This is a genomic window from Paenibacillus sp. SAFN-117 (assembly GCF_051966115.1).
GTDB classification, from domain to species: domain Bacteria; phylum Bacillota; class Bacilli; order Paenibacillales; family NBRC-103111; genus Paenibacillus_L; species Paenibacillus_L residui.
In genome coordinates this window covers 1-57,671 of record NZ_JBQCLK010000018.1, presented here as the reverse complement: position 1 = coordinate 57,671, position 57,671 = coordinate 1, and the positions used below count along the sequence as shown (strand labels likewise).

The following is a 57,671-nucleotide window of genomic DNA, read 5'->3' as shown; positions in this document are numbered from 1 at the left end:
CCAAGTGCTGCGGCGGACACGGTTCCAAACCGCCGAGCTGAAGACGGCGGAGGAAGTGATCGATTGTCTCGTCCGTTCCGTTGAAGAAGTACGCGGCGATCTGCCTGTTGCGGGCGTCGGAGTAGCTTCTCCGGGTGCGGTGGATACGGAACGGGGAATCATTCTGAACGGAACCAACCTGCCGGGCTGGGCCGGAATTCCGCTGCGTGAGGAAATGAAGCGGAGGCTGGGTATTCCCGTTCAAGTCGTCAACGACGCGAACGCGGCGGCATGGGGCGAATATTATGCCGGTGCCGGCCAAGGCTCGAAGACGATGGTTTATATTACGATCAGCACCGGCATCGGCTCCGGAATCGTGCTGGACGGCAAGCTGCTGCTCGGCAGCAACGGGATTGCCGCCGAGCTCGGCCATACGATGATCGGAGTGGACGGCCCGGTCTGCAGCTGCGGCCGGCCCGGCTGCTGGGAAGCCTACGCCTCCGGTACGTCCATTGCCCGGATCGCCGAGGAAGCGTCGGCACGGGAAGCGTCGCTGATGACGAATTTGGCCGCTCAAGAAGGAATACCGATCAGCGCCAAGCATCTGTTCGAAGCCGCCCGGCAAGGGGATGGAACGGCCCGCCAAACGGTGGACGAGGTTACGCATTATATAGCGCTGGGACTAATGAATGTTGTGCATACCTTCAATCCGGACTGCATCGTCATTGGCGGTGGAGTCAGCCGGGTCGGAGACGACTTGTTCAGCCCCGTGCGTCGTAAGACGGTCAGCCTCGTCATGGAGCCGTACCGCGACACCTTTCGAATCGTGCCCGCAAGCCTCGGCGACGATGTGGGCGTTGTCGGCGCCGCGACCCTTTGCTTTACAATGAGCGAAAACAATCAATAATCCTTCAAAAATCCGGTGGAGCATAAGCTTCATCGGATTTTTTAAGCACTGCTATATATCGCGCACAGGTAGTTCCGGTTTTTAGGTGTTTAAGCAAAATATTGGACTATTATACTCTCAAAGATCATTCATGCCGTATGTAGTATCTGGATTCCGCAGCTAGTTCGTTTCTTGGGGCGAATGACGCCTTGAAAAAAGAGGCACCTTTTCATTAGTTTCGCTGGTGCCCCGGCAGATACGATGGATGTCTAAATGGATTTCATCCAGTTAGTTTGCTACTTTAAGGGCGATGGACGGAAACTAACTGGAAAAACTGCAGCTAGTTTGGGCTAAATTGGCGGTTTGAACAAAAAACCTCTATTTTAAATGGAGTTTTTCCAGTTAGCTCAGCCGCTATTTGCAATCTGCATAAAACTACCTACATAAAATACAGTTAGATGCGCCATTCCGCACCGGCAGATATGAGAGTAGACGGATTCTCAAGTTAGATGCACCATACCGCTTGCACGGCACGGGCAAAAAATGAAAATAGCCGGATTCTCAAGTTAGACGCGCCATTCCGTTTGCACGGCATCGGTAGAATATGAAAATAGATGGATTTTCAAGGTAGATCGTCGATAAGTTCCAGCGGCGAGACCGAAAAAAGAACCCCAACGAGAGGTCTCGTCAGGGTTCATTGGAGATTCATTAAGGAATGACTTCGAACTGTTTCTTTGGCATGGAATGCATGCTCCGGGCGGTGACGTGCGAAACGATATAATAGGTGCCTGTTTGATCGAACGTCTTTTCAATAGAATAGACTCCGCCCTTCTGATTGGTACCTTTAATCATCTCATGCTCGTCTTCTCCGGCAAGCCAAATTTCAAACAAAACTTCCCAGGCGTCATCGACATCCTGGCCGTTCTGGGTAACCCTGGCGGACAGGGTTACTTGTTCCCCGGCTTTGATCTGTGCCGGTGGAGCGAGCTCTACTTCAATAGGCTGCAAGGAGTCGGCATCATTATTCTGAACCGTTGCGCAGCCGGCGGACAATAACGTTAATAGCACGGCGATGAGGACAACAGGACTTCGCTTCATTTGCCGGATTTCTCCTTTGCTAGAATGGCCTTCGCATCCTTGATGATCTGCTCAAACGGTGTGTCGTAAGCCCCTTCGTATCTGCTGACGATGACACCGGACGGGTTGACCAAATAAAAGGCCGTTCCATGTATCACTTGATCCGAATCAGGATCGTTCTGAACGGTGGAGCGGAACGTACCTTCCGAAAACTTCTTGATTTCCTCTTGGGTATATCCCGTCAGGAAATGCCAGTTGGTGAAGTCCGCCTCGTAATTTTGGCCGTAGGCCTTCAACACCTCCGGTGTATCCCGGTCCGGATCGACCGAGAAGGATACGATCTCCGCGTCCACTCCGGCTTCGCGGAATTTCTGCTGAAGGATGGCCAGGTTGGAGGTCATGGGCAGACAGACAGTAACACAGTTAGTGAATACGAAATCGGCTATCCAAACCTTGCCCTTCAGATCGGCAAGGCCGAAGTTCTGTCCCTCCTGATTTGTAAAGGTGAAGTCCTCCACGGGCCAGTTCAGTTTGGAATTGTCGGGCGGCTTGCCGCAGCCTGCAACGAGCAGGGCGAACGATGCAAGCAGAATAGCGAGGATACGGAGCTTCACGATAGGGACCCCCTTGTTGTCGCATTGGATTACATTGGTGCAGCTTTTAGATGGACAGCTTACTTCTTGTCGGCGAGCCAAACCGCCAGCGATTCGATTTCGTCTTCCTTCAGCCGGTTTTTAAATCCGGGCATTCTCCCTTGGCCGTCCTCGATAATTTGGACGATGTTTTCCTTGCTGTGCTTGGAGCCGATTTTGCTCAGAGCGGGTCCCATATTTCCTTCAAGCTGTGCTCCATGACAGGAGAGACAGTTGCTTTTGTAAACCGCGTTCTGTTCAACCTCTTCCTTGGAGACGGAAGAGCCGGAGGCCTCCTGCCCATTGGTTCCGGCCTTGCTTCCGCAGCCTGCCAGAGCCATAGCGATGACGATAACGCCTGTCCATTTTACCCATTTCATATTCCATTCCTCCCAGTTTTCCTGTGCTTTTAAAAATAAACATCATCAGCGGGGCTCCGGAGACATCCCTTCACGGCCCCATTGCTCTTGCTCCTCGTCTTCCATCGCCCGTTCGGCACGGTACCATCTGTAGAAGTTGAACGCCAGCACCCATCCGTAAATTATCTCCTGGACTACTTTCATGATGACCCCTCCCGATTGCTGATCCTCTCGGACCGACATTGGCAGCAGATTAAGCGTCTGCGGGGAGTCGAAGCTGACGTATCCGAACGGAAGACAGAGCAAGTCCGCTCCTTCCGTATACAACCGGTACAGCGGCACATCGGCAAAAATAATTAAAGCGCAGGCCGGAGTAATCAGCACTCCGTTGGCGAACATATAGCCCATTTTCTGCAAACCGCTTAGGCGATCCATATTTTCAATCGGGCATACAACGGGCCACCACATCATAAAGGCGGTAACCTCCAGCAGCAGATGGACGGCGGTGTGCAGCGTAAAGTTGGACATCACCGGATCGAAAATAAAGGGCATATGATAAAGAGAGAACAAGAAGTTAAAGGTCAGAATCGCAAACAGCGGCTGTGTCAAGACGGAAACGGTTTTCTTCACCAGGCGCGGCTTAAGCAGCCTTTCGAACCAGGACACCGGAAGGCTGAGCAGAAGCAGCGGGGGCATCGCCAGAAACAGGATGGCCATCTGCAGCATATGCGCCCCGAACAAAAAGTGCCCCAGCACATTGAGAGGCCCGCCCCAACCGAGGTAGAAGCAAATCATCCCGAGAATAAACAAAATTTTGCGGCGGCCTGTGACAAGAGGAGGCTGTCCGGGTTTACGCCGGGTCGCATACAAATAAGCAGCGGTTAGTACGACGATAATCGCAATGAGCTCCGGACTGAAGAACGCCCGCAGGCCGTACAAGTCCAGTAGGAGAGTAAAAGACATTTTCCATCACCGTCCTTAAATGGAAACTTTAATCCTTCCCCTACTATAAGGAATGCACGGTTAAACGGGTATGACTCGAGGGGGCTATACCGGTGAACACTTTGTGAGAAAGTTATGACGAAATAGTGGCGGAGTTGGAGACGAATATCTTAATCCTGGCAAGATTCAATGAGGGGAAGCAGATGTAAAGTGATTTACGGCTGCAGGAATTTCACGTCCATGGAAAAAAGAAACAGCGGAGTATAAGAGAACTGAGTGTTTGAACTGATACTAGCTGGGGGGATATAACAGTGGAACAGGAATTATATAAAAAAATATATGGTGTTAAAGAGCTTTATGTTATCCTTTATAAAGGCTTAAGAACACCGCAACACGCGGCGGGCCGGCCTTCGGCTGTTCCTTGGTCGCAGAGGCATTTCGGAGATGTGGAATCAGGCGACAATCCTGCACCGACTAACTGCGCCCAGCGCATCCGTACCCTTCGGGTCCTTAAGTCAGTGAGGGTTCGTGAATGACTGAACGTTATAAGAAATCAGCGCAAAAAACGGAAAATTAAAAGGAAATCCTTTTTAGTAGTTTAATCAATGACAGGTATCTTTGAGAGGAGGGTATATGTGGTTAAAGTCGAGTCATTTCTGAGGTCGATTCGGCGGCATTATCCGGATGTTCCACTTTCTCCAGTAAAAGAGATAGGTTCCGGACAAAATAATGTTATTTTGCAAGTCGGATCGGACATTATTTTCAGGTTTCCTAGGTATGCAGCGGGGATCGAGCAACTGAAACTTGAAGTCCAATTGTTAAGCATTATCTCCAAATATGTTTCATTAAAAGTTCCATATCCTACTTACCGAGTCTTAGATACAAATAAAGAGACTCATGCTTTTATGGGGTATATTCGAATTGAAGGTGAACCGCTTGACGCTGATGGGCTGAATCAGATCGAGAATTACGCAGATAAGCAGCGAATCGCTGATCAACTTAGCGACTTTTTAATGGAGTTGCACCAAATTGATCTTGGTCACTTTTCCAACTGCTTAGCTGTAAATAAATACGACCCTTTTCAGGAATGGAGAGATCTGTACGACCACATTAAAAAAAACTGTATCCTTTCATGACGGAAGAGGCTTGTCGTCGGACGGATCGGCATTTCACGGATTTTTTTGCGTGTGAAAAGAGTGCCGCAATAATTCCATCTATTATTCATGGTGACTTCGGTACCTCGAACATTTTGTACGACAAATCGAGCCATAGGATAACCGGCATTATTGACTTTGGTTCAGCTCATGTCGGTGATCCAGCCATAGATTACGCCGCACTTCTCGCGTCATACGGAGTGGATTTCTTTCAACTGATAGAAAAACGCCTTCCTGAGGTTAAGAGTATGATCGAACGGGTGCTTTTTTATAAAGGGACTTTCGCTCTTCAGGAAGCGTTGTTTGGATTGGAACATGACGACCCTATTGCATTCACAAATGGAATTACAGCAATAAATACATTTGATTAGCGGAGAGGTTAATTGTGCAAGTATTTCAAAGAAAGCGATGACATCTTATAACTCCGTATTATGCGAACCATATTTCGACCCGTCATCGCGGCCGAGCAGGCGAAGCTGATCGGATCGCTTCAGTACCTGCTGGTTGTCGGCGACGATGCAACCACAGTCTCTGTGTTGCGGGAGCTTGCGCCGACTTACAACCGTCTGCGAGAGGCGCGGATCAATCAGCTGTGACCGCAATGAGCTTTAAGTTGATGACGGGAGGCTTGCATAGATTTCTCCATTTTTATGCAGAATAATTAAAACTAATCATACGCCCAGGGAGGTCATGCCGGCTTGAAAGCAAAAGATCATGGTCAGGAACAGGAGCGGGAGGAAGGTAAACATCGGGATGAGCTGCTCAGGCGGGATATGGAGGTAGACTCCGATGTTAACGAAGACCGCAATCGGGAAAATCTGTTGGACGCCTCTTTCGAGGCATGGTACGAGAATATAGAGTACTGGGTGAAGCAGAAAGATGAAATGACCCGGGTGCCGGAGGAGAACGTCTTCGAGGCTGCCGAGGACATGGACGCTGAAGAAGAGCAGGGTTGATTGGAGTCAGGGCGAAAAAGCGGCGATCAAATCGGGACTGCCCCGGAAGGTCTTGAAAAGACCGGAAGGGGCGGTCCTTTTTTGCATTGCCAAATCCTCCGATAAGAGTTTTGCTCTTTTCAACATTCGACATTATGTCCCCGAGGTTTATGCTAGAATCCATTGAAAACGCATACAATCTATTCCGGGAGGAGATTGGATTGTCCCGTATTAAAGCTTTGATGCCCAGTTCGCTGAAAAACCGCTTATTCTTATCTTTTGTCCTTTTTATTGTTCTGCCGTTCTTTCTGGTGCAAATCCGCAGCTACGATCAAATGGAGTCTCTGTATGAAGAACGGATCGGCGAGCAGAGCCAGTATCAGTTGGACCAGATGGTATCCTATTTCGAGCAAATAAAGACGAGAATTCTGATGACTTCTCTTCAATTGGAGAAGGAACTGCAGATATTGCTCGCCCAATCGGAGGAAGGCCGGGTGGAGAAGGAGCAGATCCAGCAGCTGCTTAAGGAGGTCAAGGCCAATCTGTTTGCAGACGGCGCATTCGTAAACTATACGTTGACCGGATTGGACGGCGTTTCATACACCTCCATTGACAATGGCATGGGTGTCGAGGATGAAGCTTGGGCCGCCGGTGCAATCGGCTGGCTCCGGCAACAAGACCGTCCGTCGATGCAATGGCTTCTCCTCTCCAAGGATTCGAGGCCGAACGGGCAGGCCAACACGGACCTGCTTACGCTCTTTAGTGTCGTTCAAGACCGGAACCGTCTCCCGCTGGGTGTTCTCCGCATCAGCTTCGATTACCGGAAATGGCTGCAGGACCAGACCGGCCGTTTTCTCATCCAGCAGGACTATTTTCTACTTAATGAACAGGGAGGTGTGCTGTTTCAGACCCGACCCGATGCGAGCATGCCGACAGGTCTGCAGAAGTGGGTGCGGCAGCAGCATGCCACCGGGGAAAGGGAGCCTTTGGTCGATCGGCAAACTTCCTCTATTCTAACCTCCAGCGGCATCGAGTCCTTGAACTGGACGCTGGTGGCCCAATTCCCGCTGCAGGTGTTCTTCGGCGATATCGGGGCTGTGCAGCGTCAAGCTTATGTTACCTTCGGTTTATTTACGTTAGTTTTCGTCGTGATGACTTTCTTCATTTCCTCAACCGTTACCCGCCCTTTACGACTCCTTCGCAACAAAATGTCCGATCTGACCCGCAGCCAGTTTCGCGTCCATCTGCCTACGGATAAATATCGGGGGGAAATGATGGAGATGGCGGAATCGTTCAACCAGATGGTCCGGGACCTGAACCGTTCCGTAGAGCGGCTGAAGATCGAGGAGAGACGGCGCGAGGCGGTTCATTTCCAGATTTTGATGCAGCAGATGAATCCCCATTTCCTATTAAACACCTTGAATACGATCAAGTGGAATGCTTATGCCCGGGGGGACGGGACGACGGGAGAGATCTGCATCGCCCTGGGGCGCCTGCTGGAAACGAGCTTGAACACGGAGGAGGAGCTTATTTATTTGCAGCGGGAGATGGAGCTTATTGAAGCCTATATCAAAATCCAGCGTTTCCGTTACGAACAATCCTTTGTCATCCGCTATGAGTACGAAGAGGGGCTGCGCTATGCCCTGGTGCCGAAGTTTTCTCTTCAGCCGCTGGTGGAGAACGCGATCCGCCACGGCTTTGCCCGTATGAAGGAAGGCGGAGTCATCGTCATTCGGGCATGGCGGGAGGAAGGGAGCCTGCTTGTCCATGTGGATGATAATGGAGCCGGATTACAGGCATCGGCCGCTGAGAAGGAGATGTCCAGGCGGCCGTCCATCGGTTTGAACAATATTAGAGAAAGGCTTCATCTGTTATTCAAAGGGGAAGCCGGATTGGAGCTGGCGTCCTTGGAGAAGGGGACACGGGCGGCGCTGCGCGTTCCGTTCCTGAATTCCACCCCGTATGAAGCGGACAAAGGAGGGATTGAGCGTGTGGAAGGCTTTACTGGTTGAAGACGAGCCTTATGTTCGCCGCCATGTTATTCAATTGGTCGATTGGGCCGGAAGCGGCTTTGAGCTGGTTGGGGAAGCCGGTAACGGGGAAGAGGCTTTGGAGATGATGAAAGTTCATCGGCCGGATTTGGTTATCACGGATATCCTCATGCCGAACATGGATGGCCTGGAATTGCTGCAGCGGGCCAGGGAAACCGGTTTTGAGTCCATGTTCATCATGCTCACATGCATGAGCGAGTTCGAATATGCCCGCAGGGCGTTGGAACTGGGGGCATCCGGATACGTGCTGAAATTATCGATGGGCCCCGATTCCTTGAACGAAATGATCGGTAAAGCCCATAGAGAGCTGCTTAAGCGGTATAAGGAAAAGACAGAGGCGGCCTATTACCGCCGTTATGCGTCGGTGTGGGAATCGTTCGCCGGCCGATCTCCGGAGCCCGGTTACCTCCGGGCCAAGGGAATGATCATGGAGCCGCAGGAACGCTTCTCGGAGGTCTGGATCGGGTGCGCTCTAAGCGGCCCGGTTCCGGTGGAAGAACAAACTTGGTTGAGAAGGGCGGCTTCCAGGTTTCCGGCCGGCAGCTTGACCCATCATTTTCAGGCATCCGGCTACACCACTCTATTTTGCTGGAGCCCGGTTTCCATTCAGCACGAGCCGATCCTTGACTATTCCCCTTCCATTCCGGTTGCGTTCGCCACGGGGAAGGCTTCGGAGTCCTGGATATCTCTCTGGTCCTCTGTAGTGAAAAAACTCGATGAAGCCTGGTATGAATGCCCAGCGGAGGAGGAAGCCGGCCCTTCGGGCATAAGCGGCGATGGGGACAAAATGGAGGAGAACAGCCTGTGGACCCGGGAGCTGGAGCTGCTGCAAAGTGCGGAGCAAGGAAGGAAGCAAACCGGCTTGCTGCTCCGCGAGCTGATGGAGGAGATGAGGCATAGTGCCTGGCCTGCTCTCATGGTGAAGGAATGTGCACTGCGCTGGGTCCGCTTCATGAAGCCGCTGATTCCGGAAGCGTCACAGGCCGCCAAGCAATCCATCCGGGAAGCGACCAAGCATGCTATGCTGCTGCAGAAGCTGGAGCCGTTATTCGCGGCGTATGTGCAGCGGCGCCTTATCCGGGACCTCCCGGTAACGGATCATCCGGAGGTCAACATCCTGCTGCGCCATATCCACAGCCGCTACAATGAAAATTTGACGTTAAAATCGGCCGCCACCCTTGTTTGTATGGATGAAACCTATTTAAGCGGATTGTTTCGCAAGAAAACGGGGACCCCGTTTATTCAATATGTGCAGAAAGTCCGGGTCGAGCGGGCCAAGCATTATCTTTCCCATACGGATCTTCCTGTACTGGAAATTGGCCATCGCGTTGGCTTTGTGAACACCAATTATTTTTTTCGGATATTCAAGAAACTGACGGGCATGACCCCGATGGATTTCCGCCGCGAAGCTTCTGAGCCCTCTTTGGGAAGGGAGAGTGGTTCTGTTGAAATGTAAAGGCTTACAAAAAACCAAATATGTGCAGTCAAACCGTTAAAATCGTTCATTATCCGCTAACAGGGCCGCGTGATATGCTGAATCCAGATTAGCAAAGGAAGGGAGGAAAATGGGGTGAAGGCTCGGACGGTGCCTGCCGGCTCGGCCCGAATGCCGCCCGCCGCGCGGCTCGCTAAATATATCAAGCTGCTCTGGAAATTCAAGGCGCTGTATATCATGCTGCTGCCCGGCATGCTGTACTACCTGGTTTATAAGTACGTTCCTATGTACGGGGTCATCATCGCCTTCAAAGATTTTAACATTCTCGAAGGCATCGTGAGCAGTCCTTGGGCGGATCCGTGGTATAAACATTTCCTGCAGTTTTACGAATCGCCGTATTTTGCCGAACTGCTCCGCAACACCTTCCTGATCAGTATCTACAAGCTCTTGTTCGGCATGGTTCCGCCCATTCTTCTCGCACTTGTGCTGAATGAATGCAGGGTGTATTGGTTTAAATCGCTGGTCCAGACACTGAGCTACATGCCGCATTTTTTGTCCTGGATCATTATTTACGGCATCGCTATTATTTTGCTGTCGGAGGATACAGGCATTCTGAATCGATGGCTGGTGGAATCGGGAGGAAGAGCGATCCCTTTTCTGACCTCGACCGAATGGTTCCGAAGCGTGCTGGTCGGCAGTGAAATTTGGCAAAACCTCGGCTGGGGCGCCATCATCTATTTGGCCGCCATCGCGGGCATTGACCCGACGCTGTATGAGGCGGCAAGGGTGGATGGGGCGAGCCGCTTGAGAATGATCTGGCACATCACACTCCCCGGAATCCGGCATGTAATCATTCTGCTGCTCATACTCAGACTCGGACATATTCTGGATGCCGGCTTCGAGCAAATCTATATTTTCTATAACATTCATGTCTACTCTGTGGCGGACATTCTGGATACGTGGGTGTTCCGTACGGGGTTGGAGCAGCTTAATTTCAGCCTGGCTTCGGCCGTCGGATTGTTCAAGGCGGCGATCGGATTCTTTCTGGTTCTGGCCTCGAATGCATTGGCCAAGAGATGGGGGCAAGGAATATGGTAAGAGGATGGGGAGACAAACTGTTCAATACGGTCGTCTATATCGTGCTGACCCTGGTCGGCCTGTCGGCGGTCCTGCCGATTCTGTACGTGGCCGCAGTCTCCGTGACTCCGTATGCGGAAGTATTGAAGAACGGCGGTTATGTCTTGATCCCGACGGAGCTGACCCTGGCGGCATACCGCAAAATATTCGGCACTTCGGATATTCTCCGATCCTTCCAAATCACCTTGTTCGTTACCACCGTCGGAACGGCCATCAATTTGCTGCTGACCATGCTGACCGCCTACCCGTTGAGCCGCAGAGCCCTTCCGCACCGCAATCTGTTTCTATTTCTCGTCGTCTTCACGATGCTGTTCAGCGGCGGAATTATTCCCACTTATCTGGTTGTCAAAAGCACCGGACTGTTGGACACGGTATGGGCCCTGATTATCCCTTCGGCCGTCAGCAGCTTCAATGTTCTCATTATGAAAAGCTTCTTCGAGCAGCTTCCGGAGGAAATTTTCGAATCGGCACGCATGGACGGAGCTTCGGAAGCACGGCTGCTGCTGCGCATTGTGGTTCCTCTGTCCACCCCTGCCCTGGTCACGATCGGGTTGTTCTACGGGGTTGCTCATTGGAATCAGTTTTTCGCCGCCATTATGTATATTACGGAGCGCAGCCTGTTCCCGCTGCAGATCGTTGTCCGCGAATTGCTGATGCAAACGGTCGAGCAGATGGAGAGCCCCGAGAACATGGTTCCGACCGTGACCATGCAGATGGCCGCGGTAATGGTCGCCGTCGTTCCGGTTGTCGTCATTTATCCGTTTTTGCAGAAGCATTTTACTAAAGGCATGCTGCTTGGTTCCATCAAAGGGTAAATTCCAAATGAACGATAAAGGGGAGTTGGATAATGGTTGCCAAGAAACGTTATGCAGCGCTTGCCGCAAGCATGCTTCTCCTGACAGGAGCGGTATTGGGGTGCTCGACGGGCAAGGATAGTAATAACGCGGGTCCGTCACCGAGTGGAGCCCCCAAGAAGGAGGAGACGAGGACGGAAAACAAGGAGCCGGTGAAAATTACGGTTGCTATGGAAGGCTCCGGGAAGCCGGCTCCGCAGGACGATTTCATTAAGAAAGCTCTGGACGAGAAGCTGAACATCGATTTGCAGATGACGATGATCCAGGGCTTCAACGATTATATGAACCAAATCAAGGTACGGACCGCAGCCGGGAATTATCCGGATATTATGCATCTCGATCTGGTTACCCTTAACGATTTTGCGCAGAAGGGCCTGCTGCTTGATCTGACTCCTTACCTCGATTCGAAGCTGCAGACGGCCAAGGACTTCATGGGCGAAAGCCTGATGAAGAAAGGGATGGTGAACGGCAAGTACTACGCCATTACGAGAATTGCCGATGTGGCGTTCACGTCCTTCTGGATCCGTCAGGACTGGCTGGATCACCTGAAGCTGGAGATGCCGACCAATCTCGAGGAGCTGTATGAGGTCGCGAAGGCTTTTACAGAGAATGATCCCGACGGCAACGGCAAGAAGGATACGTACGGATTTACGGGAACGGAACTCGGCACCTTCGCCCCGATCTTCGGAGCCTTCGGAACAGCCGGTCCCGGGACGACCTTTCTGAAGGACGGGAAGGTGGCCAATTCCTTCTATGATTCGGGAATGGAGGAAGCTCTTGCCTATATCAAGCGTCTCATTTCCGAGAATTTGGTGGATCCGCAAATTATGACCAATAAAGGAACGATGGCGCGCGATCAGGCATTCCAGGGGAAAGCCGGCATCATCTGGTCAGGGTGGACGGATATGGGCAAGGTGGAATTCGTCGAGCAGTACAAAACCATTAATCCCAAGGCAGAATGGGTGCAGATGGGCCCGCCCGAAGGCCCTTACGGCCAATATGATACGGCATTCGACGCCGAGAAGCCGTCCCGCCTGTTCGCTCTGCCGAAGACACTCGAGAAGCAGCCTGACAAGCTGGAGAAAATTTTCGAGCTGCTGAACTATATTTCGAGCAAGGAAGGCAATCTTCTGGTCATGTATGGAATCGAAGGCCGCCACTATAATGTGGAGAATGGCAAAATCGTGCTGACGGAAGCGATGGCCAAAGAGGGCAACTACTTCCACTACTATCAAATGACCGGGCGTCCGAACGAAGAGTATTTGCCCACGAAGTTCCCGACGGAGGAGAAGTTCATCGAGTATGCGCTCAAACTGCCGCGGCTGCAGAGCATCGACAGCAATCTGCTGCCTCCGGCAGGCTATAATGCGGCGGACGCCGACCGTTACGCCAAGGAAGAACTGGCCAAGTTTCTGTACAACAAGCGGCCGCTTGAAGAGTACCCCGATTTCATAAAAACGCTGGAGAGCACATTCAAGTATAAGCTGTTTGTCGAGCAGGCGGAAAAGCGGGCCAAGGAGCTTGGGCTCGTTCAGTGAATTTGCTTAAATGGGAGGAGGGCTGGCCAGTTACGTATGCAGGAGCGGGATTTTGTCATTTGCCGGGCCTCGGAGCATCGGCAGATCGAAATTCCATAAATAATCCCCTGCGTCTGCTCGGGCTTCGCATCCGGCTGTCCGAGCTTTTATTCTACGACATTGGAAAGGAGCCAGGCGGGTGATGAAACAGCTTCATGCAGACGTTGTTATTATTGGAGGTGGAACGGGGGGATGCGCGGCTGCCTTGGCTTGTGCCAAGATGGGCAAAAAGGTGCTCATGACCGAGGAAACGGACTGGATCGGAGGTCAATTGACAAGTCAGGCGGTTCCCCCGGATGAGCATACGTGGATCGAGCAGTTCGGTTGCACCGCCAGCTATCGGCAATTCCGGAATCGGGTGCGCGATTACTACAGCCGCAATTTTCCGCTGACGGCAGCAGCCCGCTCCGCTCTTTATTTGAACCCGGGCAATGCCACGGGAAGCCGCCGGGTAGCCCATGAGCCCCGTACCGCCTTGGCTGTCCTGAATGACATGCTGGCTCCCTACATTCATAGCGGGACGCTAATCGTACTGACTCGTTATAAATGTGTCCGTGCGGAAACATCGGGCGACGAAGTTGCAGCGGTCCATGTCCGGAGCCTGGACACGGGGGATGAGGTCGTGCTGACCGCCCCGTATTTTCTGGATGCCACGGAAGAGGGGGATGTGCTCCCCTTGGCCGGAGTCGAGTATGTAACCGGCTCGGAATCCGTCAGCCAGACCGGCGAGCCGCATGCCTTGGAAGGAGAGGCCGATCCTCAGGATATGCAGGCCTTTACTTACTGCTTCCTGGTCGATCATCTCGAAGGGGAGGATTTCACCATTCCGAAACCGGCCCAGTATGATTTCTGGAGGGAGTACCAGGCGGATTTCTGGCCTGACAAACAGTTAAGCTGGATGGGACTTGTTCCGCATACGCTGGAGCCGGTCCGTTACAGCTTCTTCCCGGACGGCAAGTCGTTCTCGTTATGGCAATACCGGAGAGTCATTGGCCGTTCCCTGTTTGCGGAAGGGACTTTTGCCAGCGATATGACGATCGTCAACTGGCCGCAGAACGATTATTGGCTCGGCTCCATCATCGATGTTCCGGAGGAGGAACGCATCAAGCATCTGGAGAACGCCAAGCAGTTGAGCTTGTCCCTGCTGTATTGGATGCAAACCGAGGCCCCGCGTCCGGACGGACGATACGGTTACCCGGGGCTGAGGCTTAGGAAGGATGCTGTCGGCACGGAGGACGGGTTGGCCAAGAGACCGTACATCCGCGAGGCAAGAAGAATTCGGGCCGAATTGACCATTCTGGAGCAGCATCTGAGTCCCGCATGCAGACCGGGATTAACGGCTGAAGATTACCCGGATTCGGTCGGCATCGGCTTCTACGGGATCGATCTGCATCCGAGCACGGGGCTGCGCACGTATATTGATATTCCGAGCCTGCCGTTTCAAATTCCTCTAGGCTCGCTCATTCCGGTCCGGGTCAACAATTTGCTGCCCGCATGCAAAAACATTGGCACGACCCATATTACAAACGGTTGCTATCGGCTGCATCCGGTCGAATGGAACATCGGCGAAGCGGCGGGTTATTTGGCCGCCTACTGTGTGGAGCACGGAGTCAAGCCGCGCGAAGTGCGCAATGATAAGCAGAAGCTGGAGGATTACCAGTCGATTCTGGTACAGGCCGGTGTGGAGCTGAAGTGGCCATCCATTCACGCGGTCTAGCGGGTAGAGCAAACAGACGCACGGAGGAAATTTGGGAACGGGGATAACTATCGCCGCTCCAACTGCCTTCGACTACTATCCCCTTCGCTCAGTTTGGCGGGGCAGAACCGTAGGAGCCCTATGTTTGGTGAAGAGGAGAACGGAGCAAAGGGGTTCGAACGGAATAGCTATCTGCTTGTTACGGAAATCTATTACGTCATAAACGGAAAGGGTTCGCTTATGCCAAAGCTGTCATCAGGAATCAGATGGAGGCTCCTCAAATAGAATAGCTTAAGCCAAGCATCAAGCATCAAGCGTCGCTTCAGGAGGAGCCTTGCTCTAAGCGGATCCGCCTATTGGGGTGAGGGTTGAATCCTAAGGGACTATCGAACAAAGGAGTGGTAGGATTGTGACGGATTTTAGCGGATTGTATTATTATAGGGCAAAAAAGAACCCGGCCCCGCCCATTCATGTTAAAGCCGATGTCTGCATCTACGGCGGCAGCTCGGCTGGGGTGGCGGCAGCCGTACAGGCGGCCCGGATGGGAATGAAAACGGCCCTCGTCGAATTCGGACGGCATCTGGGAGGTCTGACATCCGGCGGACTTGGGCGGACCGATTTCGGGAATAAGGCTGTGATCGGAGGAATATCACGCGAGTTTTATCGGGAGATCGGCCGGCATTACGGGAGCTCCGAGCCCGACGGCTCGGGGTGGATGTTCGAGCCGTCCGCGGCGGAGCGGATTTATCTGGACTGGGTGGAGCGTTATGATATCCCCGTCTATTTTGAACAGCGACTGGATCGGGCAGAATTGCGTGACGGCCGGATTGTCCGGATAGTCATGGAGGACGGAAGCACCTTCGAAGCGGGAATGTTCATTGATGCCACTTATGAGGGAGATTTAATGGCCCGGGCGGGCGTGTCCTATACGGTCGGACGCGAGGCGAATTCGATCTACCGGGAGACGCTGAACGGCATTCATTTCGGCAGTCCGAATCATAACTTCAAGGCCTGGGTCGATCCGTACGTTGTTCCCGGCAAGCCGGACAGCGGGTTGATCGCCGGGGTCCAGGATCTGGAGCCGGGCAGGCAGGGTGACGGCGATTCGTGTGTACAGGCGTACAACTTCCGGATCTGTTTGACCAATGTGGCAAGCAACCGGATCCCGTTCCCCGAGCCGCCGGGATATGACCCTGACCGCTTCGAGCTCCTGCTTCGCTATATTAACGCCGGGGTCTGGGATGCGATGCGGTTGCATGTCATGATGCAGCGCGGGAAAACAGACCTGAATAATTTCGGGGGCGTTTCGACCGATCATATCGGAGGCAACTACGCCTGGCCGGATGCCGGCTATTCCGAGAGGGAGCACCTCTTCCAGGATCACGTTAATTATAATCTCGGGATGCTGTATTTTCTGGCGAATGACGAACGGGTGCCGGCTTGGATTCGCGGTGAAGTGCGGCAGTGGGGGCTGCCTGCGGACGAATTCCCCGGATCGGCGAACTGGCCCCATCAGCTCTATGTCCGGGAAGCGCGTCGGATGGTTTCGGACTTTGTCATGACCGAGCATCATTGCCGGCACTTGGCGGTCGCGGAGGACTCAGTCGGGCTGGCGGCTTATGGTATGGATTCGCATAATTGCCGGAGGATAGTAATAGACGGCCGCTGCATTAACGAAGGCAATGTGGAAATCAGCCCCCCTGGGCCTTACCCGATCTCCTACCGCTCGATCATTCCGAAGGGTGAACAGTGCCAGAACCTGCTGGTGCCGGTCTGCCTGTCATCTTCGCATATCGCTTACGGCTCCATCCGGATGGAGCCGGTATTCATGGTCCTCGGGCAGTCTGCGGCAACGGCCGCCGGAGTGGCTCTGGCGCGCAGTCGAGCCGTGCAGGAAGTGGACTACACCATGCTTAGGGAGCATCTGCTTAGTGACGGACAGATACTGGAGTGGAAAGATTGAGGCTCATAGGAGCGGCAAAGTCCATCGGGCTCTGATCCGAGGCGGAGATGTTGTAGCAAACACCGGTCCGATGCAAGAACGGTATAAGGAAATGAACGTGATTACTTTGGAGCGGCAGGACCGGATTCGTTATAGGCGTGATTTGCTCTTACAGGAAAGCAGAACTCGTATGGCCGTAGTTGCCTCCGGTGCAGAAAATTGAACTCAATATGGGTATGGTTTCCGGAAGCGACAAGACGGACAGCAATGGTCGATATGACCGATCCCATGCTCAAGGAGGAGCCATTCGATATGGATGAGATGTCCGCATGAGTATTCAAAAGGAAGAAGACGCACGGTACAAAGTCGATGTGTTCGTTTACGGTGCAACTCCCGGTGGAATCGGAGCCGCCCTTGGCGCCGCACGAAGGGGCCGCCGGACACTGCTTGCGGAGCCGACCGGCCACTTCGGCGGGCTGATGACGAGCGGGCTGGGGCGCACCGATATCCTGTCGCTGGAGGCATCCGGCGCGGTTTTCCGTGAATTTGCCGGTAAGGTTTACCGGTATTACGCCGATACGTACGGAGAGGATTCGGAGCAGGCAAAGGCCTGCAATCAGGGGCTGTTCTTCGAGCCGTCGGTAGCGCATCGGGTGCTGACGGAGATGGTGGAACAGGAGCCGCTTCTGGAAATTATCATGCAGTGGGAATTGGAAGCCGTAGAATGGGAAGCTGAGGAACAGGCGGCCGCGGAAGCGGGTGTCGTGGAGTCTTGTTCGGCGGAATCTGATGCAGTGAAGCAGAAAGCCAAGGAGCCAAAGCCGGATATGGAGCCGGAAACACTGGAAGCGAATGAAGCGGGGCCGGGTACGATAAACAGGGCGGAACAGGCATCAACGGCAGCCTCTGCCGTAAAGCTGACGGGCGTTCTGTTGCGGCGGAGGGCGGATGAAGGCAGCGGCGGACATTTCGTTGCCGACATGGCCGAATCCCTGGAGAGAACGGCAAGGAAGACCGTGCGGGCCGGCATGTTTATTGACGCTACCTATGAAGGGGATCTGGCCGCAATGGCGGGTGTGCCTTGGCATTCGGGGCGGGAGAGCCGCGACGAGTGGAACGAGGAATATGCCGGCAAGCTGTACATGGATTTTGCGGCCAGCAAGGAAGTGTTTTCCGGAAGCACAGGAGAAGGAGACGAACGGATCCAAGCGTACAACTTCCGTCTGTGTCTGACCCAGAGGCCGGAGATCCGGATTCCGTTCCGCAAACCGGAAAGCTACTGCCGGGAGGATTATGCGAGCTTGGCCGGGGACGTAGCCGTCGGACGGGTACGCTCCATCTGCGACGTCATGAACATGCTCCCGGTTCCGAACGGCAAGACCGACTGCAATAATCATCATTATTGCATGTGTTCGACCGACTTGCCGGAGGAAAACCAGGAGTATGCGGACGGGGATGCAGCAGTGCGTGCCGCTTTCGTCCAGCGCCAGCGGGATTATATTCAGGGGCTGCTATGGTTCCTGCAGAACGATGAAGCACCGCCGGCGGAGTTCCGGGAAGAAGCGTTGACCTGGGGGTATGCCGGAGACGAATTTGCGGAGCATGGGCATTTTCCGCCGCAAATCTATGTCCGCGAAGCGCGCCGGATAGAAGGGGAGTACACCTTCACCGAGAACGATGCCCGGGTCGCTCCCGGTTTGGAGCGGGCCCCGGTGCATCCGGAGAGCATTGCGATCGGCGATTATCCGATTGATTCCCATGCGACCCGCAAGCGGGAGGCCGCCGGACGGGATCGGGCGCTTGAGGGGTTCCTCGGACTCGGCTGGCTGACGAAGGTGTACCAGATCCCTTACGGAGTCATTGTGCCGAAGCGGGTGGACGGCCTGCTCGTTCCGGTAGCGGTCTCGGCTACACATATGGGGTTCGGCACGATCCGTATGGAGCCCTGCTGGATGCAGCTCGGATTCGCGGCGGGCGTGGCCGGCGATCTGTGCCTGGCCGAAGGGACGACTCCGCGCAAGCTCCCGGTCGATGCGCTACAGCTTGAGCTGTTGGCGGCCAACCAGCGGATCACCTATTTTGCCGATATTCCGTGGGGCCATCCGGCTCGGGCCGCCGCGGAATATTTCGGCACCAAGGGCTTATTCACCTCGTATGAAGCCCGATTGGACGATCCGCTGCAGGCCGCCGAAGCTTCGCGCTGGATAGCGGCGGCCCGACTGCTGCCGGGGGGCCGAGCGCTGCCGTCTCTGCCCGCCACCGACCGGCTGCTGCCCGCCGGCGCCGACATGGGCCCGCGGCTGCCGCGGGAGGAGCCGCCGCCCGAGGAGCAGTGGCGCGAGCGGCCGCATTTGCCGTCGTGGCTCGCGGGCCGCTGGCACCGCGCGGCCTGCCGCGCACTTGGCGCCGGCGATGACGCGGGCGGCTGGGCCACGACGCTGGGCGATGAGCGGCGGCCCGTCACCCGCGGCGAGTTCTGCGCGCTGCTGTACAGCTTGCTGGCCGGTCAGCGGCAGCAGGCATCGGCAGTGAGCAGCGGCGCCCAGTGGCGGCGTTAATGCGGCAGCAATAGCGCAGCCGACATGGGAGCGGACGGGTCTCTAAAGTGATGAGGGCCGGGAGGTCAAACGAAAGGGTTGGGCATGAAACTTCTGCCCGACCCTTTTTAGCGTAGATAAGCAGTGAACGCTAAGCTTGCCGAAACAAAAACCAGTCATCGTGAAGCAATCGCATAAGGGTTTTTAATATTATTCGGCTGAGATCGAAAATCGGGAATGAAATAAACTTCAGTACCTTGCATTATTTTGTACCTTGTGATATTTTAATAATATACAGTACTATATAATATGCAATAGCTAGTAACGTCTACTACTACGAGACAGGTGTGATTCTGTTGAACGTACAGTTCAAGAAAGGTGTTCTGGAGTTGTGCGTGCTGGTACTGACAGCGAAGAAGGACCGGTATGGCTACGAATTGGTAAACCGGATATCGGAGAAGTTTCAAATCGCCGAAGGAACCGTCTACCCGCTTCTGCGCAGACTTACTCAGGAAGGTTATTTCACGACTTATTTGCAGGAATCTCAGGAAGGGCCGCCACGCAAATACTACAAGCTTTCCAAACAAGGCTGGATGATGATGACAGAGCTGGTCGTCGAGTGGAGGCAATTCACCACAGCGGTAGACGAAATCATTAGGGAGGCATTAGGCGATGACGAAGGCTGAATTTTTGGATGAATTGGAGCATTTGCTGGCAGGGATTCCCGCCCAGGATCGGCAGGAAATTATGGCCGATTATGAGGAGCATTTTGCAATAGGGAGGATACAGGGGAAGAGTGAAGCGGAAATTGTTCTGGCGCTGGGCAGTCCGAGACTGATCGCCAAAGAGATGAATGTACATTATCATCTTAAGCAGGCCGCGGAAAAAACTAATTTCGGGTCCACCATGCGTGCCGTGTATGCGTCGGTCGGACTTGGTTTTTTTAATCTGGCTTTTGTTCTCGGGCCGTTTGTAGCTCTATGTGCCGTTTTGGTGGCTTTTTTTGCCGTTGCCGCCGTTTTAATTGTGTCCCCCGTCTTGATCCTCCTTGAACCGGATAACGATTTGCTGTGGACGCTGCTGCTGGGTGCTACGCTTTGTTCGCTGGGAGTGCTTATCGGCGTCGGCACCCTTTCGCTGTCCAAGCTTTTTTACCGTGGGGTATTGAACTATTTGCAGTGGAACTTAAAGGTGATCAGGGGGAAGCGTAGATGAAAATAGTAGCGCGAACGGCCGCTGTCGTGTTCGTACTCGGATTAACCGGATGCATCCTTATGTGGATGACCGGCAGATTTGATCCTTTCATAACGGTCGATGAGAAACAGGTGATAGACGGTTCCTCCGTCCAGGCTATTGAGGTGGAAGCGGACTCGTTCGATGTGAGTGTGATACCTGGTGACGGCAATGATATCGAGATGCATTTATACGGGGAATATATAGACAGAAAGTTCAAGGACAAGTTTGAAATAACGGCTTCCGCTTCGGGAAACAGGCTTAAGATCAAGGCGGAATCTACGAAAAAATGGGCTTTTCTCACGATGGGAAGAACCAGCCCCGAAATAATCGTCAAAGTGCCGGAGAAGCTGTATGATGAAGTCCGTGTTCTTATGACCTCGGGGAATGTGGGCATCGAGGATCTGCAAGCCGGCCAGCTTGCTGTTCAGAGCACCAGCGGAAATACGAAAATCAGCGGGTTTAGTGGAAATCGCCTGGAATTTCAGGGGACATCCGGCAATGTCTCGATCCAAGAGGCTGAAGGGGAGTTGGCGGTCACTCTGACTTCCGGGAATGTGAAAATTTCGAACTCCACGCTTTCGAAAAACGCAGCTGTCAAAACGACGAGCGGAAACATTAACTTGTATGCGGAGGAATTTCCTTCATCCCTTCAGTTGGACCTGCGGACGGAATCCGGCAATGTGTCAGCGAAAGTCCCCAACTTAGTGTATCAGGAGAAGGAGGAGAACCGGATTGTCGGCCAAGTGGGGCAGGGTGGGCCGCTTCTGAAATTGCAGGCAACCAGCGGTAACGTTAAAATAGCCCAACAGTAGCGGATGAACCGCAGAGTCCCCGTTGATCGAAAACATCATTCCGACATTCTTGAACAGTCCGGCTATGGCCGGGCTTTTTTTATGCTTTGTGGCAGGGGCAGTGTTACGGAGGTCCGTCTGTTAAAGGCCTTGGTTTCTTCTTTCTGGAACTGTCCTATTCTCGCAGACTATACACACAGGAAGTCCAGCCCCGCCAAAAATTGCAAAACCGTCCGGTAGTTCAAATTTCGCCGGACGGTTTGGACATTCATCGCTCTCTGCCGATAATGATATCCAGATGATTGGACGTATCGAATACTGCCTGCAGCGGGTCTGAAGCGTATCTTCCGATTTCGGCGGTTACCGTATCGGTATAACCGATTTCCCGCAGGGCGGCTCTAACTTCCGGCCAGTTCACATCCCCTGATAGCAGGGGGACGAAGCCTTGCCCTGTGCCTACGCCGGGACGGAAGTCTTTGACATGAACTTTGAAAATATGCGACTGCAGGATGCGAATCCACTGCTGCGGATAACCGAATGCCAGAATGTTGCCTACATCGAAATAGACGCCGACCCAGGGAGAATTTACGCTCTCCACATAGCTTTTCATTTCGAGAGGTGACAGCAGAAACTTGTTCCACACGTTCTCGATTCCAATCTTCACCCGGCGCCGTTCCGCCTCCCGAGCGAGTCCATTCAGCTCCTTCAGGCTTCGCTCATAGCAAGCGTCGTAGGAGGTCGTCTCATTGACGGCGCCCGGAACGACCAGCACTGTATCGGCTCCGAGCAGCTCCGCCAGCTCCAATTGCTTGCGGACGACCTGACAGCCCTGCTCGCGTACGGTCGCATCATCGGAGGAAAGGGGATGCCGCCAGAGGAGGGAGGTCGAGATGCTGCGAAGCTGCAGCCCGTATTGGCGGGCGAGCCGGCCAATCTCCTCTGCCTCTGCCGCACTTGTTTCCATAGTCAGCCCGACTCCTCCGGCAGGGTTTACATTAAGCTCCACAGCATCGTAGCCCGCCTCGCGGCTTACTTCAAACAGACGTTCCAGCGGATAACCTTCAGGAAAGCACCATTGATTGACTCCTTTTAGCATCGATAAGTCCTCCTTTATTCAAAAGTAGGCGGATGCTCCGGGGAGGCTGCCGGCGGCGTTGACTCTATTCCGTGTGCCGCTGCCGATTCATTGGCGGTTAAAGTAACGGCCAATGTTTTGACGGCCTCGGAATAATCACCCAGCACCAGCTCGCGATTACCGGTTCTGACCGCTTCGACAAAAGCGCGGTCCTGCTCGAATACAAAGTCGGTTTCGCATTTTTCCTCATGACGCTGCCCGTTGTCGATAATGAGAAGGGATTTGCCGTTAATGGAAACATAGAAATTATGGCCGAACAGCTCCACCTCTCCTCGGCCCACATATTGGGACAGACAAGTGTTGCTGATCGTTCCGACCGCTCCGGATTGCAGGGTGAACGATACGACGCCGACGTCGGGTACGGTCGCTTCCGGATGCTCCCGATGGATGTGCCTTCGTCCGTAGATCGCCTGGATGTCGCGGAAATCCCCCGCCAGATAACGAATGAGGTCGACCTGATGAGTCGACATTTCCACAAGCTGTCCGCCGGACCGTTCCATGATCCGCCACCAGGGAACGCCGGGCATGCCCCCGATCCGATACGCCAGGATCATGTCGATCTGTCTGCCGGCCAGGAACTGCCGGGCTTTCTGTACGGTATCCAGATAACGCAGACAGTAGCCAGACGAATGAATGATGCCGGAGTCGCGAATGATGTTCTCCTTGCGGCGGGCTTCCTCCAGGTTCAAGCCGACGGGCTTCTCCGCCAGCAGGTGGAGTCCTCTTTGGGCAGCGGCCTCTTCAATGTCTCCCCGTGCAAACGGAGGGGTACAGATGAACAAGGCGTCCACCTGGCCGGAATCCATAAGCTGATCTCTGCTTTCATAAGCCGTCGCCCCGTACTCTTGAGCGATTTGCCGCGCTCTGGCTTCATTAATATCGAAGACAGCCGTAATTTCGGCGCCCTCTATCCTTTCGAGCGCTTTCATATGCCCTTCGGCCATACCGCCAACGCCGATAAATCCGATTCTGACTTTGTTCATTTTAATGCCCTCCTCGTCTTCAAGAGTCGAGTATGTACAGACACAACGATAGTACATCCGCGCATGATTGTATTTATGGAAATAGAGCTATTATTTACGCAAAAAAAATCGGCAGTCAGTTTTTGGACAGACCGCCGTTTTTCATCTGATGGTTTCTTCGCCAAACCGTCGGAGAAACTCCCTCTACCGCCTTAAACCATTGCGAGAACGAGTGCAAGCGGCCGAATCCGACCTGCGCTGCGATTTCATTGACATCTTTACCGGTTGAGTTGAGCAGCCATTTTGCTTCCTGCATGCGGCATTGCTGCTGATATTGCTTGGGGCTCATCCGGTACACCCGCTCGAACATGCGGCGAAAGCCGGCAACCGTCATTCCGGCCAGCTCGGCGAGGTCGGCCATTTGTACAGGCTGACGCAGATTCTCGCGAATATAGTCTGCCGCCTTGGTAACCGTCATCGCTTGCAGATCCGACTGTGTATGCTCCAGCAGAAACAGCAGCAGCACCTCAATCCAGGCTGCATGAGTTCTGGACCTATGTTTCAGCGGCGAGGTCAGCAAGCGCAGCCATTCCCGGAACAACTGCTCAAACCGTTCCTTATCCAGGTTGGACAAAGCGGCCAGGGAGGGCTGGCGCTTCTCCGGGGCAAGCTCCGCAGTGAGTTCCAGCAGCCTCGGAGGCAGGCCTTCCAGATGGATAACTCCGAAGCGGACATGTGAAACAGCGGCAAAACGATGGGGGATCGAAGGCGGAACAACAATGACGTGACCGGCCTCGATATGCCTTTTTTTCTCCGGCCACTCGAACAATCCCCGCCCTTCCAGGACAAGACTGATCTCGAGGGTAGGATGATGATGAAACCCGTCGTCGTACCAGTTTTCTTCGTGAGTGCCTATAAAGCTCCTGACTTCGAAAGGTGTTTGCATGGTAACGGACCTCCACGGCCTTCGGGCCGTAAAATTTGTCGCTAAAGGGATTATGGCACTGAATCGGATAAGGCGCAATAAGCTTATTTAAGATTACTTTATGATCCCCTCTTTCATCCCTTCAGCGATGCATCTGTCTGTTATCCCCTCGAGTCAGAAAGACCTGCGTGGTTGAACTCCTCGCTGAAGCCTCGATCCATTAGTTGGGCTTCCTCTGTTGATGCATCTGTCTGTTATCCCCTCGAGTCAGAATGCCTGCGTGGTCGAGCTCCTCGCTGAAGCCTCGATCCATTAGTTGGGCTTCCTCTGTTGATGCATCTGTCTGTTATCCCCTCGAGTCAGAAAGGCCTGCGTGGTCGAGCTCCTCGTTGAAGCGTCGTTCCATCGGCTGGGTTTTTGCCGTTTTATCGGATCTTATTTGATGGAAGTCCGGATGTAAGTCTTCTAGAATCCTGAACGAAAGGGATAACGGTCGGAAGGCCGTGGGAGCAGATATGGGCAGATAAGAAAGGTACTGAGGTAAGGGGAACTGAGGTTAGGGGATAACACCCGGAGGAAGGAGAAAGAGACACGTCCGCATAAAGTTACTGTTCCTCACGAAGCGCTCTCAAAGCGTGCAGCCATGAAAATTTGCTATTATTCATAATAAGAGTACAATTCCGCATGGGGTGTCAAAGGCACAGATCATACTAAGGATATGATCCCAACGTTTATTTTTTACCGTACATAAATACTTTGGTTGAAGGGGTCGGGTGAACTTGAGAATCCATATTATGACGGCAGACGATGATCCTAATATTCGCGAGCTGCTTCGTTTTATTCTCCGGAAGGAGGGGTATGCCGTATTCGAAGCGGAGAACGGGCGGCAGGCCTCCGCGTTGCTGGAGAGCGAGCAGATTCATCTGGCCATTGTTGATGTGATGATGCCGGGGAAGAACGGCTGGGAGCTGTGTGAGGAAATCCGCAAGCATTATGATATTCCTGTCATTCTGCTGACCGCCAAAGGGGAACTGGCCGATAAGGAAAAAGGTTTTATCTCCGGAACGGATGATTACCTGGTAAAGCCTTTCGAGCCTAAAGAATTGCTGTTCCGGATCAAAGCGCTATTGCGCCGGTATCAAATGGTCTCCTCCGAATTGATTAAGCTGAACGATACCGTCATTGACCGGAAAAGCTACGAGGTCAGGATTGGAAACGAGACGGTCGTTCTTCCGCTGAAGGAGTTTGAGCTGCTCTCCCAATTAGCCAGCCAGCCGGGCCGTATCTTTACAAGGGAGCAGCTGCTCGCGCTCATCTGGGGGAACGATTATGAAGGGGATAGCCGCACAATAGATGTGCATATCAAACGCCTGCGCGAAAGGTTCCATGAGCGGACCGGGGACTTTAAAATTACGACGGTGCGCGGGATTGGATATAAGCTAGAGGTGCACGAAGAATGAGAACCTTATATATTCGTATTGTCGCTACCTTTATCGGCATAGCGTTGGCCAGCAGTATTGTGGCTATCGTTCTCGTTAATTTTTATTATCTTGCCCATATGAGGGAGTACAACGAGCAGAAGATCATGAACATCGGTCAGGAAATCCGGGACCTGTTCGAAGAGACACCCGGAATGGACCTGGACAATTATTTGACCCGGATCGGTCATATGGGCTTTCAAATCTATGCCGTCAACGACCGGATGGAGGGAGTCTTTTATGGGGCTCCCTTTAAGCATACGGATTTTGAGGAGGATCAGGTTCGCCAAGTGCTTGCCGGGGAAATTTATCACGGGATTCTGGAGGAACGTCACTTGCTGATGGTCTCCGGTTTCTTCGAGAACAGCATTCGTAACAGTGTTGGCTTGCCTATCGAAGCTAACGGACGCACTTATGCCATATTCGTACGTCCCAATTTGGAACAGCAGATTGGCGAGGTGCGGATATTGATGGCCTTGCTTCTTGCGTTCACCTTCTTGTGCAGCATTGCTTTGATCATTATTTTCACGAGATATATTGTCAAACCGTTGAAAAAGCTGACGGAAGCCACGGACAAAATTGTGCGGGGAGATTACAACATCCAGTTGGATGCTGCGAGGCGGGACGAGATCGGGGATTTGGCCAGCCACTTTCAATCGATGGCTCGTTCGCTCAAGCAATTGGACGAGATGAGGCAGGAATTCGTCGGCAACGTCTCACATGAAATTCAATCTCCGCTAACGTCGATTCAAGGTTTCGCCCAAGCCATTCTGGCCAAAGAAGCTTCTCCCGAAGAGGAGGAGCGCTATTTGCAGATCATCGAGGAGGAGAGCCGGAGGTTATCTTCCTTAAGCAAGCAGCTTCTAACCCTGGCGGCGTTAGACAAGGAAACGGCTGTCATGAAGAAAACGGCATTCCGCTTGGACGAACAAATCCGGCAAATTCTGATCGTTACCGAATGGCAATGGTCGGAGAAGGGATTATCGGTGGAGCCGGAGCTTCCGGAAATCGTTATAACCGCGGATCCCGAGCTTCTGTATCAGGTGTGGCTTAATTTGATGACGAACAGCATTAAATTTTGCCGTCCGGGGGACACGATTCGCATCGAAGTTCAGGTAAACCGGGAAATTGTCATCCGCTTCATCGATACCGGTATAGGCATTGCTCCCTCCGAGCTTCCTTATGTGTTTGCCCGGTTCTATAAGGCGGACAAAACCAGAAACCGCCTCCAGGCCGGAAGCGGGCTGGGTCTGTCCATCGTCAAAAAAATCATAGACCTGCACGGCGGGACCATACAGGCGGAGAGCGTGCCCGGCCAAGGGACGGTTTTCACGGTGTCTTTGCCGCATTTGTAATGCTCCGTTCATCTTCCGTTCATATTCCTGTCCTACAATCATGGCAGAATCAGGACAGGAGGTTAGAAGTCGGAATGGATCGTTTCTTTCACCGTTGGGCCCGGATGGTCAGCAGCCCGAGAGGCGCCAAAACCGTTATCGCTTGCTGGCTGATCTTGATCCTCGCGCTAAGCGCTTTTGCTCCCGGGTCGAAGCCTTATGCGGTCAGCAGCGGGGAAGGGAGTGTGCGCAACAACACTCCATCTGCCGAGGCCCAAGCAATTATGGACGAGCATTTTCCGTCCGGGGAGGATCTGGCGGCTCTTCTCGTATTTCATAGTCAAGGAAAAATGCCTGCGGAAGACCGCGATAAAATCAAGCGGATCAGTGAGTGGCTGGCTTCGGAGGACAAGCCGCAGCATGTCGCGAGCGCTCTGCCGTTTCACCAGTTTCCCGATGCCGTTCAGGACAAGATGTTCTCGGAGGATCAATCAACCGTGCTGCTGAATGTAGCCTTGGAGAAAGATTTGGAATCCGATCAAATCTACGAGACTTTGCAGGAAATCAGAAGCCGGGTTGAGCAAATTAAGGGGGCAGGCCTGCAATTTGAAATAACAGGCCCGGCAGGAATAGCAGCCGATACGATAACTCTTTTTAAAAACGCGGATTTTGTCTTGATGCTGGCTACGATCGGCTTGATTCTCGTTATTCTGATCTTCATTTACCGTTCCCCGCTGCTGGCGCTCCTTCCGTTAATCATCGCGGCCATGGTCTACCAGGTCGTGGATCGCGTGTTGGGAATCGCAGCCTGGAACGGATGGTTGATCATTGACAAACAGGCATTATCCATCATGATGATTCTGCTGTTCGCCGTTTTGACCGATTATTGTTTATTCGTGATTTCCCGATACCGGGAGGAATTGAAGAAAATCGGTTTCAAGTACGACGCCATGAAGGTTGCAATGGCGCAGGTAGCCGAGCCGATTTTGTTTAGCGGAGCTACCGTTTTTATCGCCATGCTCACTTTGTTTGCAGCGGTTTTTAAGCCCTACCACCATTTCGCCCCGGTGTTTTCGGTAGCGGTGATCGTCATGCTGATCGGTGGGTTGACGCTGATCCCCGCCTTATTTGCTCTGATTGGCAGGAAAGTGTTCTGGCCCTTCGTTCCCAAGCTGCAGGATGGGACAAACAAGGCTACAGGCTTTTGGACCCGCATAGGTGCTGTTGTCACTAAAAAACCGGCGGCCACGGCAATGATTTTATTGCTGCTGCTTGGCGCCGCATCCTTCAATATCGGCAGTATGAGCTATTCCTTTAATTTAATGAAATCCTTCCCCGAACATATTTCTTCACGGCAAGGGTTTGAAATATTGGAGGACCGTTTTCCTCCGGGAAAGCTGGCTCCGGTTTCCGTCGTTCTGCACTCGGACAAGGAGATAGAGCTGACGGAGTCCTTCGTCAACAAGTTGGCGGCTCTCGTAGAATCACTTCAAGGGGAGGACGGGATCTATGAGATCAAGCCGGATATAACACCGGATTTGGCCCAGCCGGATGCGCCTCTGCCCAGAAGCTTAATGGCGGAATCCCGAAAGGCTGTTAAACTGCAAGTCACCTTGAAGGAAAATCCTTATGACCCGACTGCTTTAAATTTGATAGAAGCACTTAGGGAGAAGAGCACCGCGTTATTGAAAGACAGCGGACTCGACCCGTCCCGTTATTCAATGCACTATGCGGGACAGACCGCGGAGCAAGCGGATGTGCGTATGATGAATCAGCGCGATATTCTCGCCACCTTTTCGCTGATTACTCTGTTCATAACGATCATGCTCGCCCTGCAGACGAGATCGATTCTAATGGCCATTTGTATGATGGCGACCATCTTGTTGTCCTATACAGCGACAATGGGGCTTGGATGGATGATCTTTCATCACATTCTCGGATATGAGGCGATCAGCTACCGTCTTCCGGTATATACCTTTGTATTCCTGATCGCACTGGGGGTTGACTATAACATTATGCTCGTGTCCCGGATCAAGGAGGAGGCGGAAAAGCATGAATGGAGAGAGGCCATCCGCAGGGGAGTTTCGAGAACGGGAGGCGTCATTTCATCGGCGGGGATTATTCTGGCAGCGACCTTCTGCGTTCTGATTACACAACCGCTTCAGGAGCTGTTCTTGTTCGGAATGACTATGGCGCTCGGAATTCTGATGGATACGTTTCTCGTTCGCGGACTGCTGCTTCCTTCCATTCTGAGCTTGACCGGAGGAAGAAGAAGATATCTTCGGGGGAGCAAGATAAATAAAGCTATTGGAGAGTAACTATTAGGGACTCAAGGGAGGAGAAGCAATGTTCGGATTTTGGTTGTTCCTGCATCTGGCAGGCTTGTTCCTGTGGCTTGGCGCACTCCTGGCGCAAACAGTCGTTCTCGGTATTCTGCAGAAGCAGCTAGACTCGGATACGGGCAATACGCTGGCTATAAAAGTTATCCGCAACTTCAGCCTGTTTTCCCATCCCGGGGCTGTGCTGGTTCTGATCAGCGGAGTATTTCTCATCGTCCAAATGGGATTGGGAGCGGATAAGCCCATGTGGCTGGAGGTTATGGAAAAGGGCGGGGGAACGATCACCATTCTCGCTTTAATCATTACGGGAATATGGGGAAGGAAGGTGAAAAGACGGCTTCGCGGAGGTTCGGGTCAAGCCGTCAAGCTAAACGGTTATTTGACGGTATTAACCAGTTTCATGGTGCTGATTCTAGGAATAGTGCTTGTCGTCAGTCTGAGAATATAAAGGCATGGAATCCATACTCAACTTTTGAAGAACGAATATTGATTAGAAGGTATATACTGCACAAATATCAAATCATCGCTTCGTTTGGCGGTAGCGATTAACTGTATTTTATGTAGGTAAATTGCCAACGAATGGTAAAAAGTGATTGAGTAAATGGAAAAACTACATTTAGAATCAAGACTTTTTGCTAAAATCACTTTTTTGCACAAACTAGCTGTAGTTTTTCCACTTAGTTTCCGTCTTTTGCTCCAGAGGTGAAAACTAGCTGTATAAAATCCAGTTAGTGCCATGTCGCTTGAGAAGGCACCGGTGGAAAATGGAAATAGACGAGTTCCAGACGCACCTTTCTGCGAGTAGACTGATTGCAAGGCATCCGCAGAAAATGAAAATAGACGGATTTACATCCAAAATTAAATCCGCCCGGCACATCCATTATATTTTGGACGTTTCCGCCGGGCGGATTTCTCATGCTTACAGCTTCTTCAACACCTCGAAGATCCTCAGCTCGTTAACGGCGCCGACAACGTCCGCCGTGCTCGGCATATCGAACTTCTTCAGAATGCTGCTGATCTGCTTCTTGACGGTTTCCGGCTCGACCGATCGTTCAGCGGCAATCTCCCTGCGGGACTTGTTGTCGCACAGAAGCTTCAGCACCTGCAGTTCGCTCGGAGTGAGCTCGGAAATTATACGGATAATGTATAGAAGGCTCGCTTCATTGCGCTTGACCCGTACAAATTCATCGCGGATTTTCTGGGCGATGATCGGTCGGATCGGTGATTGGTCTCCATGGGCCTGCCGAATGGCATCGGCAATCTCATCCGCAGGGGCCGACTTCAGGATATAGTCCTTAATCCCGCTCTGAAAAGCGGCAAAGATAATATTATCATCATTATGCACCGTGATGACAATAATCCGGATGTGCGGCAGCTTCTCATAAATCTGCTTGGCGGCATGGATGCCCGCATAGGCGTCCTCCATCTCGATGTCCATCAGGATGATGTCCGGCTGGTGCATGGCGGCATACAGTACGGCTTCGTAGCCCGACTTGGCCGAAGCGACCAGCTCCATGTCCGGACACCCGGAGATGATCCGCTCCAGACGGCGGCGATGCGCTTCCATGTCGTCTGCGATCAATACCCTGATAAGTTCTTTCATGGAATTCACCTCCCGGGGGTATGTTTTATCCCCCCTGCTTTCTTAAGCGTAATCATAGGGATGCCGTTGAATTAAAGGATAGGCAGCACAATTTTGAAGGTGGTGCCCTCTCCTTCGCGGCTCTCCGCCGTAATTTTGCCGTCATGGCCTTCTACGATCCGGTGACAGTAGGACAAGCCGATTCCCCAGTTGTTCACGGATGCCTTCGTCGTGAAGAACGGGGTGAAAATCCGCTCAAGCAGCTCTTCATCCATCCCCGGCCCGTTGTCGGTTATCGAAATGATCCCCCACCGGTTCTGTTTTTCCAAGTAAATAACGGTTCGCCCCTCGCGGTTTAGCCTGGACATAGATTCCGCTGCGTTCACCAGGATATTATGGATGGTCTCTCCCATTTGTTGAACGTCGATATAGGCAACAGGCAGCTCCGGCGCCGCGGAAACGTTAACCTCTATCTCAGGGTAATGCTGCCTGAAGCGTTCAACGGCGGCATGCACCGGCTCCTCTATAGAAACCGGTTGCAAGTTTAGCTGGATATTGCGCAGCTTGCCCGCAGCGGAATGAATGTTGTCCATCGCTGTGCGGCATGAGGACAGCATCAGGTCGAGGCTGTAGACGGTTTCCTCGTCAGCGGCATGCTTTTCCTTCAAATATTCGGCCTCCGACTGAATAGCGAGCAGATGATTTTTGAGCGCATGGGTGAACGCGCGAATGCCCAAGCTGGCGGTGTCGATGCTTTTGTTAATTTGAATATCCCGGTTCCGGCGGTACGTTTCTATCGAGTTATAAGTGTAGATGATGTAAATCATGATGGCGAATGCCAGAAATACGATATACGGAAACAGGTTGAAGACCAGACCGTTGGCGCGAATTTGCGGCTGCAGGTAGTTCGTGTAGCCTTCAACGACCGTTGCCCGGACAAGCACCCGGGGAGCCCAGGAAAACAAAAGACAATAAATGACCGATACCGGAAGCAGGCTGAGCAAATGAAACAGAGAATAGTTCTTCAAAAACCGGATCTTCGGATAGGTTACATAATCATAGGCCAGCAGCAGGAATGCGGCCAACAGAAACAGGCGATTGATCCAGCGAAATCCCGTATCGAGCCCGTGAACGAAGGCAGCCGTTCGATCCGGGGCAAATACGCCGCCGTCGAACATCCAGTTTTGCAGCCAGTTCTGGAATCCGGGATCGTAATAAACTGCTTGTACAATAAGAATAACCAGGGCGGGCCATTGAAAATAGGCCGGCCGCAGCATTCGGTCCCTGCGTGTAAACGTAACGGCAAACCCGAGCAGGCAGTAAGGAAACATCAATACGCCCACGTTCAGCATCCGGATGAGAAGGTCCGGATTCAAGCTGTTCAGCACCAGATAGTTCCAGGTCCCCGGGCTGAAATCGAAAAACCGGTGGATCACGTTATAGTAAAAATTGAATTTGCTCAAATATAAAACCAATGAGACAAACGAAACAATCCAGCCGAACAATATGCCGTAAAGCCAACGGGTCGAAGAGCTGTTCAGCTTGCGATACGTCAGCAGGACCGCAATGACAACGAAGCTTATCGTGAAATACAGCATGCTTTCATCTCCGATGATGGTTGCGGCGGGGGAGGGGGTATAATGTTTTCACCTTCACGAATAGCCTCTGGCCCCGATACAATCAGAAGTACAAAAATTAAGCGATTTCATCATACTAAACTTCAGGGGGGTTTTCAAATGAAAATAAACAAGAAGGTAATGAACGCGGCAGCGTTTACCGTCATTGTCGGACTGTTGGCAGGCTGTGGCTCCAATACAGTCAATCCGTCTAATGGAGCATCTCCGGACGGCGGGAAGTCCCCGGCAGGCGAGGTCAAATTGAAAATGACGGTGCTTCCCGATGATTTGGACGAATTCCAGGCAGCCTATGAGGAGTTTCAGAAGGAAAATCCTAATATCAAGGTGGAATTCGAAACGATTCCGCAGAAGCAGTATTACGATAAGCTGCGGCTTCAATTGTCCTCCGGCGAAGCTATCGATCTGTTCGGAGGCAATATGGATTCCTTCCTTGATACCGGAATTTTGGAAGAGCTGGATGATTACATCAAACAGAGTAATACGGATGTTTCCGGCTTCGGTCCGCTGTATGACACTCTTAAAGTAAACGGCAAGGTATACGGTCTGCCGTATCGCAAATCGAATTGGATGCTCTATTACAATAAAACGCTGTTCGATCAAGCGGGAGTCGACTATCCGAAGGCCGATATGACATGGGACGAGTTCCGGGAATTGGCCCAGAAGATGACGAAAGGCAGCGGGGCGGACAAAATTTACGGCGCATACCTGCAGCAATGGCCGCAAACCTGGTACATGCAGGCTGTGCAGTCGGGCGCTTCGATCATCGACAAAGATTTGACTCCGTTCCATAAGGCGCTGCAGCTCCGCGTCGATATGGAGAAGGACGGCTCCATCATGACCTGGTCCGAGCAGGTAACGACTTCGGCTCATTATAACTCGGTTTTCCAGAAGGGCAATGTAGCGATGAACCTCATTGGCGATTGGCATATTGCACAGCTTCGCAAGGCAGAGGATGAAGGGAAAATCAGCTTCGATTGGGACGTCGTGCCGATCCCGCATCCGGAAGGAGTACCGGCCAATACAAGCCTGGCTACCCCGGTTTCCGTCATGATCAACAAGAACAGCAAGCATAAGGAAGAAGCCTATAAGGTGCTGGAGTTCATGACCGGTCCCAAAGGGGCTAAAGTGTTCGCGGCCAACGGATTGCTGACCGGCTTTACGAATGAGGAGATCAAGCAGGCTTACATCGGCGACGGATCGCGCAAGCCCGAAAATATTCATTATTTCCTTGAGCAAAAGGAATACCCGGAATACCCGCTTCTGCCCGGTGTGAAAAACATCGTCGTCAACACGATATTCACTCAGGAAGGCGAGCTGGCTTTGTCCGGGGAGCAGACGGTCGATAAGGCCATCGAGCGAATTTCCGATCGCGTTCAGAAAGAATGGGCCGACAAGTTCGGCAAAGATTTCGCGGCGAAATAAGCGGAAGACCGCCTTTATTAATGCCGGTCCGGCTTGTCCGATTCGCGGGACGGCACGTCGGCATCAGCAAACCTGATAACATGGCCACTCATCGGAGCCGCTATACGCATACGGCTCCGATGGCCGTAAGAAGGTCTGCGAACCTTTCTTAGAAATGAAGGAGTGATAGAATGCGCAAGCTTCAGACTGCAGGACGCGCCAGATTAGTCGGTTATGCGTTCCTCCTTCCGAATATCCTCGGTTTTCTTATATTCATTCTGTTCCCGGTCATTGCCTCGTTCTTGATGAGCTTCACGGAATGGAACGGATTTGGAAAGATTCAGTTTATCGGATTGGACAATTATATCCGGTTATGGTCGGATGAGAACTTCCGGATTTCCTTCTGGAACAGCCTGGTGATGACGGTCGTTTCCGTTCCGGCAACGCTATTCCTGTCCATTCTCGCGGCAGTGGCTTTGAACCGGGGAATCCGCGGCCTGAAGTGGTTCCGGACGGCGATGTTCCTGCCGCATATCACTTCGACCATCGCGATCGCGGTCGTTTGGCAGCTTCTGTTCAACCCGACCATGGGACCGATCAACGGATTCCTGCACAGCATCGGGATCGAGAATGCGCCGGGCTGGCTGTCCTCGACGAAATGGGCGCTTCTGTCGGTCATTATCGTCAGCATCTGGCATTCCGTCGGGTATTATATGGTGCTGTATCTCGCCGGATTGCAGGGCATTCCCAGAGATTTGTACGAGGCGGCGGAAATCGACGGAGCCGGCAAAATCTCGCAATTCAAAAACATCACCTTGCCGATGCTGTCGCCCGTCATTTTCTTTACCGTCATTATGGCGATCATCAATTCCTTTAAAGTGTTCGACCTTATCTTCATGCTGACGCAAGGCGGCCCCGGACGTTCGACCCGGGTGCTCGTGTATGACATCTATTATACGGCGTTCCAGAGATACGAATTCGGCTATGCTTCCGCAATGGCCTATGTCCTGTTCGCGCTTATTCTAGTCATTACGCTGATCCAGTTCCGCGGCCAGAAGAAATGGGTCCATTATTGAACCACCGGAGGTGAATAGCGCATGAATACTGTTTTGACCCCGTCGCCGGGCCTCGGATCCGCACGCCGAAGCGGAAGAGCGCTGCCGCGAATTCGCAAAGCTCTGTTGTACATTTTTCTGATCCTGGTTGTACTCTCCATGATTGTCCCGCTTCTCTGGATGATTTCGGCATCGCTCAAGTCCGAGGCGGAAATTTTCGGGTTTCCGATCCAGTGGATTCCAAGCAAGTTTTATTGGAGCAACTATGTTGAAGTCTGGACGAAGGTTCCCTTTCTTACTTACTATCTGAATACGTTGAAAATTGCCGGAATCACGACCGTTTTACAGGTGTTTACCTGCTCGATGGCGGCTTACGCCTTTGCCAAGGTGCGGTTTCCGGAACGCGACAAGCTGTTCTTGCTGTATCTTGCCACGATGATGATTCCGTATCAGGTGATGATGATTCCCCAGTTCCTGCTGATGAAGGAGCTAGGTCTGGTCAATAATCATTGGGCGCTTATTTTGCTCGGCGCGTTCAGCCCGTTCGGGGTGTTCCTGTTCCGGCAGTTCTACATGACGATTCCGGAGGAGCTGTCCGAAGCGGCGCGCATCGACGGTTTGAATGAATTCGGCATTTACTTGCGGATTATACTGCCGCTTACCCGGCCGGCCATCGCCAGCTTGATCATTTTTACTTTCATGCATTCCTGGAATGATTTCCTGGGGCCTCTCATTTACTTGAATTCGGATAGCTTGTTCACGCTTCAGCTCGGAATGCAGCATTTCCAAACCGAGTACAGCACCGAATACGGCCCGCTTATGGCTGCTGCGGTATCGGCGATCGTCCCGACGATCATCGTGTATTTCCTCGCTCAGGATCATTTTATCGAAGGAATCTCGGCAGGCGCAGTTAAAGGCTGATTGTAAGGAAAAAACGCTACTTGACCCCCGAACATGTCACTATCGGATTAGGAGGGATGATATGGCTGCCAAAGGCCCTAATATATTGTACGTATTTGCCGATCAATGGCGGCGGCAGGCGGTTGGCTTCGCCGGAGAGGACCCGGTGCTGACGCCCCATATCGACCGGTTCGCACAGGAGAGCCTTGTCTTCCGCAACGCTCTGTCCAGCACCCCGCTCTGTTCGCCGCACCGCGCGGCGCTCATGACCGGAAGATATCCGCTGTCCACCGGCGTTTATACCAACTGCAAACTGGGTGCGGATCTCATGCTGCGCCCGGAGGAGATCGGCATCGGGGATGTGCTGAAGGAAGCGGGATATCAGACCGGTTACATCGGAAAATGGCATCTGGACCTGCCGGAGCAGAATGTGTCGGACGAGCCCGAATCGGGCGCTAGGCACTGGGATGCCTACACTCCGCCGGGACCGAAGCGGCACGGCTTCGATTTCTGGTATTCCTACGGAGCCTATGACCATCATCTGGAGCCCCACTATTGGAGGGACACCCCGGAGATGATCCAGGTCTCGCAGTGGTCTTGCGAGCACGAAACGGACGTGGCGATCGATTATATGCGCCGATTGGACAGGGACCGCCCATTCGCCTTGTTCTTGTCATGGAACCCGCCGCACAGCCCGTTCGAGCTGGTCCCGGACAAGTACAAGGAGATCTATCGGGACCGGGAGGTACCGTTCCGGCCTAATGTCCGGTACGATACGCTGCAGGCGCACACGGGAGAGCCCTTCGAAGCCGGCCGCGACAAGCTGGAGCAGTATATGCGCGATTATTATGCAGCGGTAACGGGGATCGATGAGCAGTTCGGCCGGCTGCTTGCCGCGCTGGAGGAGCTTGGGCTCGAACGGGATACGATCGTCGTGCTGTCCTCGGATCACGGCGAGCTGATGGGGGCGCACGGTCTGATGGCGAAGCATTCCTGGCACGAGGAATCGATCGGGATTCCGTGCGTCATTCGCTGGTCGGACCGGATGGCGCCGGGAACGACCGATGTTCTGTTTAACAGCCCGGATATTATGCCGACGCTGCTCGGTCTCGCAGGTATTGCCATTCCGGATACGGTCGAGGGGACGGATGTCTCGGGATCGCTGCTCGGAACGGAGGGGAATCGGCCGTCGTCCGCTTTCCTCGCGGCCGTACCCGGGAGAAAGGATGTGCTCGAGCAATTCGCCCGGGCGGGTCTCGACAATAAGCAGTATGGCTGGCGCGGGGTTCGCACGGAACGGTACACCTATGTCGTGAACCGGGGCTATTCGCCAGGGGAAGGGACGGAGCGGCTTCTGTACGACAACGATGCCGATCCGTATCAGCTTAATCCGGAGCGCCTCTCGAGCGCAGCGGAGTCGCCGGTGGCTGCCCGGTTGGAGGAGGAGCTTCGGAAGTACCTGCAGCGCACGCAGGATCCGTTTGTTCTGGACTGACTGTCAATACTTAAGTGGAATCCGCCCTGTACAGGGCGTTCCTATAATTCACTATTGATAGCGATTTCATACCGAAAAAGAGAGGGGAATGTTGATGATGACACGACCTCGCGGTCAAAGAATGGATCGACTGAAGCAGGAACAGAGCAAGGGAAACGGCTTGCATCGCGTGCCGGCGCTGCCGTTATCCGAATCTGGGCTGAATCGCTGGCGGAGGCTTATCGCCCTGCCGATCGCAGCGGCAATGCTGGTGCCGTCAGCCTGGCCGGCCGAGGCATTGGCTTCGAGTCCGCAGCAGGTGATGGCGGCGGCCGGGGGCGCCATACAGGCGGAGAGCAGTCTGCCGCTCGCCGAGAGGCTGGAGCAGGAGGCTGCGGCGATGGGCATTCCGCTCTTCACGTTCGAGAAGGGGGTCCCCAAGAGCTTTGCCGCGGAAGGCGGGGGCAAGCTGGAAGTGAGCGCCCGCCATGCCAAGGACGGGGGCCATTCGCTTCGCTGGGATTACGAGAGCGGGTCCAGGCTGGTCGCGAAAGAGAAAATCGGCTTTCGGCCTTTCGTTCCGAACGACCGCGACCAGTCGATCCGGACGTTCGTCGTCTGGGTTTATAACGAAGAGCCGAAAGACGATACAATCACCTTCCAGTTCGGGAGAGGCAACAAAGCGGACAGTTGGTTCGAGATGAAGCTGGATTTCAGCGGCTGGCGGACCGCCTGGGTATCGTTCGAGCGCGATATGGAGGGAACTCCTCATCCCGCGATGAACCGGATGACCGTCATGGCTCCCGAATCCGGCTCGGGGACCCTGTATTTCGATTCCATGATGCTGTCCACTCCGCTCGACCCGCGGCATCATACGCCGGATTTGCAGGTTCCGTTCGTCAACCCGGGGGTGATGGAGGCCGCCAATGCCCATTGGCTGGGGCTCCTGCATTATTCGCAGCAGACGCCTCCGGAGCCGCCGGCAGCCGTGAACGAAGCGGACCTGGCCGCATTCCGCGCCCTGGAGGGCAAGTTTACCGAGCTCGTATTTAAGAAGCAGAAAATTACGGAAGCACTGCTGGCCGACATCCGCAGCAAATACGCTGCGTTCGGAATGGTGCGCGAAGACGGCGCGATCCGGGGGGGCTCGCTTTTTATGCCTCATTTCGACCAGGTTCCCAAAGAGCTGAAGGAGCCTTTCAAGCAGTTGAACAACACCGTCGATCTGAGAGCCTTTACCGATTTCATGCAGTTGGTCGCCAATACGTACCTGTCCGCCGAAGAACCTGCATTGCGTGAGGAACTGGGTCAAATGTATATCGATCTCGCCGATCATTTGGCCGATCAGGGCTGGAATTACGGCAGCGGCCAGGGAACGATGCATCATCTGGGCTATAACATACGTGGATTTTATTCCTCTGCTTTCTTGATGCGGGATGTGCTAAGGGAGGCCGGTCTGCTCGAACGGACGCAGAAGTCATTGTTCTGGCTGAGCGGTGCCGGAAAAATGTACATGCCGCCGGAGCAGGTGGAGGGCAATATCGACATCCTCAACACGACGCTTAACGGCATGCTGGCCAGCATACTCGTGCAGGAGGACGCACCGGCCAAGGTGCGGGATCTGCAGAGCTTCTCCGCCTGGCTGTCGCAGGGGCTTCGCCCGGCCAAAGGACTGGAGCCGGCGTTCAAGAAGGACGGCTCGGCCTATCATCACGCGAATCATTATCCGGCTTACGCCAAGGATGCTTTCAACGGAGTGACCCCGATCATGTATGTCCTGTCCGGCACTCCGTTCCGTGTCGAGGAGGATGCGCACGAGACCTTGAAGCAAGCCCTGCTTGCCATGCGCCTGTACTCCAACAAGACGCAGTGGCTGATCAGCATCTCCGGCCGGCATCCGGACGGCAAGGGTGCCCTGGTTGTTCCGCCTTTCCGCTACATGGCTCTGGCCGGGTCCCCGGACGGCAGCGAGCCGGTGGACCGCGACGTGGCGGCCGCTTACTTGCGGCTGGCGGATAAAGAGGATGCGACCGTCCGCCAGTTCCGGGCGTTGGGCATCGCAGCCGAGCCGGATCCGAACGGACATTGGGCGATGAATTATGCCAGTCTCGGTTTGCACCGCCGGGATCATTGGCTGGTAGGAGTCAAAGGGTACAGCCGTTATCTATGGGGAAATGAAACTTATCTGGACGCCAATCTGTACGGGCGATACATGTCATACGGCCAACTGCAAATCATGGGTCAGGGCGCTCCGGACAATCACAAGGACAGCGGATATGTGCAGGAAGGCTGGGACTGGAACCGCTGGCCGGGCACGACGACCATTCATCTGCCGCTGGACCGGCTTCGCTCCGATGTCCGCAACGTGGACCGCTTCAGCGGGTTTGAGGAAATGCTGTTGTCCGATGAGACGTATTCGGGCGGGTTAAGTCTGGAGGGTCGCAACGGAATGTTCGCGATGAAGCTTCATGAGCACCCGAAATATGACGGGTCTCACCGTGCCCGCAAGTCGTACTTCTTCTTCGACGACCGGATCGTAGCGCTCGGTTCGGATATCGAGAATGATAACCGGGAGTTTCCTACGGAGACGACCTTGTTCCAGAATCATATGCCGGAAACTGCGGACCCGGTCTGGATGTCCGGGGAAGGGGCCATTACCGAGTTCCCGTATGAGGAGCGCCACGAGCTTACTCGGGACGCCTGGCTGGTCGACAACAAAGCCAACGGCTATTACGTCCCGGCCGGCCAGACCATTGCCATGACGCGATCGGAGCAGCATTCGAAGCATCAGAAGGATGACTCCGATACTTCCGGAACATTCGCGACGGCCTGGATCGAACACGGTAAGGCGCCGAAGAACGGCAAGTACCAATATGCCGTCCAGGTAAATACGGATGCCGACCGAATGGCCGCCTTCGCGGAAGCGATGGCCGATCCGGAGCAGGCCCCGTACCGCGTTCTGCAGCAGGATCGCATGGCGCATATTGTGCAGGACCGGGCCACGGGAATCACCGGATATGCCCTGTTTGAAGCGAGCGAGCAAGTGAATCAGGGGCTGATCCGTGCCGTGGATACTCCGTCAATGGTCATGACCCGCCAGGAGGGAGACCGGCTCGTTATGAGCGTAGTCGATCCCGATCTGCGTTTGTATGAAGGGATCGAGGAAGATCAATATGACGAGAACGGCGTACAAAAGGAAGTGAGCATCTATTCGCGCAGTTGGCAGCACTCGGAGAGTATTATGCACACGATGAAGCTGACGATTGAAGGGGAATGGGAGACGGCTTCCACGGATCCCCGGATTCGGATCGTGTCCTCCGAAGGCGGGCAGACTGTGCTCGAATTAGACTGTAAGGATGCAGAGCCGCTGGAGCTTATTCTGCAGCCGAGAAGCTGACGGATTTGCGAGCTTTGGCGAATTCTTGCCTTAAATATATAAATAGGATAGGAGTGGCCTGATCAATGTGGAAGCAAGCGATTGAGGATGCAGTATTAAAAACGAGACGAAATATCGAGAAGCATGGGTTGAGGTTTCCCCATATTATCGACAAGCAGCCGGACCGTAAGCTTTCCGCGCGCGGAGAAAGCCGCTACCAATGGGAAGAAAACAACGATTGGATCGATGGATTCTATACCGGCATGATTTGGCTTTGCTATCAATATACGGGAGACGAATTTTTCCGGGAGGCGGCCCGGGCGCAAGTAAGGAGCTTCAGCGAGCGTCTGGATAAAGATCTATTTCTGGATCACCATGACATCGGCTTTCTGTACTCCTTGTCGGCCAAAGCGGGCTGGATCGTAGAAAAGGACGTGGAGGCCCGGCAACTGGCGCTTCGCGCCGCGGACAAGCTGATGAAACGCTGGCGCCCCCGCGGACAATATATTCAAGCCTGGGGACCGGAGGGAGATCCCCGGAACGGCGGCAGGATCATCATTGACTGCCTGTTGAATCTGCCGCTGCTGTATTGGGCGTACGAACAAACCGGCGATGCCGGGTACCGGGACGCCGCCATCATCCAAGCCGATAAGAGCCGGCGTTATCTGGTGCGGGGAGATGATTCTTCCTACCATACGTTCTATTTCAATTCCGAGGATGGTACTCCAATCGGCGGCGGCACGCATCAAGGCTATCATGACGGATCCACGTGGACGCGCGGCCAGGCTTGGGGAATCTATGGATTCGCCCTTTCCTATCGCTATACGAAAAATCCGTTGTATTTGGAAACGTCCAGACGGATGGCCGATTATTTCATCGAGCGGCTTCCGGAAGACCAGGTCGTTTATTGGGATTTCGATGTACCTGTCAACGAGGACACCTCGCGGGACAGCTCGGCTTCGGCCATTGCCGCTGCCGGTCTGCTTGAACTAATTTCCCATCTGGACGAGAAAGATCCGGAACGGGCCAAATTCGGGGAGGCGGTGCGGCGGACGATGGAGTCGCTGGTCGAAAATTATTCGACGATGGCCATGCCTGAGGCGGAAGGCCTGATCAAGCACGGATCCTACCATGTTCGCGGGGGAAGGGGGCCTGACGATTTCATGATCTGGGGCGATTATTACTATCTGGAAGCGCTCCTGAGATTGGAACAAGGCTTGACCGGATACTGGTATGAGTCAAGGATAAACGGCTATCGCCGTTCTTAGGACGGGCGCGTTTACCGATGAAATACAAGAACAGGTATAGATGAAAACTTATACTTTCTTATATTTGAACAAACCCGGCAGCCTCACCTGTTATAAAACGAGTCTCTGTACAGAGAAGGCTGCCAAGAATAGGCGGACATCGGAAGCCTTAGGAACGGTTCGATTTGCTTAAATATGGGCTGATCGGACCGTTTTTCCCGTGTAGAACAGAAAAGTCTTGTCAAAAACCGGCATTTATATTATTTTCATATAAAAGGTTTACATTTTAACAAGAGCGTTATCCGAAAATAATGAAGGCCGGGTTGTCGACGGGCTTTTTTATAAAAAATTGTGTAAACGATTACTGGATGGGAGACGGATGAAGGCAAGTGAGCAGAATAACCATTAAAGAGGTGGCCAAGGAAAGCGGAGTCTCCATAGCCACTGTATCGAGGGTTCTTAACCGTAAGGGATACGCGACGGAAGAGGTCAAGCAAAGGGTTTATACCGCTGTCAAGAAGCTGAATTATCAGCCGAATGCGGTCGCCAGGAGCTTGAAGATGGAGCAAACCAATACGATCGGCATCGTTATTCCCGATATATCCAATCCGTATTTTATGAAAATATCGCGAGGAATAGAGGATGAGGTGCACTCCAAGGGCTACAACCTGATCTTCGGCAGTGGAGACGAATCGCCGGATAAGGAACGCGAGCTGCTGCAGGTTCTGTACAAAAAAAGAGTGGATGCGCTTGTTCTGGCCACATCGGGTGCCAATGACGAGTTGATTCGGAGTATCCAGGCTTCCGGCACTCCTGTTATTCTGGTCGACCGAAGGCTGGAGGAAGAGGACGACTCCATCGATCTTATCCAGGAGGATAACATTCGCGGCGCTTATATGCTTACAGAGTCCCTCATACTACAAGGACACAAGCGGATTGGGGTGATCCACGGTCCATCCAATGTAAGCACGGGGTCTGACCGCTATGCCGGATATCTTCAAGCGATGCGGCATTATCAATTCCCGGTGGAGGAGGAACTGCAGTTCTACGGCACTTTCACCCAGGAAAGCGGCGAGAAGGCAGCCCGTTATTTCTTGCAACTGAGCCAGCGGCCCACAGCATTGCTATGCTTCAACAACACGATGGCTTATGGCCTGATGCTGGAATTGGTCCGGAGGGGGTGCCGACTGCAGGAGGATTTCATCCTGGCTTCCTACGGTCAAGTAGAGGCTGCGGAGCTGCTGTGGCCCGATATGATCTCGATCAGGCAATCGCCTTACGAAATGGGCCGGGCGGCAGGCCGTATTTTGTGCGACCGGCTGTTAAATGGGGGAACCGGCCCCTATAAGGAAATTTTCAAACCGATTATGGAAGGAACTGAGAACAACAGCCAATAGGGTAAAAAAGCAGCAAAAAATCGGACGGGAAATCAGGTTGTTTTTTTAGGTAAACAATGACCGTCCTTTTTTTACTGAATTAAGGTAAACGATTACCTATTATCCGGGATTTCTGTGCTTGTCATCACGATCATGGCCATGGAACGAATGGAAGGAGGTGGTTTTGCACGAAAAGGCTGCAGAGTGAACGATAGTTTTTTCTATATAAATATAATTCGGGAGCAAATCCGATAGGAGGACATAACGATGAGCATATCCGTTAAAAATCGATTGAATGGGCAGATGCCCAAGGTTGGCATTCGTCCGGTTGTCGACGGGCGCCGGGGCGGAATTCGGGAATCGCTGGAAAATGTAACGATGGAAATGGCCAGGTCGGTGGCCGCTTTAATTTCACAAAAGCTGAAGCATTCGAATGGGTTGCCCGTGGAATGCGTTATAGCCGATAATTGTATTGGAGGAGTGGCGGAAGCCGCTCAAGCGGCCGAGAAATTCGCCCGGAACGGTGTCGGGCTGACGGTCACGGTCACTCCTTCCTGGTGTTATCCAACCGAAACGATGGATCAGGACCCGCTGATGCCGAAAGCGGTCTGGGGCTTCAACAGCACCGAACGCCCGGGGGCGGTTTATCTGGCTGCCGTAAGCGCCGCGCATAATCAGAAAGGGCTGCCGGTCTTCACGATCTATGGCAAGGATGTTCAGGATATCGATGATACGACCATTACGGAGGACGTTCAGGAGAAGCTGCTGCAGTTCGTCAAATCCGGCCTAGCGGTTGCGGAAATGCGGGGCAAATCGTATCTGTCCATAGGGACGGTATCGATGGGAATTGCCGGATGCATCGTTAACGAGGACTTTTTCCAACATTATTTGGGCATGAGAAACGAATATGTCGACATGAGCGAGTTCGTCCGGCGCATCCAGATGAATATTTTTGACCCCGAGGAATATGAGCGGGCACTGGATTGGGTAAAAAGACACTGCAGGGAAGGCAGGGATGTCAACCCGGATTCTCTGCGAAGAACACGTGCCCAGAAGGATGAGGATTGGCAGTTTGTCGTCAAAATGGCTCTGATCGCCAAAGATTTGATGGCCGGCAATCCCAAGCTGGCGTCGCTCGGTTACGGCGAGGAAGCGCTTGGACATAATGCGATTGCGGGGGGCTTCCAGGGGCAGCGCGCTTGGACAGATTATTTCCCTAACGGGGACTTTATGGAAGCGATTCTGACCAGTTCGTTCGATTGGGACGGAATCCGGCAGCCTTATATGTTTGCTACGGAAAACGATTCACTGAACGCGGTCACGATGCTGTTCGGGCATTTGCTTACGGATCGGGCACAAATCTTCGCCGATGTGAGAACTTATTGGAGTCCGGAGGCGGTCCGGCGGGTGACCGGAAAGACTCTTGAAGGGCTGACGGCCGGCGGGATGATTCATTTGAGCAATTCGGGTGCCGCCTCTTTGGACGGTACCGGCCGCCAGCAGGCCGACGAACATCCGGTCATGAAGCCGTTCTGGGAAATAACGGAGGAGGAGATGCGGGCATGTCTGGAGGCGACGGAATGGTGTCCGGCCGTCGACTTTTTCCGGGGAGGCGGCTTTTCCTCACAGTTTGTGACGGCTGGGAGCATGCCGGTAACGATGGCCCGCCTCAATCTGGTGAAGGGCCTCGGTCCTGTTCTGCAGCTTGCGGAAGGGTATACGGCGGATGTACCGGATGACATTCACTCCGTGTTGGTGGAGCGGACCAATCCGACCTGGCCGACCACCTGGTTTGTTCCCAGGCTTACCGGGAAGGGAGCGTTTAAAGATGTGTACTCCGTCATGTATAATTGGGGTTCCAACCACTGTGCTTTGAGCTACGGGCATATTGGAGGCCAACTGATTACGCTGGCATCCATGCTTCGGATTCCGGTTTCGATGCATAATGTGCCGGAGGAGCGGATTTTCAGGCCTAGTGCGTGGTCCGCCTTCGGAGAAGCCGAGCCGGTCGGGGCGGATTATCGGGCCTGCGCGGCTTTCGGGCCGCTTTATAAGTAAGGAGGGACGTCATGGGCAAGTATGTTATAGGGATCGACTATGGGACGGAGTCGGGAAGGGTCCTGCTGGCTGATGCCGGCAGCGGAAGGGAAGCGGCGGTACATATCGTCAAATATCCGCACGGTGTCATTACTTCCGTCCTGCCCGATACAGGTGTGAAGCTGAAACGGGACTGGGCGCTGCAGCATCCGGGCGACTATCTTCAAGTTCTTAAAGAAGGAATTCCCGCTGTGCTGCGGTCATCCGGGGTCAGCCCCGATGATGTGATCGGATTGGGTATTGATTTTACATCCTGCACGGTGATTCCGGTCGATGAATCGGGAACGCCTCTATGCTTCAAGGAGGAGCTTCGCGAGCACCCGCACAGCTGGGTGAAGCTGTGGAAGCACCATGCCGCTGAAGAGGAAGCACACCGGATTACGGAGCTTGCGGCGCAGCGTGGGGAGCCGTTCCTGCAGCGGTACGGGGGGAAAATTTCATCCGAATGGATGCTGCCGAAAATTTTGCAGGTGCTGAACGAGGCCCCGGATCTATATGATCGCACGGACCGGTTCGTGGAAGCGGCCGACTGGATTGTTTATCAATTAACCGGCCGTTGGGTGCGCAACCGCGCCGGAGCCGGTTACAAGGGGATGTGGCACGACGGATTCCCTCCTGCCGATTATTTGCGGGAGCTTCATCCCGAGCTGGAGCGTGTCGCCGACACGAAGCTGCGGGGCGAGGTCGTTGCGGTAGGCCATAGAGCGGGGGTCTTGGGCCCGGAAATAGCACGGGAAATCGGGCTTCGGCCCGGCACCGCCGTAGCCGCGGGGATGATTGACGCGCACGCCGCGGTTCCCGGTTCGGGAGTTTATGAACCCGGGGTTATGGTCATGGTAATGGGAACGTCAACCTGCCATATGCTCATGTCTCCCGAGGAGAAATTCGTTCAGGGAGTGGCCGGCGTAGTAAAGGATGGCATCATTCCGGGCTATTACGGCTATGAAGCCGGTCAGGCGGCCGTTGGCGACTTATTCGGCTGGTTCGTTCAGAATGGCGTTCCTCCATTACCCGGTTCGGCGAACGGCGTAGAGTCATTATCCGTTCATGAACGGCTCGAACAGGAGGCCGGCTCTTATCGGCCGGGGGAAACCGGACTTGTGGCGCTGGATTGGTGGAACGGCAATCGCTCGGTCTTGATGGATGCCGGGTTGACCGGGATGGTCGTCGGATATACTCTGTCCACCCGTCCCGCAGAGATTTACAGGGCGCTGCTGGAGGCCACAGCCTTCGGTACGCGCAAAATTATCGATACGTTCGAGGCGAACGGGATCGAGGTAACCGAATTGTATGCGGCCGGAGGGCTGCCGAAGCGGAACCGGCTGCTAATGCAAATCTATGCGGATGTTACCGGCCGCAGCATTCAAGTGCCTCTGTCCAACGAAATCGGAGCGCTGGGCGCGGCGATGTGCGGTGCGGTAGCGGCCGGGGCGGCAGAAGGCGGCTACGATACGATGGAGGACGCCATTCGGAAGATGGCTGCCGGCAAGACGGAGGTATACGAGCCGATTCCGGAGCACCGGCCGGTATACGACAAGCTGTATGAAGTTTATTTAAAGCTTCATGATTATTTCGGCAAGGATGAGACGGGCATCATGAAGGATTTGAAGGCTCTGTCGCGAGCGGCGGAGGAAGGATAATGGATCGTGAAGGTCCCGGGGACTGTCCGACGATGCGATGATGAGTTGTATTGGGTACCAAGGGACTGTCCGACGATACGATAATGGGTCACTATCGGGGGCCAGGGGGACTGTCCGATGTTGCGATGTCAATCGGATATTAGTATGGGATCTGAAGATCCGCCATACATAGCCGCAGCGCGCGCCGGGAGAGGCGCGCGCGATGACATTGATGAGGGGCTATGTAATGTCGGGTTCAACTTATCTCTTAGTAAGTGCTAACTTAAAGCTGACACATCGCCGACAATCTGCGAAAAAAACGAGCAATAGTGCAGGTCTTTGCGACCATTTTTATCGAACTCAGCTGAAACCGATTCCGGCAGTCGGCCCAGCTTTCCTTTTGCATCCGATACTTAGAGGTGAATGTTAATCATTTCCGGCTTTCTCCGACTGTATTTCGTGCTCCTCGACGTAATTACGATAGTCGTGTCCGTTGCAATAATTCAGAATGTCATCCGCAATTTCCGGGTATAGCTGAACCGAGCTCAATTCCGATAACGGTACCCATTTAACACCTGTCTGGGCCGGGTCGGGACGGTCCGGGAGACGGGGAACAGAGCCGTCCTTAAGCCGGCAGGCGAAGGTAATACCAACGGAATGAACATCCCCATAAATGTAGTTGTTCTTGGCCGGCTGATACTCGTAGACGAAGGCAACCGGGCCAACGTCAATATCAACGGAAGCCTCCTCTCTGGCTTCTCTAATAGCGGCTTCAACCAGCGTTTCCCCGGGTTCCACTCCTCCCGCCGGAAGATTGTAGTGAACTCCATCATCCTGCTCATTTCTGAACTCTACGAGCAGGATCGATTGCTCCTCAATAATTAAAGCGGCGGCTCTAAGTCTAATTTTCTCCAATCCCATTTCCCTCCCATTGAATCGTTGCGTTCGGCCAGGAGTCCCCAGTCTTGGAGGCGGCTTGAGGCAAAAATAATTATCCGGTTGGACCTATTCGTTAGCCTCATACCGGTTATGATCATGGTGTCTGACCAACCGCCGCCATACAGCGCCCCAATGCATTCCGATTGGCGCGCGTTTTTTAAAAAAAGTGAAACAGGGCCTGCTTAAATTCCCTATGCCAACTTAGTTTAAGAACATTCAGCGATGGGGCGAGTTCCGTCCCGCTTGCTTCGCTTTGCCGATTTTCTCGGTGACCACGAAGGCTAAATCGTCGTTGCCGAACATGGATAACACGCCGAGCAAAGTATCATCCGGAATATCTCCGGCTTCTTCCTTGGGCACGGTCAGTTCCATCGCTTGCTGCAGAGCAGGATTGGCAGCCTGATCAGGATAGGCCCGCAGGTATAGCTCTACCGGATCCAGGTCGTGGTTGATGCACCATTGGGCGAATATAAGGATCATCATTTGCTCGTCCCGTTCATAATTGGCGATGATTTGCTCTTCCATCTCTTTGCGGCCCATTGAAAAATCCCCTTCCAGGCGGTAATATGGGTTCATTATAGCGAAAGTACAGGTGGATTCACAATGATTAAAAATGAAAAAATCAAAGCCGCCGAGGTTCATCTGACCGGTGTGGATGGAGAGGACTTGGGCATCGTTGCAACATCCGAAGCTCTGGCCAGAAAGCTGAAGGTGGATCTCGTATGCACCTCTTTAATGAGTAGTCCCCCGCCCTGCCGATTAATTCGTGCGGGAGCCGCCAAGCAGGAGGCACAGCAGGAACGCAAACGCGAGCAGAAGCCCAAGCTCAAGGAAATTCGGCTGACTCCGAAAATAGAAGCACATGATTACGAAACGAAAAAGCAGCAGGCGGAGCGAATGCTGAAATCAGGCCATTCGGTATGGCTCGTTGTGCGCATTCAAGGGAAGGAAGGTCCGCAGGCGAAGGAGCTGCTGGAGGAATTGACGAAGGATTTAAGCGCGGCGGGCCGCAGGAAGACGGGGATTCAGCTCAGCGGCAAACAGGCGGCGGTGCAGGTGGACCCGATTTAATTTCATAGAATTAAAGGGAAAGGGCTTGCTGAAGGGGAGTGTTGTTCAGCAAGCCCTTAACTGAAACTAAGCTTGGATAACCGACTCCGGCGAAGGTTTCCCGGCTATTTTTAGTAGAATGGAAAAATGTTAATTAACCGCAATAGATCATTTGAACAACAATTAGGCTTTATGGGTTATGAGATTTCGGGAAGGGGGGCTCTTCATCCAATACAATGATTCTGCCGGTAATCACTCCGTTTTCGTCTCTGTGGAACAGCACCGCCTCGTAGATATCGTCAGCCCCCCGCTGATGGAGAGCCGTCTATCCGAAAATCCAATTTGCCCTTCCTCGAACAACTGCTCGGGAGACTCCGTTGTGCTCCGACCATCGTCAAAAGTATAAATGATATTTCCCGCATCGTCATAGCTTACTTCCTTCACGGATTCAGGAATAGTTTCACCGATCCTCTCGCCGTTACGTATTTTGGCCTTAAGATTTCTCATCCAGTTTCCCCATTCTTCAGCGTGGCGTTCAGTACTTCTGGAAGGCGATAAAACTGCTTCCACATAAGCTTCCGCCTTGACTGAGTCCGCTTTTGCCTCATCGAGAGGGAGATCGAATAGCACTGCGGCGCCGGGATAATCTTCTTTAGGTTGGATTTCCCCTGTATTTTCGTCATATCTAAACGCCTCGGTGCTATAAAACGTCTTGCCGCTGCTGATCGCCAAGTATACCCCTCTGTCTGCAAATATTTCCACCTGATCGCATTCAAGGAGTCTGTACATGACGCCATCTATAACGGTCTCGCTGTATGCGCCGCTCATGGAAGCGATGTTAATCCGCCATGGCTCCAGACCTTTGATCAACGGCGATATGAAGAACGGCTCCTTGCCATATTCAGGATCACGAGTATCCGGCATCGGCTTGCCATCCTGTCTCGCTATCGATACAACCACATATGTCCGGTCAGGATATATTTCCTCCGCAGAATGGGGAAATTCACTAAGACCTGCCCCCGAAACTAGACCATGCAGCGTAAAACGATAGTCTCCGGAAGTTTTAGTTTGATTAATTTGAATGGCATCTTTGCTCTCAAACGCATCCGCTAACAGCTTATCGCCCAAATGGTCGACGATTTGCTTGGCGCTGAATAACTGAGCGGCTGCATAAGCCGATACGGACAGTGCTAGCAGCAATACAGCGGCTAATAATCCAGCGGATAATCTTTTTCTATATTTATGCTTCATCTGACTGCGCTCCTTTAATTGATGGATTAGGCTCTCATTCAACTTGTCTTCGGGCTCAGCTGTGGAAGCTAAAGATTGTTTGAGCAATCGCTCCCAATCCGCGTCCTTCATGGGGAATCTACCTCCAATACTTTTCTCATTGTCTTGCGAGCTTTATGTAGTCTGCTCTTCACCGTTCCCGGTGGAATTCTCAGTGCCGAATAAGTTCTTTCAGCGTTAATACGGTGTAAAAGAAAAATTCCTTTTGACATAAAAAGCTTCCGCTAATACCGGGCTATTTATCTTCGAAAAGGTCCGGTAGGAGCTTTAAATATAAAATCTTTGGGGCTATGGGTGGTTCCACTTCGTTTTGATAAGGTGGCGTGGGATGTGGGATGAAATAGACGATATCGGAACTATCTATTGAATGGATGCGCGAGTCTGCGCAGCATAGGCGGGGGCTTACGGAACTGAGCGACGTTATTGGGCGAAAGAGGGTCAGGTTCGAAATCTTGCGGAACGGAGAGACGTTATTGCGTTCAAATTGCGAGTATTTTGAATCCGATTGCTCAAATAGAGGCGCTCAGTTCCGTTGTATACTATAAAGACGCCTTATGAAAGAAATAAGGCTGCTGAGTTCCGTTACGGTGACGGACGAGCGAAGGGGAGGTCCGAATCTTGCAAGCAACGCCTGACGATAACTCCAACACCAAGCGGCATCAAGAGGAAGATTCAGATCCCGTTTTCTTGTCGAAGATTATAATTGGTCTGCAACAATTCTATTAAATATACTTGTCTGGGTCCCTGGATATCCAACGCATATCGAAATTTGTCTTCCCGGTTGGAAAAGTGTACATTAAATATAGTTGTAAAGGGTAAAGTACTTTGGTCAATCAGGAAGAGGAGGAGTTATACAATGACAGCCAATTCGGCTCGTATGCTTGTTTTTGTCGGCTCTTATGCGGAAGCTTCAGATAGCGGGGTGTACGTTTATTCTCTCGACAGCACTACAGGGAAGCTGGCTCTGTTGGATCAAGCAGCGGGGTTGAAGAACCCGACGTTCTTAAACCTTGATGCCGCAAGGTTAAAGCTGTATTCTATCGAAGAAACCGAGACCGCCGCAGGACGTTCGGGAGGTGCTGTTTCGTTCGGCATTGACCCCCGGCAAGGAACGATTACCCGGCTGAATCAGGCTGCTACGGTTGATTCTCCAACCTGCCATATTCAGAGAGATGCGGAGGACCGTTATCTGGTTGTAGCCAGCTACCACGGAGGGAAGGTAGGCCTGCTCTCTCTTCACGAGGACGGAACCGTCGGCAAGCTTCTCGATACGAAGCAGCACGAAGGCCGCAGCGTTCATCCCGAACGCCAGACCCAGCCCCATCCTCATTCGGCCTTCTTCAGCCCGGACGAACAATATGTTTATGTGCCGGATTTAGGCCTCGACCGCATTATGACTTACCGCATCGATAAGGTGAAGGAAGCCTTGGTACATATCGGCGAGACAGAAATTCATCCGGGAGCGGGGCCCCGTCATCTCGTTTTCCATCCGGAAGGCAAATATGCCTATGTTATTAACGAATTGGATTCGACGATCACTTCCTTGCGTTACGATGCTTCGACGGGGAAGCTCCAGCCGATGGAGACCGTTCCGACGCTGCCTGCGGATTACCATGGGGAAAATACATGTGCCGAAATTACAATATCGCGGGATGGCCGTTTCCTGTACGGCTCTAACCGGGGACATGACAGCATAGCGGTCTATTCCGTTGATGGAGAATCCGGCCGGCTGACCCTGATTGAACATGTATCGACCGAAGGAAAGCATCCCCGCCATTTCGCGCTGACCCCCGACGGAGATTTCTTGATCGCGGCTAATCGGGATACGAATAATTTGACGGTATTCCGGGTGGACCGGGAGAGCGGCAAGCTGACGTTTACCGGCAGCTCCGTTCCGGTTCCCAAGCCGGTTTGTGTGCAGATGGCCTATTTTTCCGCATAATTTATGCCTGAGAAAGCTCCATAGCACGTAAATTAGGGAAAGCAGCGGTTTCAGTCCGAAACGCTGTTTTCCTGTTTTTTTGCATTGGCTAAAAGTCCCGGGTAACTCTCGCGAAGTAATGGTTAAGCCAATATCGAAGCAATGTCAGGATGAGCGACCGCGCTTAGAGGAAGGTTTAGACAACCGACTCCGTTGGAGTGCGGGCGGATACGTTCCGAAGGTGAATTTCCTGCGATAATGCATCAATTTTGAAGCGATTCATACCGCTCGTGAGAAAAGCCTGCGATAATACATCAATTTCGGTCTCAAATCACCCGATTACCCCTGGAACGAGAAAAAAGATGTATTTTTTCAGGCTTTGCTGCGGACATGGAGCTAACCAGCCAAAAGCGTGCAGATTTGCATGCTTTTCAGCGGTCGTGGCAGTGAAATGGACAAAACCCTGCCTTAAGGGGATAATAGTCGAAGGCCGGCGAATGACAAATATTGTGCAACAATTGGTCATACTTTTTTGCTGCAATGACGTAAACAACGATCAAAAAATGATACAATATTACCTGTTCTATGAGATTCAACAGGAAAAGAGGAAAACAGATGGAAACCATTCAACAAGCGATCCGCCGGAAAGCTGCCGGATGTACGTGCGGGAATCATCATCCGCTGGCACTGGAGACAATCATGATCGAAGCGGGTGCTTTAAAATATGTAGCTCCCTATTTAATAGAAAACTCCTGGAGGCGAACGGTTATCGTTGCCGATGACCATACCTGTGAGGCGGCGGGCCAACAGTTGATGGACCGCTTGTCTGCAGCGGGGATAGATTGTCATCTATGTCTGGTTAAGCCTGATCGGCAGGGGGATGTGGTGGCGGATGAGGCGGCGCTCGTTCAAGTGATGCTCGAGATTTCGCCGGACGATGACATTCTTGTTGCAGTGGGGGCAGGCACTATTCATGATATGGTCCGATGGATCGCCAGTAAAATGAACAAGCCTTTCGTTTCGGTTCCCACGGCTCCATCAGTTGACGGCTTTACTTCCAAAGGAGCCCCGATTCTGATCCGGGGGGAGAAGAAGACGATTCCGGCCGGAGCACCGGTCGCCCTGTTCGCGGACCTGGAGGTTCTGGGCAAGGCTCCGGCTGCACTGATCGCCGCGGGTTATGGCGACATGCTGGGCAAATATACGTCCTTGTTCGACTGGACTTTTTCTCACTGGATAGCAGACGAGCCTTACTGTCCGGCAGCGGCAGAGATAACCGCGGAAGCATTATCCGCCTGTGTTGACCATACAGAAGAAATCGCCAGAAGAAGCGAGGAAGGCATCCGGATTCTAATGAGCTCGCTGATCCAATCCGGATTGGCCATGCAGCTATTCGGACAATCGCACCCGGCCTCCGGCTCGGAGCATCATTTATCCCACTATTGGGAAATGGAATATTTGCGTCTTGGAAAGAAGCAGCTGCTGCACGGAGCGAAGGTCGGAGTGGCGAGCATGGAGATTTCCGCACTCTATCACAAGCTTGGCTCGTGCGGTGAATTTCCTCTTCGCTCCGGTTTGGAAAGCACGGATTTGGTTAAGGGAGATAGGATCCGTGCCCGCTGGGAAGACATCCGCAAGCGGATCAGCGAAATTCCGTCTCCCGATCGTCTGCGGGAATTGCTCGGACGAATGGAAGGGCCGACCGCTCCGGAGGAGCTGGGCATCGGCAGCGATCTGCTGCAGCGCAGTATGCGGGAAGCTCACCGGGTTCGCGACCGATATACTTTGCTCAAAGCGTTCAATGAGCTTGGAGCGGGCTCTGCCCATCTGACCTAGAAGCCGTAAGGGCTGGAACATTTTGTGAGGGAGACTTTATGGAATTTTACGTTCATTATTTATCTTTCTTCGTCATTACTGCCGAAGGGGAGGACACAGCGTCCGGTAAACGGTACAGGCATTATCAAACCATGGATGCCGAGCAATATGAGGCCAGCGAGCTGAAGCAGTTTCTTGACGGGGAGTTCGCAAGAATCAGCAAAAGAAAAGTAGAGAGAAATCCGAGCTCCGAGCAGACTCCTACCAAAATCGGGCGGTTCGTGGTCGAACCCGGTCATGAATGGACGAGCAATCCGAATTATAATTTGTTCCAAGGATTACGGCAGGCGGGCAGTCCGGATGAATTTCAGCGGCTCGCCGACGATATGGTTCAAATGTACATGGATACGAGCGCTGTCCGTGGCGGAGCGTTCATAGTAGCGAGCGCCAAATTGCCGTCCTATTTCGACGAGCCCTTCGTCTTTGTCATGAAGTGCGATTTCGAGCCGAAGATTGCCCGGATTTCCGAAGTAAGCCTTGTGGCTCAGGTGGAAATGGCCATCAGCGCACGCAACATCAAGTCGATTCAGTATCCCTATATGCCGGAGGACGGAATGCTGGAGGAACAGGAGCTGAAAATCCATCAGGCTTCGCATGCCCGTTATTTTGAAGATTTCTTGAAGTTCGTCACCTATGAGAAGCCGATGCCCGAGATTGTGAATGAACAGGTCGTTCATATGGTGCATCAGTATATTGAGCAGAAATGGGAGGAGCAGTCCTCTGAGGAAAGACTGGATGAGGAAGAGAAGCTGGAGATATGGGCGACGAGCGACAAGCGGGATAGCCTGCAGGAAAAGTGGGAGCACGAGCAGGTCATGGAGGCGGCTGTCCAGCTCACTCAGCATAAGCAGGATCTGGAGCTGAAATTCAAGCTGGACGGAGTCACGATCAAAGGGCAATTGGCCGATTATGGGAACAAACTGCACCTGGCCCGCCTGGGAGACCGGTATGTCGTCCTCATTGAAGGGGATTCCTTTCAGTTCGAGAAGGGAGTATCCCCTGTAGAGCTGCTGAAGCCGCAAGAACTGACGGAGGTGCTGAAGAGAATCGACGGGGAATCATCCGAATCGTCTTCGGAATAGCCTTGTATGGAAGCTGTGTGCTGGGGAAGCCGGCTGCTTGGCCGGATTTCTTCAGCAACAGTGAAAAGCGGAGAATAAACCTTGAAATTTGTCCGCCACTTTGGAAACGAAGATTTGACTTCGGAGCGATCCCCATTAATATTCGGTTTTCGTTAAGGGGATCATCCTCGTCCGGCGGCAGCCCATCATTCCGGCTCCACTATCGTACACCTCATTCTTTGTGATAACCATTTGCGAAATAAATATAAATCATGCCGATAGGGGCAATTAACGGACTAAACATATATAGCAACATTATTTTGATTAGTTTCCATATCACCATCAGAGGCAAAGCCAAAATAATAGCATAACCGCCCATCAAAGTATTAATCAAGTCGTCCCATAAAACTGCCGCGAAAGGAAATAAAAAACCGGCTAATAAAAAATAGACCGTTAATAATGCACTGCTGCTATGCTGATCTTCAAAATTCATATACAGAAAAAAGCCCGTTACCGCAATCGAAATAAGGTACGACTTTACTAAATATTGAGTATTCACCCCCAAAAACAATTTTTTAAAAAGACCTAAAATAGTAGACAATGCAAAATGCTCCTTTCTTAACGGATGGTCCACAGAAACTGATATAGTGTCTGTTTTACTTCGATAGTTTTCGCCCAGCCGGCGGGATGGCGGGTAAAGACCCGGAACGGACTGCCGGCCGGTTAACCAGGTATATGCTGCACGCGATCATTATCAATCCCAGCAGAAGCAAGAGATGGAACGGCTCGTGCAAAAATAATGTGCTGGTCATAACCGCTATTAGCGGAACAAGAAACGTGCTGGCCGCAACTCTGCTGGTTTCGCCTGAACGGACCAGCGTGAAATAGATGACCCAGGCTGTGGGAATCCCCAGGATAGTGCCGAACAGCAGGCCTGACAAATAAGGAACGTTCCAGACGATGTCCGACCACGACTCCATCATCGTACCGGCTCCGGTAAGCAATAAGCCTCCGACCATGCTCTGAATGGCAACGAGCCATAAGGGGTCGGCTTCACCTCCTTCTTTCTTCAGGAAGACAGCGCCAAACGCCCAACTGACGGCTGTCAGCAGGGCGAGCACTACCCCGATAATGGAGAAGCTTCCGGATAGCCCGTCTGCGCTGATTACGGCCACACCGACAAAACCGAGCAGCAGCCCTATGCTCTTCAGTACGGACATCGATTCTCCAAGCCATAGCCACGCCATCAACCCGACCAGAACGGGCTGAAAATAGACCAGGGCAGAGAACAACCCTCCCGGCATATAGGTTAATCCTACGGTCTGTAAACCGAAGAAAAGGAAGACGTTTAATAAGGAAGAGACCAAATACAGCTTGAGATTTTGTCTGAGACGGATGTTCCTCCAGCGTGGGAGTGCCACCAGCATCAGGGCCAGTCCGCCAAGGAATGTGCGCAAGCCGGCGAATAGAACCGGAGGAGTATAGACCAATGCGATTTTATAGATCGGCCAGGAAATACCCCAGATCAGAACAAGGGCGGCAATTAATCCTATCGTTTGTATTCGTGAATGTTGTGACATGCTGCCAGGACTCCTTCCGGTAAGTCAATGATGAAAGTTTTTAAAACACTCTACATTATCGAACAAAAATCCTGATCTGTAAATATGTCTTGGAGAGAAGGCAAGCAACCCCCCGGAAAGACAGGGGAAAAGCATCAAGAAAATTAGCTTGACCGAAGGGGTTCTTCCCTATTTGCATAGCTTGTCCTATGTGTTAAAATGGAAGTAATCAACATACAATAAAAAATGTGACCGTCAGGTGGTGGCACACCTAACGGTCAAAGTCACGATTAAGCGTGGTGGCTGAGCAGAAGGACAAGGAATAGACCGTTACCCTCCTGACATAAGGGCGGTCTATTTCTTTTTGTGGAACCCAAGGATCAGAACGACTAATGTAGCGAAGCTTATCATTAGTGTAAACGCTTGGTAAACTTCCACGGGCTTCACCCCCTTTCCAGGGGATTAGCCTCCGCGCTTAAAATTAATTCTATATGGTTAATTATACCAGATTTATGGGCTCAGGGGAATGTCTAAATAGACGATTGCCTGCTTCGGAGACAGGAGTAAATAAAAAAATTTCAAAAAAATGGATTGACATCTGTTATGGGCAATGGTAACATGCAAATATAATTCCAAGTAAATACATGGGAATAATAATTTACGGTAATCGATGAAAGTCGACCGGATCACCGGAGACACAAACCACACCTGATAAGGGGGGATTGTGTCTTTTTTTAATATAACTGGACAGTGAAAAGTTCTTGTCGAAAAATTCATGGGAATAAAGGTTAAAGGTGCATACAGGAAAAGTAACCCAAT

Annotated in this window: 48 protein-coding genes (1 of these 48 running past the window's edge); 33 read left to right on the top strand and 15 right to left on the bottom strand. The window is 52.8% G+C overall.

The genetic code is table 11. The features are described 5' to 3' along the window. Positions 1-886 carry the 3' portion of an ROK family protein gene (locus tag ACTHRH_RS13390; protein ID WP_440415958.1) on the top strand. It extends 80 nt beyond the left edge of the window, so only the last 886 of its 966 coding nucleotides appear in the window; its start codon lies off the left edge, out of view; its stop codon occupies positions 884-886. A gap of 687 nt (positions 887-1,573) precedes the next feature. Here ACTHRH_RS13390 and ACTHRH_RS13385 read toward each other — a convergent pair. The 4 genes from ACTHRH_RS13385 to ctaG are packed head-to-tail and all read right to left on the bottom strand — an operon-like array spanning position 1,574 to position 3,896. Continuing rightward, on the bottom strand, positions 1,574-1,963 hold the full coding sequence (locus tag ACTHRH_RS13385) for a FixH family protein (protein ID WP_379288359.1): 390 nt from the start codon (positions 1,961-1,963) through the stop codon (positions 1,574-1,576). Next, complete coding sequence (locus tag ACTHRH_RS13380) at positions 1,960-2,556, bottom strand: SCO family protein (protein ID WP_440415956.1); 597 nt, start codon at positions 2,554-2,556, stop codon at positions 1,960-1,962. Before ACTHRH_RS13380 ends, ACTHRH_RS13385 begins: the two co-directional genes overlap by 4 nt. Before the next feature lie 59 nt (positions 2,557-2,615). Continuing rightward, positions 2,616-2,954 carry a c-type cytochrome gene (locus tag ACTHRH_RS13375; RefSeq protein WP_144935335.1) on the bottom strand — a complete coding sequence of 113 codons (339 nt, stop codon included), beginning with the start codon at positions 2,952-2,954 and terminating at the stop codon, positions 2,616-2,618. A 45-nt stretch (positions 2,955-2,999) separates the two neighbouring features. Next, entirely contained in the window at positions 3,000-3,896 is an 897-nt protein-coding gene (gene ctaG / locus ACTHRH_RS13370; protein ID WP_440415954.1) for a cytochrome c oxidase assembly factor CtaG, read from the bottom strand. Between the two features lie 614 nt (positions 3,897-4,510). Between ctaG and ACTHRH_RS13365 the strand changes: the two genes are divergently transcribed. The 15 genes from ACTHRH_RS13365 to ACTHRH_RS13295 all read left to right on the top strand — a co-directional run bounded on the left by ACTHRH_RS13365 (position 4,511) and on the right by ACTHRH_RS13295 (position 21,241). After that, positions 4,511-5,011, top strand: coding sequence for a phosphotransferase family protein (locus tag ACTHRH_RS13365; protein WP_379288354.1), 501 nt, complete (start codon positions 4,511-4,513; stop codon positions 5,009-5,011). Beyond that, complete coding sequence (locus ACTHRH_RS13360; protein WP_144935344.1) at positions 5,008-5,400, top strand: phosphotransferase family protein; 393 nt, start codon at positions 5,008-5,010, stop codon at positions 5,398-5,400. The genes ACTHRH_RS13365 and ACTHRH_RS13360 overlap by 4 nt, the downstream gene beginning before the upstream one ends. 327 nt (positions 5,401-5,727) lie before the next feature. Then, on the top strand, positions 5,728-5,985 hold the full coding sequence (locus tag ACTHRH_RS13355) for a hypothetical protein (protein WP_260981953.1): 258 nt from the start codon (positions 5,728-5,730) through the stop codon (positions 5,983-5,985). Positions 5,986-6,185: 200 nt separating this feature from the next. Continuing rightward, positions 6,186-7,976 (top strand): sensor histidine kinase, encoded by a 1,791-nt coding sequence (locus ACTHRH_RS13350; protein ID WP_440415951.1) that lies wholly within the window; start codon positions 6,186-6,188, stop codon positions 7,974-7,976. Then, positions 7,954-9,471 carry a response regulator transcription factor gene (locus tag ACTHRH_RS13345; RefSeq protein ID WP_440415949.1) on the top strand — a complete coding sequence of 506 codons (1,518 nt, stop codon included), beginning with the start codon at positions 7,954-7,956 and terminating at the stop codon, positions 9,469-9,471. The genes ACTHRH_RS13350 and ACTHRH_RS13345 overlap by 23 nt, the downstream gene beginning before the upstream one ends. Positions 9,472-9,621: 150 nt before the next feature. Then, entirely contained in the window at positions 9,622-10,548 is a 927-nt protein-coding gene (locus tag ACTHRH_RS13340) for an ABC transporter permease (RefSeq protein WP_225312653.1), read from the top strand. Beyond that, the gene (locus tag ACTHRH_RS13335; RefSeq protein WP_440415947.1) at positions 10,542-11,402 is read left to right on the top strand and encodes a carbohydrate ABC transporter permease; all 861 of its coding nucleotides are present in this window, start codon (positions 10,542-10,544) and stop codon (positions 11,400-11,402) included. The genes ACTHRH_RS13340 and ACTHRH_RS13335 overlap by 7 nt, the downstream gene beginning before the upstream one ends. A gap of 32 nt (positions 11,403-11,434) precedes the next feature. Beyond that, a complete protein-coding gene (locus ACTHRH_RS13330; RefSeq protein ID WP_440415945.1) occupies positions 11,435-12,979 on the top strand; it encodes an extracellular solute-binding protein in 1,545 nt (514 codons plus the stop codon). Positions 12,980-13,160: 181 nt separating this feature from the next. Continuing rightward, positions 13,161-14,735: an FAD-dependent oxidoreductase gene (locus ACTHRH_RS13325; RefSeq protein WP_440416008.1), complete on the top strand. Its 1,575-nt coding sequence runs from the start codon at positions 13,161-13,163 to the stop codon at positions 14,733-14,735. A gap of 388 nt (positions 14,736-15,123) precedes the next feature. Continuing rightward, positions 15,124-16,677, top strand: coding sequence for an FAD-dependent oxidoreductase (locus ACTHRH_RS13320; protein ID WP_440415943.1), 1,554 nt, complete (start codon positions 15,124-15,126; stop codon positions 16,675-16,677). Continuing rightward, positions 16,646-16,879, top strand: a complete 234-nt coding sequence (locus tag ACTHRH_RS13315; RefSeq protein ID WP_440415941.1) for a hypothetical protein — start codon at positions 16,646-16,648, stop codon at positions 16,877-16,879. The genes ACTHRH_RS13320 and ACTHRH_RS13315 overlap by 32 nt, the downstream gene beginning before the upstream one ends. A gap of 106 nt (positions 16,880-16,985) precedes the next feature. Then, positions 16,986-19,214, top strand: coding sequence for an FAD-dependent oxidoreductase (locus ACTHRH_RS13310; RefSeq protein ID WP_440415939.1), 2,229 nt, complete (start codon positions 16,986-16,988; stop codon positions 19,212-19,214). A gap of 335 nt (positions 19,215-19,549) precedes the next feature. After that, entirely contained in the window at positions 19,550-19,879 is a 330-nt protein-coding gene (locus tag ACTHRH_RS13305; RefSeq protein WP_144932813.1) for a PadR family transcriptional regulator, read from the top strand. Further along, entirely contained in the window at positions 19,866-20,408 is a 543-nt protein-coding gene (locus ACTHRH_RS13300; RefSeq protein ID WP_440415937.1) for an HAAS signaling domain-containing protein, read from the top strand. The genes ACTHRH_RS13305 and ACTHRH_RS13300 overlap by 14 nt, the downstream gene beginning before the upstream one ends. Beyond that, a complete protein-coding gene (locus ACTHRH_RS13295; protein ID WP_440415935.1) occupies positions 20,405-21,241 on the top strand; it encodes a DUF4097 family beta strand repeat-containing protein in 837 nt (278 codons plus the stop codon). The genes ACTHRH_RS13300 and ACTHRH_RS13295 overlap by 4 nt, the downstream gene beginning before the upstream one ends. 247 nt (positions 21,242-21,488) lie before the next feature. Here ACTHRH_RS13295 and ACTHRH_RS13290 read toward each other — a convergent pair whose 3' ends face one another. From ACTHRH_RS13290 to ACTHRH_RS13280, 3 genes are all read right to left on the bottom strand, one after another. After that, positions 21,489-22,316, bottom strand: coding sequence for a sugar phosphate isomerase/epimerase family protein (locus ACTHRH_RS13290; RefSeq protein ID WP_440415933.1), 828 nt, complete (start codon positions 22,314-22,316; stop codon positions 21,489-21,491). Positions 22,317-22,330: 14 nt separating this feature from the next. Continuing rightward, positions 22,331-23,338 carry a Gfo/Idh/MocA family protein gene (locus tag ACTHRH_RS13285; RefSeq protein WP_440415931.1) on the bottom strand — a complete coding sequence of 336 codons (1,008 nt, stop codon included), beginning with the start codon at positions 23,336-23,338 and terminating at the stop codon, positions 22,331-22,333. A gap of 115 nt (positions 23,339-23,453) precedes the next feature. After that, on the bottom strand, positions 23,454-24,263 hold the full coding sequence (locus ACTHRH_RS13280) for a helix-turn-helix domain-containing protein (RefSeq protein WP_144932823.1): 810 nt from the start codon (positions 24,261-24,263) through the stop codon (positions 23,454-23,456). 773 nt (positions 24,264-25,036) lie between these two features. On the opposite strand from ACTHRH_RS13280, the gene ACTHRH_RS13275 reads away from it, so the two are divergent. The 4 genes from ACTHRH_RS13275 to ACTHRH_RS13260 all read left to right on the top strand — a co-directional run bounded on the left by ACTHRH_RS13275 (position 25,037) and on the right by ACTHRH_RS13260 (position 29,841). Further along, positions 25,037-25,702, top strand: coding sequence for a response regulator transcription factor (locus ACTHRH_RS13275; RefSeq protein ID WP_191964339.1), 666 nt, complete (start codon positions 25,037-25,039; stop codon positions 25,700-25,702). Next, the gene (locus ACTHRH_RS13270; RefSeq protein WP_379291418.1) at positions 25,699-27,075 is read left to right on the top strand and encodes a sensor histidine kinase; all 1,377 of its coding nucleotides are present in this window, start codon (positions 25,699-25,701) and stop codon (positions 27,073-27,075) included. Before ACTHRH_RS13275 ends, ACTHRH_RS13270 begins: the two co-directional genes overlap by 4 nt. Before the next feature lie 74 nt (positions 27,076-27,149). Next, positions 27,150-29,372, top strand: coding sequence for an MMPL family transporter (locus ACTHRH_RS13265; RefSeq protein WP_440415928.1), 2,223 nt, complete (start codon positions 27,150-27,152; stop codon positions 29,370-29,372). 28 nt (positions 29,373-29,400) lie between these two features. Beyond that, the gene (locus tag ACTHRH_RS13260) at positions 29,401-29,841 is read left to right on the top strand and encodes a hypothetical protein (RefSeq protein ID WP_150959769.1); all 441 of its coding nucleotides are present in this window, start codon (positions 29,401-29,403) and stop codon (positions 29,839-29,841) included. 471 nt (positions 29,842-30,312) lie between these two features. On the opposite strand, the gene ACTHRH_RS13255 is transcribed toward ACTHRH_RS13260, so the two are convergent. After that, a complete protein-coding gene (locus ACTHRH_RS13255; RefSeq protein WP_150959768.1) occupies positions 30,313-30,996 on the bottom strand; it encodes a response regulator transcription factor in 684 nt (227 codons plus the stop codon). 71 nt (positions 30,997-31,067) lie between these two features. Continuing rightward, positions 31,068-32,573 carry a sensor histidine kinase gene (locus ACTHRH_RS13250; protein WP_440415925.1) on the bottom strand — a complete coding sequence of 502 codons (1,506 nt, stop codon included), beginning with the start codon at positions 32,571-32,573 and terminating at the stop codon, positions 31,068-31,070. A gap of 138 nt (positions 32,574-32,711) precedes the next feature. Between ACTHRH_RS13250 and ACTHRH_RS13245 the strand changes: the two genes are divergently transcribed. The 9 genes from ACTHRH_RS13245 (at position 32,712) to ACTHRH_RS13205 (ending at position 47,178) form a co-directional block, all read left to right on the top strand. Then, positions 32,712-34,034 (top strand): ABC transporter substrate-binding protein, encoded by a 1,323-nt coding sequence (locus tag ACTHRH_RS13245; protein WP_440415923.1) that lies wholly within the window; start codon positions 32,712-32,714, stop codon positions 34,032-34,034. A gap of 170 nt (positions 34,035-34,204) precedes the next feature. Beyond that, positions 34,205-35,089, top strand: coding sequence for a carbohydrate ABC transporter permease (locus ACTHRH_RS13240; protein WP_150959766.1), 885 nt, complete (start codon positions 34,205-34,207; stop codon positions 35,087-35,089). A 21-nt stretch (positions 35,090-35,110) separates the two neighbouring features. Further along, the gene (locus ACTHRH_RS13235) at positions 35,111-35,989 is read left to right on the top strand and encodes a carbohydrate ABC transporter permease (RefSeq protein ID WP_144932839.1); all 879 of its coding nucleotides are present in this window, start codon (positions 35,111-35,113) and stop codon (positions 35,987-35,989) included. 61 nt (positions 35,990-36,050) lie between these two features. After that, positions 36,051-37,463 carry a sulfatase family protein gene (locus ACTHRH_RS13230; RefSeq protein ID WP_440415920.1) on the top strand — a complete coding sequence of 471 codons (1,413 nt, stop codon included), beginning with the start codon at positions 36,051-36,053 and terminating at the stop codon, positions 37,461-37,463. 94 nt (positions 37,464-37,557) lie between these two features. After that, positions 37,558-40,839, top strand: a complete 3,282-nt coding sequence (locus ACTHRH_RS13225; protein WP_440415918.1) for a chondroitinase family polysaccharide lyase — start codon at positions 37,558-37,560, stop codon at positions 40,837-40,839. A 65-nt stretch (positions 40,840-40,904) separates the two neighbouring features. After that, on the top strand, positions 40,905-42,086 hold the full coding sequence (locus ACTHRH_RS13220; RefSeq protein ID WP_440415916.1) for a glycoside hydrolase family 88 protein: 1,182 nt from the start codon (positions 40,905-40,907) through the stop codon (positions 42,084-42,086). A gap of 368 nt (positions 42,087-42,454) precedes the next feature. Next, on the top strand, positions 42,455-43,462 hold the full coding sequence (locus ACTHRH_RS13215) for a LacI family DNA-binding transcriptional regulator (RefSeq protein ID WP_144932848.1): 1,008 nt from the start codon (positions 42,455-42,457) through the stop codon (positions 43,460-43,462). A 246-nt stretch (positions 43,463-43,708) separates the two neighbouring features. Continuing rightward, positions 43,709-45,499: an L-fucose isomerase gene (locus ACTHRH_RS13210; RefSeq protein WP_440415913.1), complete on the top strand. Its 1,791-nt coding sequence runs from the start codon at positions 43,709-43,711 to the stop codon at positions 45,497-45,499. 11 nt (positions 45,500-45,510) lie between these two features. Further along, positions 45,511-47,178, top strand: coding sequence for a ribulokinase (locus tag ACTHRH_RS13205; protein WP_440415911.1), 1,668 nt, complete (start codon positions 45,511-45,513; stop codon positions 47,176-47,178). Positions 47,179-47,583: 405 nt separating this feature from the next. Here ACTHRH_RS13205 and ACTHRH_RS13200 read toward each other — a convergent pair whose 3' ends face one another. Both ACTHRH_RS13200 and ACTHRH_RS13195 read right to left on the bottom strand, forming a co-directional pair. Continuing rightward, the gene (locus tag ACTHRH_RS13200; RefSeq protein WP_379291433.1) at positions 47,584-48,072 is read right to left on the bottom strand and encodes an NUDIX domain-containing protein; all 489 of its coding nucleotides are present in this window, start codon (positions 48,070-48,072) and stop codon (positions 47,584-47,586) included. 240 nt (positions 48,073-48,312) lie between these two features. Beyond that, positions 48,313-48,636: a hypothetical protein gene (locus tag ACTHRH_RS13195; RefSeq protein ID WP_440415909.1), complete on the bottom strand. Its 324-nt coding sequence runs from the start codon at positions 48,634-48,636 to the stop codon at positions 48,313-48,315. A 63-nt stretch (positions 48,637-48,699) separates the two neighbouring features. Between ACTHRH_RS13195 and infC the strand changes: the two genes are divergently transcribed. Further along, positions 48,700-49,167 carry a translation initiation factor IF-3 gene (infC, locus tag ACTHRH_RS13190; protein WP_440415907.1) on the top strand — a complete coding sequence of 156 codons (468 nt, stop codon included), beginning with the start codon at positions 48,700-48,702 and terminating at the stop codon, positions 49,165-49,167. A gap of 231 nt (positions 49,168-49,398) precedes the next feature. Here the strand turns inward: infC and ACTHRH_RS13185 are convergent, their stop codons facing one another. Then, positions 49,399-50,397, bottom strand: coding sequence for a hypothetical protein (locus ACTHRH_RS13185; protein WP_440415905.1), 999 nt, complete (start codon positions 50,395-50,397; stop codon positions 49,399-49,401). 895 nt (positions 50,398-51,292) lie between these two features. On the opposite strand from ACTHRH_RS13185, the gene ACTHRH_RS13180 reads away from it, so the two are divergent. From ACTHRH_RS13180 to ACTHRH_RS13170, 3 genes are all read left to right on the top strand, one after another. Next, positions 51,293-52,378, top strand: coding sequence for a lactonase family protein (locus ACTHRH_RS13180; protein ID WP_379291439.1), 1,086 nt, complete (start codon positions 51,293-51,295; stop codon positions 52,376-52,378). Positions 52,379-52,972: 594 nt separating this feature from the next. Continuing rightward, a complete protein-coding gene (locus tag ACTHRH_RS13175; RefSeq protein WP_440415903.1) occupies positions 52,973-54,193 on the top strand; it encodes a sn-glycerol-1-phosphate dehydrogenase in 1,221 nt (406 codons plus the stop codon). Positions 54,194-54,231: 38 nt separating this feature from the next. Beyond that, the gene (locus tag ACTHRH_RS13170) at positions 54,232-55,314 is read left to right on the top strand and encodes a DUF3900 domain-containing protein (RefSeq protein ID WP_440415901.1); all 1,083 of its coding nucleotides are present in this window, start codon (positions 54,232-54,234) and stop codon (positions 55,312-55,314) included. Between the two features lie 211 nt (positions 55,315-55,525). On the opposite strand, the gene ACTHRH_RS13165 is transcribed toward ACTHRH_RS13170, so the two are convergent. From ACTHRH_RS13165 to ACTHRH_RS13155, 3 genes are all read right to left on the bottom strand, one after another. Then, positions 55,526-55,894, bottom strand: a complete 369-nt coding sequence (locus tag ACTHRH_RS13165) for a hypothetical protein (protein WP_186328171.1) — start codon at positions 55,892-55,894, stop codon at positions 55,526-55,528. Positions 55,895-55,949: 55 nt separating this feature from the next. Further along, entirely contained in the window at positions 55,950-56,873 is a 924-nt protein-coding gene (locus ACTHRH_RS13160) for a DMT family transporter (RefSeq protein WP_144932868.1), read from the bottom strand. Positions 56,874-57,206: 333 nt separating this feature from the next. Next, the gene (locus ACTHRH_RS13155) at positions 57,207-57,290 is read right to left on the bottom strand and encodes a putative holin-like toxin (protein WP_225312651.1); all 84 of its coding nucleotides are present in this window, start codon (positions 57,288-57,290) and stop codon (positions 57,207-57,209) included. Between the last annotated feature and the right edge of the window lie 381 nt (positions 57,291-57,671).

Excerpts from the sequence above, each read along its gene's own strand:
- ACTHRH_RS13310 (WP_440415939.1), top strand. The coding sequence starts at position 16,986 with ATGAGTATTCAAAAGGAAGAAGACGCACGGTACAAAGTCGATGTGTTC.
- ACTHRH_RS13170 (WP_440415901.1), top strand. The coding sequence starts at position 54,232 with ATGGAATTTTACGTTCATTATTTATCTTTCTTCGTCATTACTGCCGAA.
- ACTHRH_RS13295 (WP_440415935.1), top strand. The coding sequence starts at position 20,405 with ATGAAAATAGTAGCGCGAACGGCCGCTGTCGTGTTCGTACTCGGATTA.
- ACTHRH_RS13205 (WP_440415911.1), top strand. The coding sequence starts at position 45,511 with ATGGGCAAGTATGTTATAGGGATCGACTATGGGACGGAGTCGGGAAGG.
- ACTHRH_RS13375 (WP_144935335.1), bottom strand. The coding sequence starts at position 2,954 with ATGAAATGGGTAAAATGGACAGGCGTTATCGTCATCGCTATGGCTCTG.
- ACTHRH_RS13245 (WP_440415923.1), top strand. The coding sequence starts at position 32,712 with ATGAAAATAAACAAGAAGGTAATGAACGCGGCAGCGTTTACCGTCATT.
- ACTHRH_RS13255 (WP_150959768.1), bottom strand. The coding sequence starts at position 30,996 with ATGAAAGAACTTATCAGGGTATTGATCGCAGACGACATGGAAGCGCAT.
- ACTHRH_RS13220 (WP_440415916.1), top strand. The coding sequence starts at position 40,905 with ATGTGGAAGCAAGCGATTGAGGATGCAGTATTAAAAACGAGACGAAAT.
- ACTHRH_RS13270 (WP_379291418.1), top strand. The coding sequence starts at position 25,699 with ATGAGAACCTTATATATTCGTATTGTCGCTACCTTTATCGGCATAGCG.
- ACTHRH_RS13160 (WP_144932868.1), bottom strand. The coding sequence starts at position 56,873 with ATGTCACAACATTCACGAATACAAACGATAGGATTAATTGCCGCCCTT.
- ACTHRH_RS13330 (WP_440415945.1), top strand. The coding sequence starts at position 11,435 with ATGGTTGCCAAGAAACGTTATGCAGCGCTTGCCGCAAGCATGCTTCTC.
- ACTHRH_RS13340 (WP_225312653.1), top strand. The coding sequence starts at position 9,622 with ATGCCGCCCGCCGCGCGGCTCGCTAAATATATCAAGCTGCTCTGGAAA.
- ACTHRH_RS13235 (WP_144932839.1), top strand. The coding sequence starts at position 35,111 with ATGAATACTGTTTTGACCCCGTCGCCGGGCCTCGGATCCGCACGCCGA.
- ACTHRH_RS13265 (WP_440415928.1), top strand. The coding sequence starts at position 27,150 with ATGGATCGTTTCTTTCACCGTTGGGCCCGGATGGTCAGCAGCCCGAGA.
- infC (WP_440415907.1), top strand. The coding sequence starts at position 48,700 with ATGATTAAAAATGAAAAAATCAAAGCCGCCGAGGTTCATCTGACCGGT.
- ACTHRH_RS13325 (WP_440416008.1), top strand. The coding sequence starts at position 13,161 with ATGAAACAGCTTCATGCAGACGTTGTTATTATTGGAGGTGGAACGGGG.
- ACTHRH_RS13225 (WP_440415918.1), top strand. The coding sequence starts at position 37,558 with ATGATGACACGACCTCGCGGTCAAAGAATGGATCGACTGAAGCAGGAA.
- ACTHRH_RS13195 (WP_440415909.1), bottom strand. The coding sequence starts at position 48,636 with ATGGGCCGCAAAGAGATGGAAGAGCAAATCATCGCCAATTATGAACGG.
- ACTHRH_RS13385 (WP_379288359.1), bottom strand. The coding sequence starts at position 1,963 with ATGAAGCGAAGTCCTGTTGTCCTCATCGCCGTGCTATTAACGTTATTG.
- ACTHRH_RS13260 (WP_150959769.1), top strand. The coding sequence starts at position 29,401 with ATGTTCGGATTTTGGTTGTTCCTGCATCTGGCAGGCTTGTTCCTGTGG.
- ACTHRH_RS13285 (WP_440415931.1), bottom strand. The coding sequence starts at position 23,338 with ATGAACAAAGTCAGAATCGGATTTATCGGCGTTGGCGGTATGGCCGAA.
- ACTHRH_RS13335 (WP_440415947.1), top strand. The coding sequence starts at position 10,542 with ATGGTAAGAGGATGGGGAGACAAACTGTTCAATACGGTCGTCTATATC.
- ACTHRH_RS13185 (WP_440415905.1), bottom strand. The coding sequence starts at position 50,397 with ATGAAGCATAAATATAGAAAAAGATTATCCGCTGGATTATTAGCCGCT.
- ACTHRH_RS13290 (WP_440415933.1), bottom strand. The coding sequence starts at position 22,316 with ATGCTAAAAGGAGTCAATCAATGGTGCTTTCCTGAAGGTTATCCGCTG.
- ACTHRH_RS13180 (WP_379291439.1), top strand. The coding sequence starts at position 51,293 with ATGACAGCCAATTCGGCTCGTATGCTTGTTTTTGTCGGCTCTTATGCG.
- ACTHRH_RS13360 (WP_144935344.1), top strand. The coding sequence starts at position 5,008 with ATGACGGAAGAGGCTTGTCGTCGGACGGATCGGCATTTCACGGATTTT.
- ACTHRH_RS13210 (WP_440415913.1), top strand. The coding sequence starts at position 43,709 with ATGAGCATATCCGTTAAAAATCGATTGAATGGGCAGATGCCCAAGGTT.
- ACTHRH_RS13230 (WP_440415920.1), top strand. The coding sequence starts at position 36,051 with ATGGCTGCCAAAGGCCCTAATATATTGTACGTATTTGCCGATCAATGG.
- ACTHRH_RS13240 (WP_150959766.1), top strand. The coding sequence starts at position 34,205 with ATGCGCAAGCTTCAGACTGCAGGACGCGCCAGATTAGTCGGTTATGCG.
- ctaG (WP_440415954.1), bottom strand. The coding sequence starts at position 3,896 with ATGTCTTTTACTCTCCTACTGGACTTGTACGGCCTGCGGGCGTTCTTC.
- ACTHRH_RS13250 (WP_440415925.1), bottom strand. The coding sequence starts at position 32,573 with ATGCTGTATTTCACGATAAGCTTCGTTGTCATTGCGGTCCTGCTGACG.
- ACTHRH_RS13175 (WP_440415903.1), top strand. The coding sequence starts at position 52,973 with ATGGAAACCATTCAACAAGCGATCCGCCGGAAAGCTGCCGGATGTACG.
- ACTHRH_RS13300 (WP_440415937.1), top strand. The coding sequence starts at position 19,866 with ATGACGAAGGCTGAATTTTTGGATGAATTGGAGCATTTGCTGGCAGGG.
- ACTHRH_RS13275 (WP_191964339.1), top strand. The coding sequence starts at position 25,037 with ATGACGGCAGACGATGATCCTAATATTCGCGAGCTGCTTCGTTTTATT.
- ACTHRH_RS13280 (WP_144932823.1), bottom strand. The coding sequence starts at position 24,263 with ATGCAAACACCTTTCGAAGTCAGGAGCTTTATAGGCACTCACGAAGAA.